This window comes from Cupriavidus sp. 05N39, assembly GCF_056397325.1.
In genome coordinates, this window is the sequence record NZ_JBFTNE010000012.1 from 1 (window position 1) to 55,398 (window position 55,398).

A 55,398-nucleotide genomic window follows, 5' to 3' on the forward strand; every position below is an offset into this window, starting at 1 on the left:
ACCCGCATTCTTTGAATATGCCGTGGTCAGGTAGACATCAGTCCGCTTGGAAAGCGTGTAGTCCGCGATAAAGGCAACTTGCCATGGGTTCGGCACCGACTTGTTGGCGAAGAAGCTCTTGACGTTGTCGTAGTTGTACTCAAGCGTCAGGCCAAGCGCCGGCGTCACCTGGTAGTTGGCGCCGATCCAGTAGAAGTCGTCGCGCTCGATCAGGCTGCCATTCTGGTCCTTGTTCTGACCCCAGCGGTAGCCGCCCATGATCTTTGCCGCGCCGAACGCATAGCTTGCCGCGACCGTCGCCTTCTTGAAGCTGCCGCTGCCGAGGGCAACAGCTGTTAACGGGTTGGAAATGGTTGGATTGAACTGGTCGTACGCAACGGCCACACCGACAGGGCCAGAGATATAGGTCAACCCTGCGCCATAGGCGGTGTCGCGGCGGAACTGGCCCGGCACTTCGCCGTTGCCGCCGAGCAATGGGCCGTTGGCCACCGTCGTCGGCAATGCCAGGCCGGTACCGAAGGACCAGTGTGCCAGTGCAGAGACCGAGCCGAACCGGCCGGAGTACTTGATGGTGTTGTCCTCGCGGAAGTTCGCACCTGTCAACATCACGATCGGTTCATACTGGGTGGCAAAGGCTGCCGGCACGAAGTTCGCGATGCTCTCGAACATCGAAGTGTACTGACGGCCGAAGGTCACCTGGCCAAACTGCGTGCTTTGGATGCCAACGTAGGCCTGTCGACCGAACAGGCGGCCGCCTTGCTGCGACGTGCCGGTATCCAGGTTAAAGCCACTCTCCAGTACGAAAACGGATTTCACGCCGTTGCCCAGATCTTCCACGCCGCGCAAGCCCCAACGCGAACCGGACAGGCCGCCGGAATCCATGCGGTAGACATTGTTGGACGGGCCCGCATTGAACTTGTTGGCAGCGGTGGGAACGGCGCCGACATGATTGGCGAACTCAACGTTTATATCCGCCACGCCATATAGCGTCACGCTGCTCTGTGCGTGTGCGCCGCCGGTGCAGATTGCGCCCGCAGCGATGAGTGCGTGATTAAGCTTGCTCAGCTTTCTCAATGATCCCATTGCCTCCTCTCCTTTAGGTTATTTTTTTCGCCTGTCACAAACGATGCCATCAGCCACGCGTGTCGTGGCCATGGCGAAGAACGCCCCGAGTTACCTAGGGCTTCCCTCAACAGCAACCGCACAGACAAATCGGTGGCTCGGTCAGTTCCTTGAGTCCATGGACTGTACACCAGATATATTATTGTCGACAACAATAAATTTGAGCGCGGCAAGCCAGCCATTGGTTTCCGGACCGATGCGTCGACGCACAAGAATGGTGAGAACAGCAGATGGGGCGCGAGGCGGCCTCAACCTGACGAGGCGAGCCGACAGCTTTGATGAAGTGCCACCCCGTGTGGATGATTGCAGCATCGCGAGGGTGGAGAGAGCCGTAGACGACGGTGAAGCCAGGCAAGCGCCGTCGCTCCACGCCGTCGTCGCCCCGCGGGTAATGCTTGACAGTGCTGCTTCGCGTAGCTACCGGGGTGGCCGCCACCGGCACGAAGCATCAACAGAAGGAACTGCGTACCGCAGGCATCAAACCAGTAACCCTGATGGCCCGCGTAGGTGCAACTAGGCAGCCTTGCGCCGCCTGGCTGTTTGCGCAGTCTGCTCCCGCGTGGCCGGGCCTTTGTCGTCCTTTGAGACTACCGGAACGCCGGGCTTCATCTTGAGAGCACGCAGCGCGGCATCCCTCGCCTCATCCAGCCGCTTCTGGGCAACGGAGAGCAGCAACTTCTCGTCACGCTTCTGCGCCGCGTTTTGAAGCGCACGCCAGGTCTTCAACGAAGCAGGAATGGATTGCGGAGCGGCAGATAGTCCAAGGCGAGCGTAGCGCAACGTGCGAAGCGATATGGATTGCAGCATGTCAACCAGCAATCTGTTGGCACACAAATCGACAATCGCAAAGTTCAGCAGAAAGCTCTCGACAGCATAGGCGTCGACCGACTCCTCCGCTGCCTTGGCAAGCTTCGGCATGCGCTCGTCGAGGACGTCCTGGAGCCCGTCCGAGTTCTCGCGCATAACCTGCTCCAGCATCGTAACGTAGAGTACTGCTCGAACCTTAAAGATATCGCGAAGCTCCATCTCGCCGGGCGCGGTGACGATGGCACCGCGCCTGGCCTGAAACTCGACCAGCCGGTCTCGTTCGAGGATGCGCATAGCCTCCCTGACTGGCGCGCGGCTTACATGCAGCACTTCGCTAATGTCTTTCTCAAGCAGGCGCTGACCCGACCGGATTAGATCGAGCGTGATCACGCCCGCCAGTCTGGCGGCGATCTGTTCAGCAATGGGCGCGGATGCGCGTGCCCAGTCCTGCCCTCTTAGCACAGCGTGCTCAACTGCCAGCATCAGCTGATTTTTTGGCGTGAGGAGGCTAGAGAGATCCGGGAGGTTTTCAGTCTTACTTCTGCTCATGGTTTCGAATACCGGTGTACTGTCCTGGACGCCGCATGGCTGCTGCGTAACTTCGGTATTCTATCCTTCCCCGGTCCTCGATCCGGCGCGACGCGCTGGCCAGACGGAAGATCTCCGCGATCCAGCGCAAGGAGCGTCCGTATGCCCTGGCCTTTTGAAGGCTTATGCCCTGCTCGCCGGCGGAGGTGCTGTCTGTCGGCGCACGGTGCCGCTTGCGGCCCGGCTCTCCTTGGGGCTGCAACCGAATTGCGCGTGATACCAGCGCGAGAATCCGCTTGGCGCGGAAAAACCTAGCAGGGTCGCCACCTCGGTCAACGGACGATCGCTCTCGATGACGTGACGCGCCGCGAGTTCCGTGCGGATGTCGTTAACGATCGACGAGAAGCTCCGCCCCTGTTCCGCCAGCCGGCGCTGGACCGTGCGGCACACCACGCCCAGGTGCTCGGCCACCTGTTCGATGCTGCAGCGCCCACTGGGCAACAGCAGAAGGATCGTGCGACGCACGTCCTCAAGCATGGTCGCCTGCTGCGGCATGGCGGACGCGTCTATCAACTGCTGCGCGTAGCGCACCATGGCCGGATCGGCCGACGGGTTGCGTGCATCGAGATCGGCCTTCGCGCAGACGATGCAGTTGAAGTCGTAGTCGAACTCGACGTGAGGGCCAAAAAACCGTTGGTGTGCACTAAGGTCGCGCGGCGCCGGGTGCTCGAAGCATACGCGCCGCGGCTCCCAGTCGGGCTTGAGGAGCTGGCGTATCAACCGCACCATTACCCCTAGCGCCAGTTCAACCCTTTGGCGTGTTGGCTGATGTGCGTTGCCAGCCATTACCGCCTCGCGAATAATGACCAGTCCTCCGCATTCCTCGACCGCCAGCGACAGCGCACCATTGAGCATCGCCTGGTAGCGCATCAGCATGCCAAGCGAGTCGCGCAGCGTTGCCTGGTCGCGGATCAGCAATCCTACCGCCCCAAGATTGGACAATAGGCGCGACTCGGCCATGCACAGCCCGAAACTCTCGTTGCCTGACATGGTCGCGGACGCCTGGAGCAGACGTCCAAAACGCTCGACTGGAATCATGAGGTCCGGCTCGCGCAGTACGCTCGGACTTATCCCTGCGTCAAAGAGCATTCGCACCGGATCCAGCCCGGCGGCACGAGCGACCTCGCTGTAGTTCGTGAGGGCCGCGGCGCGGACAAGTAACGACATCGGGGAACTGACGTAGGAGGGTGACATAGAATGATAAATGCCTGTCATGTATTGTCAAGCGGGAGAAACCCGCGACGCCCAAACTCGCCAGGATCGAAGGGCATAATCGGCAATGGGAGACAAACGTTCATGATTCAACGCCTCAATGCGGCACCCGCAGCGGTCCGCGCAACCTCTCTGGGCAACTCGATCCAGGTCGAGCCAGTCACTTGCACGATCGGTGCGGAGCTCGGCAACGTCAACCTGGGCGCGGCTGCCGAAGACGACCAACTGATGGCCGAAATCCGGGCCCTGCTCTTAAAGTATCGCGTGCTGTTCTTCCGCGACCAGGACATCACTCGCGCGCAGCACGTGGCCTTTGCGCGCCGCTTTGGCGAGCTGGAGGACCATCCTGTGGTGGGCAGCCATCCCGATTACCCCGGACTGGTTCAGATCTACAAAACCCCGGACAGCCCTCCCGAACGCAACGAGAATTCCTGGCATACCGATGCCACCTGGCGCGAAAAGCCTCCGTTGGGCTGCGTGCTGCGCTGTATCGAATGCCCGCCTGTGGGTGGCGACACGATGTGGGTCAACATGGTCGAGGCCTACAACCAGTTGCCCGAGGATATCAAGACGAAGATCGCCTCATTGCGCGCGCGCCACAGCATCGAGGCAAGCTTCGGCGCCGCGATGCCGATCGAAAAACGTCTTGCACTGAAGGCTCAGTACCCGGACGCCGAGCACCCGGTGGTGCGCATTCATCCCGAAACCGGAGAGAAAGTCCTGTTCGTCAACGGGAGTTTTACGACGCACTTCACAAATTACAACGTGCCGGCCAACGTCCGCTACGGGCTAGACAAGGCGCCGGGTGCCAGTAATTTGCTTAACTACCTGGTCAGCCAGGCCACCATCCCCGAATACCAGGTGCGTTTTCGTTGGAAGAAAAACAGTGTTGTGTTCTGGGACAACCGCTCAACCCAACACTACGCAGTGATGGATTACCCCCCGTGTCACCGAAAGATGGAGCGCACCGCCATCATCGGTGACGCGCCTTACTGAAAGATCGACGTGGCCTCTACGAAAACGACCGTTCTCATCGTCCCAGGCTTGCGTGACCATGTGCCGGAACACTGGCAGACCCTGCTGGCGGCGAAACTGCCTGGCGTGGTCAGCGTCGCCCCGCTTGAGCAAGACAAGCTGAGCTGCGCTGCCCGCGTCGACGCGATCGATCGCGCGCTAGCCACCATCGAGGGGCCGGTGATCATCGTGGCGCACAGCGCAGGCGCGATGATGGTCGCCCATTGGGCGGCACGAGGCGCCACACCCGAGATCCTCGGCGCACTGCTTGCAGCGCCCGCGGACCTCGAGACGCCCATGCCGGCAGGCTACCCGACAACCGACACACTGAGCGACCACGGCTGGCTGCCGATCCCTCGCGGCAAATTGCCGTTTCCGAGCATTGTTGCGGCAAGCAGCAACGATCCCCTGACGCGTCTCGATCGCGCCCGTGACCTGGCGCAGGCGTGGGGCAGTCGCTTCGTCGAACTCGGCGAGGTCGGGCATCTGAATCCCGCGTCAGGCTATGGCGAGTGGCCGCAGGCCGAAGCGTTCATTCGCGAACTCTCGTGACCGAAACACGGCCGAGTGCCATCGGCCGGGAAAAAAGGACCCGGACTGCGGAATTTGAAAACGACAGTGCCGCCAGGGACGACCGGACAGATTCAATGACCACGATCCGTATGCTTACCTGACGGCCGCGCCGGAACGGTAGTAACCCAGCCGGCCAGTTGCGCGGCCGGGCTACTACCGCTGCACCGGATATTTCCTATTATTCTGGCTGGTAGTTAATGGACTTCAGCAGCGCGGACTGTTGCTGGTACGCCTGCTTCAGGTCCGCCATCAACTCTTCCGAGGTGGCGCCCCCGCCCTGCTCCATGCCCATGTCCTTGACGCGATTCTGCACTGCGGGTTGCTTGAAATACGCCAGCGTCGCCTCGCGGATTTTTCGCTGGACTGCCGGAGCGACATCCGGGCGGGACCACACGGCGAACCAGCCTGCTTCCGCCAGTTGTGGGTAACCGAGCTCCTTGAAAGTCGGCACATCCGGCAATCCGGCAATCCGCGTCGGATAGTTCAGCGCAATCGCTTTGATCTTTCCGGCCTTGATCAGCGGCAATGAGGTCGTCACGCCATCGAACATCAGGGGCACATGGCCGCCCATCAGGTCGTTCAATGCCGGGGGAGAGCCCTTGTAGCCCACATGCCGCATTTGCACATGCGTGAGTTGCCCGAGCAGCATGCCCGAGGTGTGGCCCTTCAGTCCCGCAGCGTAAGAAGCGAAGACGAGTCCGTCTTTTTGCGATTTGCCGTAGTCCACCAACTGCTTCAGGTTGGAGACGGGCACATCCTTGTTGGCAACCAGCACCAACCCCGTGCGACTGATCTGGGCCAGGGGCTTCAGGTCCGCAAAGGGGTTGTAGTGGACCTTGTAGGCCAACGGCGCTTCGCTCACGACGCCGCCCTGGATGACCAGGAGAGTATGGCCATCCTTGCCGTTGGACTGCAAATCGCTGATCGCCAGCGCGCCGGCGGCACCGGGCTTGTTCTCTACGATGACCGGCTTGCTCAATGTCTTCTGCAGCCCTTCCGCCAGCAGTCGCGCCAACGCGTCGGCACTGCCGCCGGCAGGCCCCGCCACCACCAGACGAATCGGCTTGCTGGGCCAAGCCTCCTGGGCCTGGGCCATGGGGATCCCACCGGCGACACCAACACCGATCGCCAAGGCGTAACCGCGCCACCGGAAGTTATTGGTCTGCTTCTTCATGTCTATACCTTTTGATTGCTACGCTTTGCGTGTTTGGAAAGGTCTGTCGCCGATGACCTCGATGCCGCACTAAACCTTCAGGCCGGCGATCCTGTGGCAGGCTTTGCGATACATTCACCCTTTGTCCATTCTCGGATCGCACCGGGTCAACCGGCTTGACCGATTACGACAAGTTTTTGCCATTTCGCGCAAACAGCGGGAAAACCCTAGCAAGACATAGCGAGCGCACTTTCGAAGACGTCTCTTGCGAGCGCTGCCAGTATCAGCCGTGCAGGGATCAAGGTCTTGAGGTTCCATGGCTGCAAGGCCCCGTCGTCGTCGACACACGCGGCCAACGGGAGCGCATTGAACAGGGCAACGGGATACGGGTATGTATCGATGCCGTTGGCCTTGGCGGTGTCCACCAGGGAGTGCGGGTTGGCCGAAGCGCTGGCCCCGCCACGGTGTCGCAGAACAACCGGTTTCTTCTCTTCTGGAAGGGCTTCCATGGTCACCAGGCATGGCGCCTTGCAGATCTGATGCGCTACGGGTACCAACCGACTCCTCGAGGTGTGCCGAATCTGGCCCTTATGGTGATCCAGTGCTCCCTGCGTCGGCGAATTACTGTCGTAAATGGCCAAGTTCACGGCGTGCAAGGTAAAGCGGGAAGTAGCGCCAGGCTAGATGATCCGGTGCGAGAAGTCCTTACCGAGGATCGTGTCGTCGAACGTGATGCCACCGTGTTCGTGGGCCTTGACTGATCGAGCGTCGAATTCCAAAGCGCGCACGGCGACACAAAGAAAGCGCCCGGCAAAGCGCCCGGCGATGCTGATGGCCAGCAGCCACCACTGCCGCCCTGGCCCGAAGGCCTTGCTTCACACCGCCCACACGACAGCAGGCCGCACCAATAGCCATCAGTTTCGAGAATCACTAGAGGAGACAGAATTGAACCCATGTACGAGTAACGCGATGCCGGCTGAGCCGGCTGCGGCTCCCACTGGTGCCCGACCCTACGCGTGGGTCGTGTTTGCATTGATGTTTTGCCTGTTACTGTCCGACTACATGTCGCGGCAGGCGATCAATGCCTTGTTTCCACTCTTGAAAGTGCAGTGGCAGATTTCCGATACACAGCTCGGTTCGATTAGCAGCGTGGTGCCGTTGGCGGTTGGCGTGCTGACCCTCCCATTTTCCATAATCGCGGACCGCTGGGGACGAGTCAAAAGCATTGCGCTGATGGTTGCGGTGTGGAGTGTTGCCACGCTCGGGTGCGCCATTGCCAGCACCTACCACGAGATGTTCGTCGCGCGCTTGTTCGTTGGTGTCGGCGAGGCTGCCTACGGCAGTGTCGGATTCGCTATGCTCGTTAGCGTCTTTCCAAAGCATATGCGGTCCACCATTGCCGGAGGCTTTACGTCTGCCGCCGCTTTTGGGTCCGTGCTCGGTGTTTCGCTTTCCGGCATCATTGCGACGCACTTTGGCTGGCGCTGGTCGATGGGTCTGATGGCGATCATTGGCTTTGTGCTGGTGATCATTTATTACTTCGTGGTCACGGAAGAAAAGCTTGCAAGCGCGCAACCGGACAATGCGAACGGAACTCAGGTATACGGGCATGTGAAACTGACACCGCGTGCGCTTTTCTCCGGCCTGTTTCCGTCCCGTTCCGTCTTTTGCGCGTACCTCGGCTGCGCCCTGCAGATCTTCGTTCAGGGTACGCTTTTCGTGTGGCTGCCCAGCTACCTGAATCGCTACTGGGGCATGCCTGTCAGCCAGGCGGCCGTACTGGCGGCCGGGCTCGTCCTTGTCAGCGGCCTGGGCCAACTCATGTGCGGTGTGATGACCGATCGGATCAGCGGGGATTCGTCGCTCAAGCGGTGGAACATGGCCATTGGCTATTGCCTCGTGCTAGGCACTCTGCTGGCGATTGCGTTCCGCTTGCCACAAGGTAATCTGCAACTCGCGCTCCTTGCGCCCGGCGTGTTCTTCCTTGCGAGCTCGTTCGGCACATGCAGCGCGATCATTGCCGGAGCCACACCGCCAGCTATTCATGGCTCGGCATTTGCCACACTGACGTTGTTTAACAATATATTGGGACTCGCAGCAGGCCCCTTTATCACCGGTATGGTAGCGGACGCGGTCGGTCTTCAAGTCGCCTTGCGCTGGCTACCGCTCGCGGCAGTTCTGCCCTTCACCGTGTTCCTCATTGGCAGATGGTGTTACGTCGCGGAAACGCGACGCGGCTGAGCGCGCTGCCGGCACCCAACCCATCGTCCCCACGATCCTCCATCGCGGGGACGATGCAGGATCCCGTTGATCGATTCAGGCACGGCCATTGAATATCTCGGTTCCGAGTTGCACGAATGCCCGTACCGCCGGGGATATTTCCCGACGCCTGTGAGCTAGCGCCAGGTGCACTGAGAATTTAAAGTCGGCGATCTGCGTGTAAAAGATACCTGGCTGGGAGAAGTTCTGCATTGACTCAGGCACTATGGCCACTCCGTATCCCGCGGACGCGAGGCAAATCGCGGAGATGAAATCCTGGACGCGATATTCCAGATGAGGCGTGAACCCCCCGGCTTTGCCCAGGGCGGATAACGCAGACCCGAATCCTTCCTCGTCCGCAAACTGCGGGACGATAAAGGACTGATCTGCTAGCGCGCGCGCTGAAACCGTCCCTCGCTTTGCAAGGGGATGACTTCCTGTCATTGCGGCCAGCAGGCGTTCAGTCTGTATGACTTTCGTGATGACGCCGGCCGGATAGAGCCGTCTTGGCCTGACAATTCCCACATCGATCTGGCCATCGCTGAGCGCTTCGAGCTGCCTTGGCGTTTCCATTGGCACGACTTCGATCCGGACCATCTCGTGTGATTTCCGAAACTCGCTCAGCATCATGGACAAAAGGCCGCTGCTTACGCCAGATGCCACATAGCCGACACGGATGACGCCAGCCAGCCCTCGGGCAGCCAAGCGTCCCACCTGGTCGGCTCGCTCAATGTGCCGCAACGCCGCCACAGCCTCGGCATGGAACAGGTGCCCCGCGTCGGTAAGTGACACCGGCTTCCTTTTGTTGCGATTCAAGAGCGTGACCCCCAAATCTTGTTCAAGGCGCTGGATCTGGGTGCTGAGCCCTGATTGGGCGACACCCAGGCGATCTGCCGCCTTCGCAAAGTGAAGCTCTTCCGCCACGGCGAGGAAACACTGCAACTGGCGAACGTCAATCATCGTTTTAATCTCGATTTCGGAACAAAGATTACTGTCTTCCATCTGGATCATATCAAAGAATCCAGATGAAATAGCGCCATACAACATCCCGGAGAGCTATCGATGAATGCCCCGTTTCCTGCCGCAGTGCTTGCCAGCAATGACGAGCCCCGTTTCCAATTATCTGCCCACGCAGATCACCATCGCATCCTGCATGTGACCGTTGAGCGCGAGGCCCTTCTTGGGTTCCTGCACGACGTACGCAAGGTCGATGTTCAGAACCTCGAGTATGTCCCCTTCATGCGCTACGAGCTCGCGGATGTACTCGCGAAGCACGTCGGCGAGGACTTCGCTACAACCATCAACGGCATTGTGAAGGATCGGCAGCATGGTGGCTTTACGGTAGGCCTCCAGGGACTGACGACGGACGCCGACGATTTCGTTCGCTTCGGCACTGCCATTGGGCACCTCCTTGGTCCCAGCAACCACGATGCGATGTCGGGCAATTACTATGCTCGCTTCGTGGTCAAGCACACGGACGATAGCGACTCCTATTTGCGCCAAGCCTATCGACTCTTCACGATGCACACCGATGGCACCTTCGTTACCGAAGCGACGGACTGGCTGTTGATGATGAAGTTTGCAGAACAGAATGCAATCGGCGGCGAGTCCCGATTCCTGCATCTGGACGATTGGGAGGCGCGTGACCGGTTTGTCAGTCACCGTCTCGGGACGCAGCCTTTCCTCTACAAGGCACCGGGGTCCAAGAATGTCGGCGATAGWGTCGAGCGCCCACTCTTCTTCCAGAATGAGTTTGGGTTGTCGATGTCCTTCATCGATCAGTTTGTACAGCCTCGCAATCGCGAGGAGGCTGCATTTCTCAACGACCTGTCGACTTCCATGGAGGCTTCGCCGGGAACAAAGGAAGTGTCGCTACCCGTCGGCGATCTGGTTGTCCTGAACAACTACTTCTACCTCCACGGGCGTGCGCCGTTCGAGAAGAACGAGGCGCTGTTCCGTGAGCTGATGCGCCAGCGAGGCACGTTCGCCTAATGATCGATGTGATCCGGCGTGGCTGATAGTGACAGCGGTTGGGCCTGATAGACGCTTCAAATCAAGATGACATCTCAAACAGAAGTTGCAGAAAGCCAAGCCGTTCCGAGCGCTGGAATGCCCGCCAAGCCTGCCTATGGCGCCAACCGTCAGATTCATAGACGACTGCGGCCGATCCTCTCGCTTGCCGATTTTGAAGTCGCGGCAAAGAGAGTGCTTCCGCGCCCGATCTTTGGCTACATCGCCGGTGCCGCGGAGGATGAAAAGTCGCTTGYCGCGAACAGGACGGCATTCGACGAGGTCAAGTTTCGTCCCAAAGTTCTTGTCGACGTGTCGGGACGGTCGCAAGCGACTGAGATCTTTGGGCAACGTTACGCGTCTCCCTTTGGCGTGGCGCCCGTTGGAATCAGTGCGATTGCCGCTTACCGCGGCGATGTGGTCCTCGCGCAAACGGCGCGGGAAGAGCGGATACCCGCAATCATGAGCGGCACGTCCTTGATTCCGATGGAAGCCGTTCAGGCGGCCGCGCCAGGTACGTGGTTTCAGGCCTACCTGCCAGGTGACGCCGCGCGCAGGGATGCCCTGATTGAGCGGATTGAAGCGGCCGGGTTCGCTACGCTTGTCCTTACGGTTGATATTCCCGTTTGGGCCAACCGGGAGAATAACGTCCGTACTGGCTTCTCTTTGCCTTTGCGACCATCTGTCCGCCTGGCATTCGATGGCGTGTCTCGGCCGCGTTGGCTGGCCGGGACGTTCGCCAGAACCCTCGTTTCGAGTGGGATGCCGCATTTTGAGAATTCTTTTGCGTCTCGCGGCGCGCCGATCCTGTCGGCCTCCGCCATTCGCGATACGACGGGACGCGATCACCTGAGCTGGACGGATATCGAGCGAATCCGGCAAAGATGGCGCGGCAACCTGGTCATCAAGGGCATTTTGCATACGTCCGACGCCGCACGCGCTGTCGCCTTGGGCGCCGACGGCATCATTGTCTCGAATCACGGCGGGCGCCAATTGGACGGTGCCGTGGAACCGCTTGCTGTATTGCCGGAGATTTGTGAGGCAGTCGCGCACAAGACAACCGTCATGATGGACAGCGGTATCCGGCGAGGCGGTGATGTTCTGAAAGCGTTGGCACTGGGAGCCCGCTTTGTCTTCCTGGGGCGACCTTTTGTTTACGCTGCGGCCGTTGGGGGAGCCGAGGGCGTTCGCCACGCCATAACGCTCCTGCGCGATGAGGTCGACCGAAATATGGCCATGCTGGGCGCGACGACCATCGCGGACGTGAACAATAGCGTCATCGTCCAGGGCCACAGAACCCGCCGAATTGCATCGCGCTTCTCTACTCCCGTGTAGCCCGCATCGCCAAACGCATGGTCCTCGTGGCCATGCGGCAATGCCTGCGCCTGCGATACGTCCGACTCGTCGGCCCCTGGGGTAGTTTGGCTAGAGCGCCGCTATCGGCCGCTGCCACGGCACAACGCTTTTCATCGCCGCCAGGAAGTGCTGCCGGCGCGTTAACCTGCCCTTACGCTTCCGCAAAACTGATTTGACGCTTCATTCCCGTACCTGACTTTTACACATGCTCATGACAACGCGCTCAGCCGATGTCGCGACGACTCGCGCACCGATTTGATCGGCACTTTCCCGGCGTCATGTGATCGGGGTTGAGCACGCGTGCCCAAACCGGCGCACTCACGCCGCGCAGAGTCATTCGGAATTGAAGGGTGCAGATCGCAGGCAGATGATCGGAAGCCGTACGTGCATTCAGGGGGGAGGCGGCATTCACATCGTGGCTATGCCTGGTTCCGGGCAACATGATCTCTGTCGGCAAGATACTGCCGTCAAAGACGCGCCGCTCGCCCAGCAAGGCCTCTGCCGCGCGGCATCTTGTTGCCGTCGCATTCGGCGAGCCGGATACCACGCCGAGCGACTTTTACCGACGGCGGTCGGCGCGGATCGGCGACGCCAAGGCGATCGCTATCACCGCTACCGCCACCGTTAATGAGATCGCGGCGCTCTTCTGCGACACACAGGGCCATGGCGTGGGACATGTGGATCCCGAGGCCGCGTACAACGAAGAACGCTGCCGACAGCGGGTCCTGAACAACCTGACCCGACTGCCAAATCACTGGGTTACGCTTCGCCGACCAATGCAGCCTGACGGCTCGCGTTTCCCAGGAAGCGGGAACACTCAAATCTCGAAAATGGACGAACCCGTGGTCTTTCGAGCTTCCAGGTCCCGATGCGCCTGCACGGCGTCCTCCAAGGCATAGCGCTGATTGATCTCGATGCGGATGCGGCCTGCCGCCACGTGGCCGAACAGCTCATCGACCAGTGCCGCCTTCTCGGCCGGATCGGCGATGTAATCGGCCAGGCCCGGGCGGGTCAGGTACAGCGAGCCCTTGCGGGCCAGAATCTGCGGATCGAACGGCGGGATCGTGCCGGAGGCGGTACCGACGCAGACCATCAGCCCGCGGCGCTTGAGGGAGTCCAGCGAGGACATGAAGGTGGCCTTGCCCACGCTGTCGAAGACCACGGACACACCCACTCCGTCCGTCAGTTCCCGCACGCGCTTGGCCACATCCTCATGGCTGTAGTTGATCGTGTGATCGCAGCCGTGGGCGCGCGCCACTTCGGCCTTGGCATCGGTCGAAACCGTGCCAATCACCGTCAGCCCGAGCAATTTGGCCCATTGCGAAACGATCAGGCCAACACCGCCCGCTGCGGCATGCAGCAGCACGGCCTCGCCCGCCACGAAAGGATAGATCCGACGCACCAGGTAAGCAGCGGACAAGCCCCGCATGGTCATGGCCGCCGCGGCTTCGCAACTGATGGCCTCCGGCAGTTTGATCAGCAGTGCGGCAGAAATCAGCCGCTCAGTGCTGTAGGCGCCCAGCGTGTTGATAAAACCTGTGTAGGTCACACGGTCGCCGACCGCCAACTGGGTCACGCCGGCACCAACTGCCTCGACCACGCCGGCTGCCTCGTTGCCGACGCCGCTGGGCAGCGGAACCTGGTAAATGCCACCGCGGAAGTAGGTATCGGCAAAATTCAGGCCCACGGCCACGTGGCGGACGCGGACCTCTCCCGGTCCCGGTTCACCAACCTCAACGTCCTCGAAACGAAGGACCTCGGGCCCACCCGTTTCGTAGAATTTAACGACTTTTGCCATGTTGTCTCCTGTTCTGTATCAAATATGACAGTTCGCCTGCGGCTTGCCGCTTGCACTCGCCAAAGGACAAATGAATTTGGTGGCACAGTTGGTCAGGCTGCAGAAAATTTGCCATGGGCGGCTTGGRAAAGCCACCTATGGCCTCTCCCGGCTAGCAGTGATGCTCAAGCGGGAACGGCTTGGATTGCTGCTGGGCTCCGGGCGTTCAAGCGTCGCTGCGTATCGGCCTTGTGATGTAACCATTGCGGTCCGTAGGGCGCGGCTTGAATGACCAGAGGCTGCTGGTTTTCAGGCAGAAGAGAGTTGTCCAGAAGTGCATTTGCATCTCGCTTACCCGGTTGAAGTCAGAGTGTCCTTCGCGATGAGTGAATCATCTGGCCTGGCGCCACTTCCCGCTTTACCTTGCGCGCCTCGAACTTGTCCTTTTATGACAATGGTCCGCTGACGCGGCAGCACTGGATCGCCGACTACCGCAGCTTCGATCCGGATGGCGAGTCATCAGCAGGCTGCAACCACCTCGGCCGGACGTCTGCGCGGCAATAGCACCCGACCAGCCTTCAAGCATTCTGACGGGCGTAGCCAAAGTTGCTTGTCCTCCACGACGACTTCATAGGTGCGGATACGCAAGCCCGGAGATGCGGTGCACTGGCCGTTGCGAATGTCAAATCGCAAGCCGTGTGCAGGGCAGCTGATAACGTGCTCAACACACGAACCTCCTGCCATGGAGGCTCCCGCATGCGGGCAACTGTTTTCCATGGCAAAGAACTGGCCGGCAAGGTTGAACACGATTGCCGATTGACCGTCTTGCAGCAAGACCAGTTTGCGCGCGCCTGGAGCCAGCGACTCCGGAGGCCCGACCAGAATCCATTCAGAATCAGGCATCGGATTTGCACTCGCAGTTCAGACGCCTGGCCGCCACGGCTTTCTGCATGATCTGAATCAACTCGCTTGCTGGAACTGCGCCAGTGACCGGCCACTGGCCATTGAAGACGAGATAAGGAACCCCTCCTGCATGGCCGGCCCCCATTGAAGACCGGAGCGGAGAGCACGCCCTGGCATCCCAACTGAACCCTGACGATTGAGCCAGGGCCTGCAGTGTCTCGGTCGAACCGATGTCTTGCCCCTGGGAGAAGAATGCACGGTAGATGGACTCTACCAACTGGTACATGGACTCCGGCACAAGCCTGGACTGGGCCGCATTGACCAGGGCACATGCCAGCGCCGAATTCGGGAAGGTCGCAATGGCTTCGAAGTTCAACGATAGATCAACCGATGCGGCCACAGCGCGAATCTGTGCGCGGCGCATCGCCACAGCCCGCTGGCCACCAAGCCTTGCTTCATAGAATTCTTGGTACGGAATGCCTTGCGCAGGAATCTGCGGCAGCAAGGCATTGGCATGCCATATCGTCTCCAGCACCAACCCAGGATGCTGCTGTCGAATGCTTGCCCATGCTGAGCGCAGATTACGCAATCCAATCCAGCACCAGGGGCAAATCAGGTCAAGGTGAAAATCAACGCGCAGGGTTTGCGGCGATGTGGCGGCAGGAACCGCACCCGAAAGTTCAGAGCAATTCACGCAATAATTCCTTAGCGCCCGGCCAGGGGCCGTATCCAGATGCAGGGTCGATGTGACCGCCATTACCAAGATCGACAAGGCGAGAACGCCGGTCACCCGCCAAATGAACGACCCGCTCGAAGCTGGCCAAGGGATCCGGACGGCTGGCTGCTATCGGGCCGGGAATGGCGGCTTTGTCCGGGGCAGCCCGCAATGCCGCGCACGGCACATCTTATTCCTCGAGCCTGATTCCTGCGTCGTTGGCGATCTTCGTCCAGACTTGCAGATCATTCCGGACGATCTCGCCCAACTGCGCGGAGGACTTTACAGGAGGCGGCTCGAAGTTCAGTTTCTTCATCAGGGCCGCGATCTCCGGCAACGCCTGCACCTTGTTGACCTCATCGGCCAGCCGCTTCGCGATCGCCGGACTAGTTCCGGCCGGCGCGAACATGCCGAACCATCCCACCGTGCTGAACTTGTAACCCTGTTCACCCATCGTTTTGACGTCGGCGAGCTGGGGAGACCGCACGTTGCCCACAATCGCAATGCCGCGCACCTTCCCGGATTGCAGGAACGGAACTGCCACGCTGGGATCGGTCCAGCCGATCTTCAGCACCCCCGAGGATAGTTCGGTGAGCAGTTGACTGGAGGTCCGATATGCGACGTGTTCGGTCTTCATGCCGGTCTGCTTCTTTAGCCACTCCATCGTCAAGTGCGCGGACGAGCCGGTGCCCCAGCTGCCATAGCTGTACTTATCCGGATTCGCCTTCACGAGCGCAATGAGTCCAGGCAAGTCGTGCACCGGCAGATCCGGGCTCACCAGCAGCAACACCCCACCCACCGCAGTCTGCGCGATCGGCACGAGGCTCTTTCTTGCCTCCTGGGAAATGGGCTTGATGACAGCCGGCGCAACCACCATGTTGGATGCCGTTGTGTAGAGAATCGTGTAGCCATCCGGCGCCGCCTTGAGGACGGCGTTCGTCCCGATCACCCCACTGCCACCCGGCCGGTTCTCCACGACCACAGATTGCTTCAGCGATTCGGAAAGGCGGCGCGCCATGACCCGCGCCAGCGCGTCGGTTCCCGATCCGGGAGACGACGGCACGATCATTTGAATCGGGCGCGCGGGCCAGGCTTCCTGTGCCTGGAGCGGACCTGCCGCGCACAAGGCAATGATTGCCTCGGCGCACAGCGCCGCTGCGAGCAGCTTTTTCAGTAATGACATCGTCTCCCCCATGTTTTCTGGACTATCACCCAGCTTGCCAGGTGGTTGTTGCCTCACCAACCAACTGCGCAACAAGCGATTTCTACCGGCCCAGGCTATCTTGAGCACGATCATAGCAGCATTAGAATTTAATGTCGACATTATTGTATTTGTGCGATGCACGCGACGCGCTGCCACCGGCTCCTCGTGGTGCTTGATGGTGAACTTGACGCCTGCGGGCATCGCCGACAGCACAGGGGCGTTGGCGGTTCTGGAGACGCTAACGAAGTGCCGGCCGGGACTGGGGATCTGTTTGCAGATGGTGYGTACGATCGTCGCACTTTGATGGATAGAGCCGCGACGCTCGATTTCGTCGTGCAGGTGGTGCGCCGCCACGAGGATCAGGTTGGTTTCGCGGTGCTACCCCGGCGTTGGGTGATGGAGCGTACCTTCGGATGGAGGGACTACGAGCGGCGTCCTGATGCGTCCGAGACCATGGTCTATATCGCAATGGGCGGGCTGCTACTGCGCAGAGTCGCCCATCCTTCAGTTTTCAAACGGGCTCCTGGTGCAGCTGCCGAGTCGTTTTAACCATTAAACTTTCTCCAATGGCGAAGGGAAATCGGTGGCGGCCAGCCATTGCGCGGTGAAGCGCCCCATCGCACTTAACAATACGTCGGAGTTGAGGCCTGCCACGCCTCCAAACGCCGGCGAGATGACCAACGTCGTATTGTCCTGGGTGAACACCTGCAATCTCACGGGTAAATCCGCTGGCTGCAGTATCGCGTCCGTACCTCTCGCATTGGAGAACTCGAATGCGCGCAGAAAGTCGTCCGCATGGCATGCGCCTATGCAGACAATTACCTTGGGCTGCATGCGTTGCCTCAATTTCGCAATGAAGCGGAAACGGCCACCCGTCCGGCATAGACTGAGGTATCGACTCTGGGGATTAAGCGCCGGTTGGTTCCGGTACACCCTGGCCCAGCATCTGTTTCCGTTTGCGCCCGTGGGCAAAGGAAACAGACTGATCCTGAATTCCCCGCCGGAGGGACCGTAAAGGTGGCGCATGAAGTAATGCTTCCAGTCGCATGCTTCTGCGCCAAATGCCGCCGAGCGTGCTGAGGAAATGAGCTTTGCCGCTTTCTGATGGCTTTGCCAGCGCATCATATTTTCCTGATTCCGCTGTCGAAAGTATTTGTCCCATACAACTGGCTCGTGCAAAGGATTGAGCGGTGCTGTCAGCGACTTGCCATCGGTATTTGGCGTAATGTCGCAGAGCCAGACGGGTGCGGCGGGATTTCCGTACATGCCGACATAGGAAGCAAGGTAAGCATCTACCTCCTCACTGGAGAAACCAACAATACTTGATGGGTTTCCTTGAACCGCATTCCGAATGCCGTCGCTCGGCGCAACCCCGCTCCATCCAACGGCAAGCGCAGCTAGTGCGTTCATGCTTCACGCCTCTTATTGGTTATAAAAACTATAACGATATGAGGGGAGCTTAACCACTTCCAACAGCTTTGCAAGCCCGAGACCTGTCCGATGTTGACGGGGCGCAACACTCGAAAACGCAGGCGCCAGCTGCGTGGCGCCATATCTTCCCCGCCTCTAACGGCACGCAAAATCCGCTGGTGCCGCACGCAAGTGTGCAAAGAAAAAACGGCCTGCCGTCGTCTGGCTCTCCCGGCATCGTCCGGCGCATCCAACCGGCCTCCGGACATGTGTGTCTCCGAGGTTCCCACCGGATATGATGAAAGCCTCACGTGACGGACCTCAAATCACTATTCAGCGTTGGCTGACAACAACATGAGAATTAAGCGACATCTATTTCAGATGTAGATGTGTTTAAATTCACCCTTCGCAGCGTCGCTGCACCACTTACGCGCACGCTGCGCGAAACCGGAATGGGCACCCCCGCACAGTTCCGGTTTTTTTTCACATCCGCGTTCCCATGCGGCAGGCGGGAAGCCCTCCACGGGGCTGCAAGCGATATTCCGTCGCCCCCACGGAGGCCCGGCTCCGCAGGCACCCCTAGACATCCCCTCCTGCACCCGCCACTTCACGCCTGAGTCGAAGCGATGCACCGATGCGCTTGAAAGGTTCAGGCGGCATCCAGCCTGGACGGCTGTTTGCCATGATGAAGTCAAGCTCCCTGCTCCGCATGCCGTTCATGTACTCGGCCATGAAGTGGCCGAGATACGTGCCCTTGACGAGGCCGACACCATTGCACCCCACGGTGCTGAAGAAGTTGTCCCCATCCTTGCGGAACACGGAGTGATGGTTGAGCGTCATGCTGATGAGCCCGCCCCATGTGTATTCGAAGCGCTTACCGGCAATGAAGGGAAAACGCGCCTCGAATGACGTGCGGTGGTTTGCCCATGCGGCCTGCAGGCAGGTGTCGCTGCTGCGCAGCGCAGGCTGAAGGTGAAACGTGTTGCGCACAAAGATGCGCCCGTCAGGCGTGTAGCGGACGGTGGTTCCGGCCGGGTGCGCCGATGTGGTACCCCAGGGCCGTACCCCGCTGAAATGGGTCGAGACTTCGCTGCCGGATAGCGGTTCGGTCAGGCTCGCATAGGTGAAGAGTGAAGCCAGCCGGTTCCCGGCGCGGCCGAATGCCTCGCTGAAACTGCCGACGGTTAGCGCCAGCACGTCAGCGCGCAAGGTGCCGTCCAGGAACTTCAGGGTATGGACTGGCCCGTAGTCGCAGGCCACTACCGGGCTCGCCGCGAACAGCGTGACTGATTCCGGTAGCGCAGCGGCCAGACCGCGAACCAGGGCCGCCGGGTTTACCAGCACGTTGCCGGGTGTATAGACCGCCGCCTTGTAATAGCTTGTGCCGAGCCGCCGCGAGAGGGCCTGTCCTTCCACGACTTCATATTCGAAGCCAGCGGCCTTCAGGGCGTCGGCAAAACACGCGAGCCTGGCTAGATTGCCTTCCTCGTGCGCCGACATGTATTTCCCCGCGTCGTGCCAGCCGCAATCGATGCGGTATCGTTCTTTCAGGCCGCGCAACTGGCTGATGGCAAAATTGTTCAGCGCGAACAGCTGGCGCTCGTATTCGGCGTCCGGCTGTCCACCATCCACGTTGTGCGGCACATCGATCAGGAAGCCAGCGTTGCGGCCCGAGGTGCCCTGGCCGATCTCAAGTGCGTCGATAAGGGCGATCCTTGCCTGCGGACGGATCTCCGCCAGCCGGCGTGCCAGCGAGATGCCGGTGAAACCGGCCCCTACGATGGCAACATCGAAATGCTGCTCCCCCTTGAGGCGCGCTCCGAGACCGGAATGACGGGAAGGTGATGATTCATACCAGCCGAGATCACCGTCGATGGCTGGTCGTTTGCGTATGGATTGCATTGATAAATTGGCTGCCCGGGAAGGGCAGCCGCTATTCTATACACATAGTGGGCCTGACATGGCGACTGGCAGCGGGAATCAAGACTGGCCGGCCACGGCCGCCCGGCACATTCCCGAAGCGCCCGGGGATGTCGGGCCTTCTTGGCCCGAAAATTCAGCACTCTGGCCGGCGCCGGCGCCACCGCTCACAGCGGCCCGGGAAGTGCCTTCAGGCCGATCCAGAGCACAACGATGACGACGTTGACCGGCACGCTGAGCACACCGGGCACGTAGAAGAGCGCCGACAGGCCAGGCGCGCGCAGCATCAGTTCGACCACGCCACCCAGGGCGCAGAAGGACAGCCCGCACCAGAGCCAGCGCCGCATATAGGTCAGCAGCCAGTGCGCGTGCGCCTGGTTGAAACGCCAGGCGACGGTACGTTCGACGAGATTGCCCCGGCTGACGTCGCGGAACAGCCAGCCGAAGAAGAAGTAGCGGTACAGCATGGTGCGAAAGGCAAGCTCTTGCATGATGACTCCTTCAGCCGCGCCTGTCCGTAGTTCGCCTGGCCCGGCGCTGAATGGCGCCGGGCCCTGCATCTCCGCCCCCACCTGTGTCCGGGAYGCAATAGCGGAGAAGATACGCACGGCCAAAAGCGCTTCGGGCTGCCTCGTGCCTGGGCTTCCACGCCCCAAGTACACGCTGGTCACCCCTGGATAGTGGTGTCATACCCCATATGACCTGGCCGATACCGGTTAGTCGCACGGCAAGTGCCATCATTGCACGGCCCATGATCGACCATGAAGCAGGCGCAGCGGCCGGGAAAATGGCGTGAGACTACAGCCCCGTCTGCGTGTTCTCGACGCAAGCCTTTGCGTAGGCAATTGCTTCGCGGATCGCTTCATCCTTGCTGCCGAACCGGTTTTTCATCTTGTGCCGCAAGCCAGGGATGAACTCGTTGGTGTGATCGATCTTTCGCTCGAACAATACTGATGCCTGCCAAATCCCGCCATGTGACTCCCAGACCGTGCAGTGGCAGTGGTAATCCCCTTCTTCGACAAAGACATGGCTCGACACGGCAATCTCCCATCGTTACTCATGGATCATGGAGTGGGCAGAAAATCACTAGCCATTTTCCTTCTCATCGCCCAAGCCAAACAGATGCACGGTGTCCCGGTGTCGCCGGTGAGCTACCAGCGCCAAGCACAGGCCTGCGATTGAGAACCCCAAGGCCCAGCCGATAGTGCGCCGCATCTTCGCGGCCTGTTCGGCCCGGTAGCGGGAGTCCGCGGCTACGCGCACGCCCTCCCAAAACTCGGTTTCCTGGTTGCCGTTTTCGACTATCGCCATGTCTGCCTCCCTTGATGGATGTCGGAGAGATTTATGGAGGAAATCGTAGCATGTAGCACCTGACCACGCAGACCATCCACTACCACTCCGGCACCTGATGGACCTGCCCCCGCTGTCGGGCAGGCTGCGCGTCAGCTCGCCCCGCGAGAATCCGGCATCTCAGGGGGCGATATTGCCGGGACCGCTACGATCCATGCAGCGAAATTGGATTGCCAACACATGGCCCCCGGCCGTGGAGACAACGTTTCATTCATGCCGCGCAAATGCGCGCTCGCCCAATACCTTGTTCAATCRATTGTTCAAAATATCCAGGGATGTGAACCCCGTCGCCAGAAGTTGCAACTGTCCTCGATCTTCGACGAGCAAACTCGGGAAACTTGATATACCCCAGCTACGGGCGAGGGAAAAATCCGCCTGCGTCGCTTGCTTCACATTATCGGATTCGAAGAGATCGCGAAATGCCTGCTTCGATACATCGAGGCCGCTGTCTGCCAGGGCGCCGGCTGCCACTTCGACCAGGACATCCGTTGCCGTGGTATCTCGGGCATCAATGTAGAATGCTCGCTGCAGAGTACGAAATAGCGGAAGCGGATTCTGTCCTGGAGCAAATGCGCGCGCGGTTACCACCGCTCGGCAGATGGGTTCCGTATCGTATACAAAGCCTTCGCGAGCCAGGAACCCCTTGCGGTTGAATTGAAGACCGCTAGCCTGCTCCACGCGCGTCCAGTGTTGAAGGCGGAAGCGTTTGCCGGCGTCGTCCAGAATGTCCGTTGCCCCTGCGCGTATGCCGCCCACTACAATTTTCAGGGGCAGGTCCGGCCTTGTTTCCGTGAGTTCCGTCAAAATATTTCCAAATCCGTAACACCACGAACACATCGGGTCGCCAACGTAGATCAACTGCATCGAGTTCTCCTGAATGAAGGGCTGATTGCAATGCGTGTCCAGCCCGGGGACTCCAATCTATTGGATGGGCCGGCACCGATAAACGCCCCTCGCGACATAACAGTCGTTACATGCCCGCAAAACGATGAAACGCAAATTCGATGACCTTCAGCTCGGCAGCATCGAGCTCTTCTGTCTCGCCGCAGAACTCAGCAGTTTTACGGCAGCAGCGATTGCCACCAGCGTGACGCCGGCAGCAGTAAGCCGCTCCGTTTCCCGCCTGGAATCGCGTCTGGGTGTACGCCTCTTTGTCAGGACGACACGCCAGATAAGGTTGACGGATGAAGGCCGGATCTATTTCGAGCAATCTCGCAACGCGCTGGCGCAACTGGTCGATGCCGAGCGGCAAGTGAGCGGTCAACACGGGAGTCCGGCAGGTCTGCTGCGCATCAGCCTGCCAACCCCATATGCGCACTACCGGGTGCTACCGGTGCTGCCGGAATTCCATCGGCGCTTCCCCGATGTTTCCGTCGAAACCCATATCAGCAATCGCAACGTCGAATTCGCAGACGACGTCTACGATCTGTCGGTCCGTGGCAAGGCGCCCGAGGACTCCACGCTCATCGCCAGGAAACTGGAGGACGCGGAACTCGTGGTCGTCGCTACGCCGGGCTATCTCAAGCGCGCGGGCAAACCGACTACGCTTGACGAGTTGCACACGCACGAGTGCATTCAGTTCGATATTCCCAGCAGTGGACGGCGGTTGGCCTGGACCTTCAGTCATGAAGGGAAACACATCGACATCGCGACAACGGGAAGCTACGGATGCTCCGAGGACGTGCTCGGCGGCGCTACGCTGGCGCGCGCAGGAGCGGGATTGTTTCAGACCTATCGATTCGTGGTGGAGTCTGACCTGCGCGAGGGGAATCTGGTGGAGGTGTTGCCGGAGTATGGCGGGGCCACCCGGCCGTTCATCCTGCTCTACCCGCACGCGCGCCATTTGTCGCTGCGCGTGCGAACCTTCGTCGATTTCCTGGTGGAGAAGTTCGCGCACTGAGCTACTGCGCCGGCCTTATCTTCGCGATGACTACCAGCACGACAGCGGCGTTGGCAGGCAGCTGGTTATGCGAGAACGCCGAACGTGCATGGCCGGCCTTTTCACCCAGCACGGCGGCAAACAAATCCGAGGCGCCGTTGATCACCGCGGGTTGATCGAAATAGCCCTCGGCACTGCTCACATGGCCTTCGACGCGCACGATATGATCCAGCCGCTCAAATCCGCCAAGGTAGTGCCTGATTTGCGCCAGAACGTTCAAAGCGGCCAGTTCAGCCGCCTGCTTGCCTTGCTCCACGGTCAGGACTTCGCCAACGCGCCCTTGAAAAATGACGCGGCCCTCCCGAAGCGGGAGTTGCCCCGATATAAAAAGAAGGTCGCCTGCTTCACTGGTCGCGGTGTAGCTGCCCAGGGGCTGCGGCGGCTGCGGCAGCGCAAGGCCAAGATCTGCGAGTTTGGATTCCACGGACATTTCGGCTCCTCAATGGTTACGGCTGAACAAAGACATCTCAAGAATGATTGATTAATTGATTGGCTCGGCATGGCGGCCGTAGATGCCACCGCTTTCATTGTTCAACAACGGGAACCGCCTTGCCGCGGATGCGGAATCCGATCCTCCATGCCGGACATATGATGTAGACGATCGGCATTCCGCTTTGGCTAAACTATAGGCTCCGGTGCCGCCCCGATAAGCCGCCGACGTGGAACATCACTTGCTACACGACGGAATAAATCCGAGTGGCCTTCACCCTCGCGTCCAGGACTTCGCCGGCCACAGTAACTTGACGCCTCACGGGTCTTGCATGGCTGAGGCCCCACACGGCGCCCGCGCGCCAGTCTCCGATCGGTTGCGTTATCCCTTCCAGCGCCGCCAGGGTCACGCAGGCCGGTCTATTCCATGGACAAGAATTTCGTCCGCGCGTAACGCATAGGGTTTTGCCTGGAACCGGGTTCCAACAAGCCCGCTCGATTTCGAATCATCTGGAAGTCGAGCGTTCTGGTGCGAGTTCAAGAGGATGTGGAAAGGTTGCCTGCCCGATAAGCACGGGCAGGCCGGATTTATGAAAACGCTGGCTCAGACCAGGTTGATCACGACGTTGATGTTGCCGCTTGTGGCTTTGGAGTACGGGCACGTCTGGTGCGCGGCGTCCACCAGCGCCTGGGCGACTTCGTGCTCCAGACCCGGGAGGCTGACATTGAGACGCGCTTGAAGGAAGTAGGCGCCGCCGGCTGTGCCCAGGTCCACTTCCGCGTCGATGGCCAGGTCGGCCGGGAGAGTGACCTTCATTTTGCCAGCCGCGATCCCGATCGCACCGATAAAACAGGCCGACCAGCCAGCGGCAAACAGCTGCTCCGGATTGGTGCCGCTGCCGGCGGTGCCGGGAGACGAGAGCTGAATGTCCAGGCGGCCATCAGAGCTGCGGGACGTGCCGTTCCGCCCACCGGAGGAGGTGTGGGTTTTGCCGGTGTAGAGTACATTTTCGAGTTGGGTCATGATGGATTTCTTACTGGAAATTTAAAAGGCTGTTTATCAATCGTATGCGATCAATCCGGGCGGTCATCGGAGTGACGGGACGTGCTATGCGGCCAAGCGGGGATCTGCAGCGTGTTCGCTTTCGGTATAGCCGTCACGGTTGCTGATGCGGGCGAGCATGGCAGCGCTGTCGGCAGCGGCATCTGAGCCGCGGGCGGGCGAAGCGGAGACGCCAACGCGATCCAGGCCCGCGACGAATCGCGCGGTGCCATCGACATAACGGGCGCCATCCGTGTAGACGTCACGCTCGCCACTACGCGCGCCGTCAGTGAACGGGTCCCGCTCTACGCTGCGCGCGGCGGCTGCGCTTGGGCCAGCGCCATGATCCGAAGCCAGCTCGGCTGCGGACACAGTCTGTACCCCACCGGCGGCGGCCAAAAGGGCAACGATCGAGACAAGGCGCTTGGCAAAGATTGTGACGTTGATGATTTTCATGATGCTTATCCAGGTTCGTGTAGGGCAGTTGCGCCGGTGTCCGGCGCGGACGGTGTTGCGGCGCGGGCGGGATGATCTGGTCTTGGTTGCCGCCGCCGCGCTACAGGAAGCATTTAAGGCGACCGATGTATCTGGCCCGTAGCGATTTCGCCGTGGCACTGTGAGCACACGTATCGCACTGGGCAAGCGATACAAACGAATACAAAATCGTCCGTCGCGGCAGCGAGGAGGAGGGAATGAAGAAACGGCGGCCGAGGGCGGAGAGACTGGACCCGGACCGGAGGACGGCACGGACCGCACCTTGTCGGGACGCGGCACGAAGTGCTTCATGCCAAACACCAGACACCAAACGCCAACCGCTAAACGCTAAACGCGACGTGCAGCCCACCCAGCCTGCCGTCGCTGGAAACGAGGCGCCGCGCGCCGGAACAGCCCGCTATGCCTGTGCAGGCAGGGTGAGCCTGGCCTGAAGGCCGCCCTCTTGCCGATTGGAGAGTATGAGCCGCCCGCCAAGGGCCTGCGCCAGTTGCTGCGCAATCGCCAACCCCAGGCCCGTACCGCCCGTCCCCCTGTTCCGGGACGTCTCGAGGCGATAGAACGGCTGCATGACCCGTTCAAGCTCGGCTTCGGGAATGCCGGGACCGCGATCCCGCACTGCAATGGCAAGACTGCCTTCCGCCTCCCGGAACACAGCAATATCCACGTCGCCGCCGAACTTGAGCGCGTTGTCCACGAGGTTCGTCAGGATGCGACGCAGCGCCTGTGGGCGCGTCAGTACCGGTGCGCCGACCTTGCCGTCCAGGGTAATCGCATGCCCACCGTCCCGATAGTCACAAGCCAGGCTGTCCAGCAGTGCATCGAGGTCCACGCGGGCCAGCGCTTCCGCGCTGCCATGCAGCGTGCGCGCATAGGCGAYRCCCTCGCGGACCAGATGCTCCATCGCGCGAAGATCGCTGTAAAGCTTGTCCTGCGTCTCGGATCTCTCCATCAAGTCCAGGCGCAACCGCATTCGCGTGATGGGCGTCTGCAAGTCGTGGGAGATCGCCGCGAGAATTTGCACGCGCTCGGCGAGATACCCGGCGATGCGCTGCTGCATGGCGTTGAAGGCCGCCGCGGCGTGTACGACCTCGGCCGGCCCGCGCTCGGGGATAAGGTCGGCCTTCAGATCGGGCCCCAGATTCTCCGCGGCTGCCGCCAGTTGCTTCAGCGGCCGCGTTACCAGGCGCACGGCGATCCAAGCGCAGCCTGCCAGCAGCGCCAGTTGAACGCACAGGAGCACCGGCAACCAGGCCGACAATCCCGTTGGCGCCGGATGGACATCAATGGTGAGCGGACTGCCGTCGCTCAGGCGCAAATGCACCTGGAATTGCGCCCCATCTGCAGACAGTGTATTTGCCGTCACATCGTAACGCTCCCCCAGTGCCTCTGCGATCGTCGCGACGGCTTCCTGGGATAGTTGCAAGGCTGGCGGGTCGCCGCCGGCCGTGCCGGCGTTGAGCAGATAGCTGTAGTTTCGGCGCCCCAGCCGATCGAGCCAGGCCGGCCGCTTATCCGCCGGCATCATGTCCAGGATGGCAACGGAACTGGCCACATCGCGCCCGAGGTTGCCCAGCATCAACCTGTCGGCGACCTGCGAACGCTCCCGCAGCACGAGGCTGAAGGCAAGCCCTTGCGCCAGCACGAGGCCGATCAGCAGTATCACCATCAGGCGAGCAAACAACGTGCGCGGCCATCCTCGCAGGATCCCGTCCGGGCGGCTCATGTGCGCGCCTCCCGAATCTCCACCATCGCCGCGAACACATAGCCCTCGCTGCGCACCGTCTTGATATAGCGGGGCTCCTTGGCATCGTCGCGCAGACGCTGCCGCAGGCGGCTCACCATCAGGTCGATGGAGCGCTCGAACAGTTCGGCTTCGCGTCCCTGCGTCAGGTTGAGCAGTTGGTCCCGGTTCAGCACGCGCTGCGGATGGTCGAGGAAGACCCGCAGTAGCCGGTACTCCGCGCCGCTGAGGGCGACGATGACGTCGTTATCGTCGAGCAGGTGCCGCGCGGTCGTATCCAGCCGCCAGGGGCCGAAAGCCAGCACGGTAGCCGCTTCGGTGATCTGCAGGTTGGGGGGCAGCATGCGCGTGCGCCGCAGCACCGAACGTATCCTGGCCAGCAGTTCGCGCGCCGCGAATGGCTTGACGAGGTAGTCGTCCGCGCCCATCTCAAGCCCCAGGATACGATCGGCCTCCTCGTTGCGGGCAGTAAGCATCAGCACTGGCATGTTCTTGCGTTCGCTTGCGCGCAAGTCCCGGCACAACGTCAGTCCGTCTTCGCCGGGAAGCATCAGGTCCAGCACGACGAGATCCACCGCGCCCTTGTCCAAGGCCGCGCGCATCTCGCGTCCGTTCGCCGCAAGGGTCACACGCATCCCGCTGCGTTCGAGATACTCGGCCGCCAGCGTACGGATCTCCCGGTCGTCGTCCACGATAAGGATATGGTCAGGCTGCGTCATGGCGCACCGTCAGATTGGCAGGGTGGTTGCCGGTCACAGGGCGAACACGCCGTCGCCGTGCGGCGCCCGTCAGGCGCAGAACAGGCGGTCTGGAGAAAGCCCATCGGCAGGTCGCACCTGCGCGAAGCTCATACGCGAGTGCGGACAAGATCATCGTGGCGAGCAGCAGTGAACGCTTCATTTTCGTTTCCCCTCCAGGATCGCGGCGCGCAGCCCGCGCCTTGATGCCATTGTGCCGTTGCCTCCGTGGCGCTTTGTATCGTCATGTATCTGGACCGCCCGCGGACAAGAAACATTTCATTTCCGGCCGTTTCCCGAAACATCCGGCATACGCGCGAGCGTTGCAATAGCGCCATCGCGTCAACACCGGAGGCATTCGTGACTTCAACAACCGCCACCCTACCCCATTTACCGCAGCGGCGCCGCAGAGCGGAAATCACCGGGCGCGCCTTGCCGGGGCTTTGCCGGAGCCGGCCATGATCGAACTCATACTGGCATTTTCGGCCGGCGTGCTGACGATCGCGTCCCCATGCGTGCTTCCCGTGCTGCCGATGGTGGTGAGCACGTCCATCGGCGAGCAAAATCCTCTGCGTCCGCTGTCAATCGCATTGGGGTTCGTCACCGCGTTCTCCTCGGTGGGCATTGCATTCAGTGCACTTTCGAGCTCTCTCGGTGACGTGCACGGCCTGATCCGGGATGTCTCCATCCTGATTCTGTTCGCATCCGGGCTCGCTCGAATCTGGCCGCGGCTATTCGACCGGCTCATGACGCCGTTTGGCGCCGTGATCGACCGCCTTGCCGGCGTCGGTGCCCGGGCAGGCAATGGCATGGTTGGCGGCTTCGTGCTAGGTACGACGCTGGGCGTGGTCTGGACGCCGTGCGCGGGGCCGGTACTGGCTTCCATCCTCGCACTGGTCGCCAGGGCGCAGGACCTGGGGCGTGCCGCAAAGCTCCTCACGCTGTTCGCCGCGGGCGCCGCGATTCCCATGCTGGCCATTGCCTACGGCGGCCGGTTCGTGACCACCCGCGGCCGCAAGGTCGCCCGCCATGCACATCATTTGCAGCGCGGCTTTGGCGCGATTGTCGCCGCAACCGCCGTTGCCATGTACTTCCAGTATGACGTGATTGCCGTAGCCTGGCTGACCAACTCTTTCCCCTCAATCCACCTCGGAGTCTGACTCATGCACCGCTCGATTCGTGCCTGTATCGCAGCCGTATCCCTACTCGCAGCAACACACGGCAGTGCGATAGCCCCCTCGCCTGCCGACCATGGCAAGGCGCCGGAGTTTCCCGCCAACGCGAAGTGGCTGAACACCGAGCCGCTGACAATCTCCGCACTGCGCGGCAAGGTGGTGCTTGTCGATTTCTGGACCTACACCTGCATCAACTGCATCAACACGCTCCCGCACGTCAAGCAGTGGTACGACAAATACCGGGACAATGGGCTGATGGTGGTCGGCGTGCATACGCCCGAGTACCCGTTCGAGAAATCGACCTCGAACGGACAGGCTGCTCTCAAGCGCCTCGACATCCGGTATCCGGTCGTGCAGGACAACGCGTATGTCATCTGGGACGCCTACAGGAACCAATACTGGCCCGCCCTCTATCTTGTCGATGCCAGCGGCAAGATCGTCTACCAGCATTTTGGCGAAGGACACTACGAGGAAACGGAAGCGGCCATACAGAAGCTCCTTTCCGATCGCAAATAACCCTGTGCAAGCCCGGATCACGCCAGCAACCGCCGCCCCCCGGAAAAACAGATCGACGCGGGGGCCGCGCCGATCCACGAGAGGGACCGTCCCGGCACAGGCGATCCGGAACGTCCCCCGACCCGCGCCCGCTAGTAGCGGGCGACTTCGATTACGGCATCCGCAAAGGCCTTTGGCGCTTCCTGTGGAAGGTTGTGGCCCGCACCTTTGACAATCCGATGCGCGTACTTGCCTGTGAACCTTTTCGCGTAAGTACTACCATCCGTAGCCGGTGCGACGCCGTTCGAATCTCCGTCGATCGTGATCGCCGGCACCGTGATCGCCGGGCCTGTGGCCAGGCGCTTCTCGATACTGTCGTATTGGGGCTCGCCCCCGGCAAGACTGAGTCGCCAACGGTAGTTGTGAATCACAATCGCCACATAGTCCGGGTTGTCGAAGGACGCCGCCGTACGGTCGAACGTTGCATCATCAAAGTTCCACTTAGGGGAATTCTCCTTCCAGATAACCTTGGCGAAATCACGCCGGTTAGCCTCGAGGCCGGCCTTGCCGCGTTCCGTAGCGAAGTAGAACTGATACCACCATGCGTGCTCGGCGTTCGGCGGCAACGGGCGCTTGTTGAACTCAAGGTTATTGATGATGTAGCCATTGGCGGAAACAATGGCTTTGCAACGCTCCGGCCACAGCGCTGCGATGACACAAGCCGTCCGCGATCCCCAGTCGTATCCGGCGAGAACCGCCTTGTCGATCCTGAGTGCGTCCATCAATGCAATGGTGTCGAGCGCAACTGCCGATTGCTGGCCATTGCGGAATGTCTTGTCGGAGAGAAACCGCGTCGTGCCGTGACCGCGCGTATGCGGAACAATGACCCGGTAGCCAGCGGCTGCCAGATGCGGGGCCACATCGACGTAACTGTGAATGTCGTACGGCCAGCCGTGCAGCAGGATAACGACGGGACCATCGTGCGGTCCAACCTCGGCATAGCCGACGCTGAGAACACCGGCTTCGATCTGCCTGAGGTTGCCGAACGACGCACCGGACGTCGCCGAGGCGGCGACTGGAACAGACTGCCCGGCAGGACTCGACTGCGCACGAGCGAGTCCGGTCAGGCCCAACTCCAAGGCACCGATTCCRACAGCCGCGGCACCAAGGAAGCGACGACGGTCAGGGTTAATCTCTTCAGACATGCTTAATTCCCCTTTTTTGAGGTTGGCTTTGATTTCCAGGATACGAATTACTTGTATCTGGGATGTGTCCGGGTTGGGTGGCAGGTCCGACGATGGCATCGCGCCGGGGGCCCGGTCGGAGCTGCGCGGCACGCACTGATTCCTCACATGAGCGGGGTGCCGCATTTCCAACGAAGCGGATGACTACCCGTCGTCCGTGCGGAAAATATAGGTTCAATCGGTCCGCCGATTAGCCCGCCGCACAGCACATGGGTTGTTACATGGTGTAAATCGAAATGCGCCGGGCTTCCGGCCAACGTGGCATCCGCAGTTCCCGATGCCTGCTATCCGCGTTGGCAATCGCAAGGCGCACGGCATGTGGCGCACCCCTTGCGCGCCGCCGTTCCTGCCATCTCCCGGCCCGTGAGACTGTCGAGCCGGTGCGCCGGCGTTCCCGCACGCTCAACAGACGGACAGATCGGTGCGGGCACTGGCTTTGCGCCTGATTTGTTCCCGTCAGGCAAGACTCTTTGTCCATGGCGGGTATTCGAACTCAGCATCGATTCAACTAGATTTAGGACCAATCGGTGCCGCCGGCCCGATCGGCAAGAGAGCCGAATCAACTTGTATCGAGGTTTATCATGAGCACATCGCAAAAAGTCGTCGTCGTTACTGGTGCATCGCAAGGTATTGGCGCAGAGGTGGTCAAGGCTTTCCGCAAGCGCGACTACCGCGTTGTTGCAACGGCGCGATCCATCAAGCCATCGGATGATGACAACATCCTGACGGTCGCAGGCGACATCGCCGATCCGGCCACCGCCCGGCGCGTCATCGCCGAAGCCGTGGCACGCTTCGGCCGCATCGACACGCTGGTCAACAACGCCGGCATCTTCATCGCGAAGCCCTTTACCCAGTACACCGCCGAAGACTACGCGGCGAAAACGGGCGTGAACCTCGCGGGCTTCTTCTACATCACGCAGCTCGCCATCGCCGAAATGGAGAAGAGGTCGAGCGGCCACGTGATCAGCGTCACCACCAGCCTGGTCGACCACGCCATCAACGGCGTGCCTTCTGTACTGGCATCGCTGACCAAGGGCGGACTGAACGCGGCCACGAAATCGCTCGCCATCGAATACGCCAAGAGTGGCATTCGCGCGAATGCCGTCTCGCCGGGAATCATCAAGTCCTCGATGCACCCGCCGGAAACCCATGCCGCGCTCGGGGCACTCCATCCGGTAGGCCGTATGGGCGAGATGAGCGATATCGTGGACGCCATCCTGTATCTGGATTCGGCGCCCTTCGTAACTGGCGAAATCCTGCATGTCGACGGCGGGCAGAGCGCTGGTCACTAGAGCACGCCAGGGCGCCATTGAACGCCGCCCGGCCCGCGTGGGCGGGGCGGACATCTCGTGCGCCAGTCAGTCCAATGCCGCCTGCCTTCGCGCGCCACTCACGTGCGCCATCTGCCGCCGCGCACGAGTTCTGTCACCGCGTCGGCAAAGGCCTCGGGTGCTTCCTGCGGCAAGTTGTGGCCGACACCCGGAATCTGCCGATGAATGCGCGGCCCGGCAAACCGTGCGGCGCTGGCTTTGCCGTCGGTTGCCGGGACGACGCCATCGGCCGTGCCATCCAGCGTGATGGCGGGAACCGGGATCAGCGGAATCGCCGCCAGCTTCCTTTCCGTTGCCTCATGCTGCGTCCTGGTGGATTTCTGGACGTACTCCTGCATCAACTGCATTCGCACGCTCCCCTATATCCGCGCCTGGGCGGAAAAATACAAGGACCAGGGGCTGGTGGTCATCGGCGTGCATACGCCCGAGTTTGCCTTCGAGAAGCGTGTCGGCAACGTGCGCCGGGCCGTGGAGCAATTCAAGATCCGCTACCCGGTCGCGGTGGACGGCGACTTCCGGATCTGGCGGGCGTTCGGCAACAGCTACTGGCCGGCGCTGTACTTCATCGATGCCAGCGGGCAGATTCGCCACCACCAGTTCGGCGAGGGCGGCTATGAACAGTCCGAGGCTGTCATTCAGGCTTTGCTGAAGGAAGCCGGTGCGCAAAAGGCCGGCACCGCGCCGGTCAAATTCGACACGTCCGGTGCGCAAGCGGCGCCAGACCTGGACAACGTGCGCTCGCGGGAGACCTATATCGGCTACCAGCAGGCATCCGGCTTCGCGTCGCCCGAGGGCCTGCGCGCCGGCACCGCACGCGACTACACGATCGCCGAGCCGCGCCTGAATAGCTGGGGCCTGAGCGGCAACTGGACCGTGGACGCCGAACAAGCCACGCTCAACCGCGCCGGCGGCGGCATCGCCTACCGCTTCCGCGCGCGTGACCTGCACCTCGTGCTCGGCCCCGGCGCCGACGGCACGCCGGTGCGCTTCCGTGTCTTGGTCGACGGCAAGGCGCCCGGTGCCAGCCACGGTACCGATACCGACCCGGATGGCAACGGCACCGTCACGCAGACCAGGCTCTACCAACTCGTTCGCCAGCCGGGAAAGGTCGGCGAGCACACCTTCGACATCCGTTTCCTGGACCCGGGCGTCCAGGCCTTCGTCTTCACTTTCGGATAACCGTTTCCGTCAAGGGAATCTGCCTTGCCGGCTCCGCCGGCTACTGCTTGTCCGATGCCTTCCGGCTGGCGGCAAACATCGACATGCGGCGCGTAATGTGCTCAAGGAACTCGGATGCCGCAGCAGGCAGGGGCCGGCCGGTCTTCACAAGCAACCGCGCCTGGGTGCCCCTGAGCAATGGATGATTGATCGGTACGGTGACCAGGCTCCCGGCAGCGATCTCGCGATACGCCGCGAATTCTCCGATCAGCGTAATGAAGTTCTCATAGGCGACAAATTGCTTCAGCGCCGTCAACGAGTTGGTGACGAGCGTCGGGCGGATCTTTATGTTCTCCGCGAACTCCAGCATCTTCGCGGCGTGCCCGATGCCAAAGGACTCCGGCATCAGCGCGAGCGGGTATGACAGCACATCGCGGATGCTGGCTTCGCCGCCGCGCAACGCCAGCGGGTGATCGGGACGAACCAGCAGCACCACGGGCTGCGGAGAACTGGCACGGTACTCGATGCGCGGGTGAGGCGGTGGATTGTAGGCAAGGCCGATGTGGGCGCGGCTTTCAGCGACTTCGTTCAGGACATCGTCGACTGGCAGGATCTCCATGCTGATATCCAGCATCGGGTACCGCGCGCAAAACGGCGCAAGGACTTCGTTGACGAGCGCATCGACATAGCCCTCGCTCATGGCCACCTGGACCTTGCCCTGCTGCAATCCCTTCAGCGCGTGCAGCTGGTCCTCGAGATTCTCCTGATGCGAACGGTAGCCGCGCCAGAACTCGAGCAGATGCGCGGCCGCCTCCGTCGGTTTCACACCGCGCGACTGGCGTTCGAACAGCGTAGCGCCCAGTTCTTCTTCAAGCAGCCTGATCTGTCGAGTGATCACGGAGGGTGACGTATTGAGGCTGTCCGCCGCCCCGCGAATGGTGCCGTGCGCCAGAACCTCACGGAAGTATCGTAATCGCAGCTGATTGATCTCTCGCATGTCGAAACACAATTGAGCCAATGTGATGGGCAGGAGGCAACCATACATGAACTTCATCGCGCCTGCCCGGCCATCCCCCGCCATGACGACCGGGCCTGACTCCGGCCATCTTCACCATGCGATACGGATGGGTTGCGTTGCTCAGATTAGAACGAAGCGTGAGCCCGCTTACTGTTGGTCGGAACCCCCGGCTCTGTCACCATCGGCGGACTGGATAAGCGGCATCAAACACAACGCACTGGAGACCGGCATGTTAGTCATTCCGAACGAAAGCGCCGTCGACGACACTTCGACGCTCTACAACAAGATCAACTGGCGCCTGCTGCCGTTCCTCCTGATCTGTTACCTGTTTGCCTATCTCGACCGGGTCAACATCGGCTTTGCCAAACTGCAGATGCAAAGCGACCTCGGCTTCTCCGACGCCGCTTACGGCGTGGGTGCAGGCATCTTCTTTCTCGGCTATGTACTGTTCGAGCTGCCAAGCAACCTGCTGCTGCCTCGCGTGGGCGCGCGCAAGACGTTCAGCCGGATCCTCGTGCTGTGGGGCATCACGTCCGCCTGCATGCTCTTCGTGCGTGATGTGCCAACGTTCTATGCCATGCGCTTCCTGCTCGGCATCTTTGAGGCAGGCTTTGCCCCGGGCATGATCTACTACCTGTCGTGCTGGTACGGACCGCAGCGCATGGGGCGCGCCATCGCGATCGTCTTCCTGGCGGGACCGATCGGCGGCATTGTCGGAGGACCCGCTTCGGCGTGGCTGATAACCACCATGTCCGGCACCGCCGGCCTCGCCGGCTGGCAGTGGATGTTCTTGATCGAGGCCATCCCCTGCGTATTGCTGGGGTTCCTTGCACTGTCGCTCGTGCCGAACCGCCCCGCGGATGCGGCCTGGCTGACGGACCAGGAAAAACGTTTTCTGGCAGCTGAGCTCGGGGTATCCGTCGCGCACAAGCACTCGTTCATGGCGGTGGCACGGGATGCGAGGGTCTATGTGCTCGCCCTTGCGTACTTCTGCATTATCGCGGCCATCTATGCCATGAGCTTCTGGCTCCCGACCCTGATCAGGGCGCAGGGCGTGGCCGATACCGTGCAGCTCGGCTGGTACACCGCATTGCCATACCTTGGCGCCGCATTCGGCATGTACTACATGGGGCGCCGCTCCGATCAAAAGGGCGAGCGCCGATATCACAGCGCAGTGCCCGCCTTCTTCGCTGCCCTGTTGCTCGCCGGGTCGGCACTCGCAGACGGCAATCTCGGTCTGTCGCTTGTCCTGCTTACGCTCGGCACCACCGCGCTCTGGATGACTTACACGGTGTTCTGGGCCATGCCGGCCGAGTACATCAAGGGCCCGGCGGCAGCCGGCGGCATTGCGCTGATCAACACGATCGGCTTGTCCGGCGGCTTCTGGGGCCCGGCCATCATCGGGTGGGCCAAGACCGCGACCGGCAGCCTGCATCCTGGCGTGCTGGTCATGGCGTTGATGCCGCTGATCGCCTCGCTGATCCTCCTCGCCAACAAGTTGCCTGAGCGCCGGTAGTCCACTGCAAACCACATACAAGGTTCCGAGAGGAACACACGAAAGAAGGAGCAACCATGCTTTTACATCTATCCACCTGGGCCGAAGTCGAACAGTTTCTCAAGCGCAGCCGCGTGATTGTCGTGCCAATCGGTTCCAACGAGCAGCACGGGCCAACGGGGCTTCTTGGCACCGACTGGCTTTGCCCGGAGATCATTGCGCGCGAGGCGGAAAAGACAGCCGATATCCTGGTGGCGCCGACGTTCAACATTGGCATGGCCCAGCATCACCTCGGCTTTCCCGGCACCATCTCGCTGCGCCCGTCGACCTTCATTGCCGCGATCGGTGACTGGACCCGCTCACTGGTGGGGCACGGATTCGAGAAAATCCTGTTCCTCAACGGCCATGGCGGCAATGTGGCCTCCATCGAGGCCGCGTTCTCCGAGATCTATGCCGAAGCCAGTTTTTCCCGGCGCCGCGCCGGATTCGCACTGAAGCTGTGCAACTGGTGGGACCTGGCAGGCGTCAACGAGCTCGCGCGCGAGCAGTTCCCGACCGGCCATGGCTCTCACGCCACGCCTTCCGAGATTGCCATTACACAGTGGGCCTTCCCCGCCGCCGTGAAGTCGGCCCGCTATACACCCCAAATCGCCCCATCGGGTCCCATCCGGGAGGCGCTCGACTTTCGTGCGCGGTTCCCGGACGGGCGCATCGGTTCCGACCCGGGACAGGCGACACCGGAAAAGGGACGCGCACTGGTCGAACTGGCCGCGCAAAGCCTCGCGCGCGAGCTTGAAGCATTCGGGGGTGAGCCAATGCCCCTCTGATACGCGCGCGATCGCGAGTTCGCTACGGCGTACATGACTGGCTGCACAAGGGTTGCCGCATCCCCCCCGAAGCCGGGTGAGGTATAGACTTTGAACGGGTGTGGTTCACACCTGTTGCCAATCTTCGAAGGAACGATGCAATGCTCACCCAGAAGACCAAGGACATCGTCAAATCCACCGCCCCGGTGCTGGCGGAACACGGATACGCCATCATCCAGCGTTTCTATAAACGCATGTTCGAGGCGCACCCGGAACTCAAGAACGTCTTCAATATGGCGCACCAGGAACAAGGGCAGCAGCAGCAGGCCCTGGCGCGCGCAGTGTATGCCTACGCCGCGAATATCGAGAATCCCGAGAGTCTCTCGGCCGTTCTGAAAAACATCGCAAACAAACACGCAAGTCTTGGCGTGCGGCCGGAGCAATACCCGATCGTCGGTGAACACCTGCTCGGCGCGATCAAGGATGTTCTCGGGGATGCGGCGACCGGCGAGATCATCTCCGCCTGGGCGCAGGCGTACGGGAACCTGGCTGACATCCTGATGGGTATCGAAAGCGAGTTGTACGAGCGCTCCGCCGAGCAGGATGGCGGCTGGAAAGGCTGGCGCACATTCATCGTCCGCGAGAAGCGGCCTGAGAGCGACGTCATCACCTCGTTCATCCTGGAACCGGCCGATGGCGGCCCGGTGGTGAATTTCGAGCCTGGCCAGTACACCAGCGTCGCGATCCAGGTGCCCTCTCTTGGCCTGCAGCAGATTCGGCAGTACAGCCTCTCCGATGTGCCGAACGGGCGAAGTTACCGGATATCGGTGAAGCGCGAGAGTGGCGGCACGACGCCGGCGGGTTATGTCTCTTGCCTGCTGCACGATCACGTCGGTGTTGGCGACGAGGTCAGGCTCGCCGCGCCGTACGGCAGCTTCTACATCGACGTAAATGCCAGGTCCCCGATCGTGCTGATCAGCGGCGGCGTAGGGCTGACCCCCATGGTCAGCATGCTGAAGAAGGCGCTTCAGGAACCGCCGCGGCAGGTAGTGTTCGTGCATGGCGCCCGCAATAGTGCGGTGCAGGCCATGCGCAACCGTCTGCGCGAAGCATCGCATGAGCACGCCAACTTCAAGCTGCTTGTGTTCTATAACGAGCCTCTCCCGGAAGACGTCCAGGGTAAGGATTTCGATTACGAGGGTCTGGTCGACGTCAGTTTGATCAAGGATTCCATCATGCTGCCGGACGCTGACTACTACATCTGCGGACCGATCCCGTTCATGCGGATGCAGCACGATGCCCTCCAGAACCTGGACATCCCGGAGACGCGCATTCACTATGAAGTGTTCGGGCCGGACCTGTTCGACGAGTAGCGCTGACCAGCGGCCAACCTAAGTCGCTGCTTGAGATTGCGTAGCGCCTGACCGGGGACCACGCCCCACTTGACGCCCGGTTTCATACCGCACGCCCAGCCGCTGGAGAATCTCACGGCGTTTGCAGCGACACACCGTACTGGGCAAAGATCTGCTGCAGCTCGCCGCTGCGGCGGATCGCGTCCAGCGCGTTCTGCAGCGACTCCGCGAGTTCGCCCTCGTCCGCCTTGACCGCCATGCCGATGGCCCAGCCGCGCGCGGGCAGCAGCGGCGAGGCAACGTCCACCGTGGCGAAGCGCGCGGCGGACTGGCCGGCCGCCTTGAGCGCGCTTTCGTATTGCGAGCGCGTGACCATCGCCGCGGCGATCTCGCCGGCGAACAGCGCGCGCAGCGTTTCGTCCGGCCCGGCATAAATCTTGACCTTGTCGCGCAGCGCGCCCTGCGCCCCGGACAACAGGGCATTGGCACCGGCGGAGCCCGCTTCCGCGCCGGTAGGCTGGCCGGCCAGATCCTCCAGCTGCCGGACCTCGGAGACACGCTCGCGGTCGTGGACCAGCACGAACATCTCGCGGTGATAAGGCGCGAAGATCAGCGCCTTGTCGTTCGCGCGCATGAACGCACGGTCCACCGGCACATGCAGCATCACATCCGCCGGGCCATAGCCCAGGTAATGGCCACGCCACACCATATTGCGCAGGTCATCCGACATGTTCTCGTCAGCATCGAACGGCAGCAGCGACACCGACAGCCCCATCTGCTTGCTCAGGGCCTTCGCCAGCGCCACGTCGATGCCCGGCAACGGGTTGCCCGCTGCCGTGGAAAATGGCGGCAGACTCTTATAGACGGCCACCTTCAAGGTCCCGCTCTGGCGGATCCTGGCCATATCGGCCAGCGACGGCTGGACGCAGACGAGCGCGGCAAGCGCCAGCAGTGCGCCGGCCAGGCGATGGGAGCCGGCGGGGGCCGGCAGGGAGGGAGCGGCGTCCCGGAAAGGGCTGGCGCGCATGGGAGGTCTCCTGGTTTTCTTGATCTTTGTGTTTGTGAATCAGGGAATGCGGGAATGCGGTGGAAGCGCGGGCGGGCCCGCAGCCCTTACTCGTGCCGCGATTCGAGATAGGTCTTGATGGACCAGACCGCTTCTTGGCTCAGCACGCCATCGAACGGTGGCATGTAGACCCGGCCGTCTCGCGTGCGCCCCTTGCGCACGGTGGTGGTGAAGTACTGCGAGACCTCGCCCATGCATTCCTGCTTCTTCCTGGCGTTGGCCAGCGACGCGCAATCGCTGTCCAGCTTGCGCAGGTCCGGCGCGATGCCGCCCGACACCGCTTCCAGCCCATGGCAGCGCGCGCAGTTCTGGTTGTAGGCCGAGGAGCCGATACGCAGTGCTTCCTGCTGCGCTTCGCCCGTCCTGTATGGATTATCCGGACGCCATTCTTCGCCGAGTTGCGGTAGTGTCTTGGTGTCCACTGCTTGCGGTGTGACGTCCCCATGGGCCGAGGCCGCTTGGGGTAGCGCCCCGGCCAGAAGCGTGCAGATGGCAATCAGGGCAAGTGTGCGGCGTGGTGTTTTCATCAGTGTCACCTCCAGTTGTTGAACTATGTTTTGAAGGTGACTTCCGCAAAAGCCATACCAAGCGCAAAGTGGGCCATAAACCGGACGAGGCCCCGGCAAATGGCAGGCGTGTGACACAGCACGCCGGAACCAGTGCCCTGGAATGCAACACCCTGGCAAGCGTTTTGCTTCATGAAGCAACACTTCGGGCCATGTCGACCACGCCAGGACCCGGAGCGACCCGTGCACAGATCGCGGGCGACTTCCACAGGAGACAGAAAAATGACTTTCCAAGCGGCCGGCGTCCCGCCGGCGGCAACGGGCAACCCGGCGGAGGGCGACCGGCCAGACCTGATCGCCCAGGCCCACCTGCGATCCGAAGCCTATGGCTTGCGGCCCTATGAATCGCCAGACTTCTGCCCGGTGCTGCAAAGCGAGCTGAAAACGCAGATAGAGCGCAGCCAGTCGCTGTTCACCCACGCGCTGCCGGTCATGGAGACGCTCTACGACCAGATCGTCAACACGCAGAGCATGGTGATCCTGACCGACGCCGCCGGCCTGATCCTGCACTCGCTGGGCGACGACGACTTCCTCGCCAGGGCCAACAAGGTGGCCTTGCAGCCCGGCGCGCTGTGGTCCGAGGAAAGCCGGGGCACCAACGCCATCGGCACCGCGCTGGCCGAGAGCAAGGCCACGCTGGTACACGGCGCGGAGCATTTCCTGGAGGCCAACCGCTTCCTCACCTGCTCCTGCATGCCCATCCTCGATGCGTACGGCAAGACAGTCGGCGCGCTCGATGTGACGGGTGACCAGCGCGGATTCCACAAGCACACCATGGCGCTGGTGCGGATGTCGGCGCAAATGATCGAGAACCAGCTTTTCGCCAATGCCTTCCAGGACATGGTGTGCGTGCGTTTCCACTCGCGCGCGGAGTTTATCGGCACCCTGGTCGAAGGCATCGCCTCCTTTACGCCGGGCGGACGCTTCCTGTCGGCCAACCGCAGCGCGCAGTTCCAGCTTGGGATGTCGGTCGGCGCCTTGCACGCGCACACCTTCTCCTCGCTGTTCGGCCTGTCGCTGTCGCAGTTGTTCGACGCCGAGCGCAAGGCCCCGGGGGGCGTCGTGCACCTGCCGCTGCCAAGCGGCGTCAAGGTCAGCGCACGCGTCGAGTGGAAGGCGCCTGCCGTGTCCGTCCCGGCGGCTGCCATCGACAATGGCAGCGCGGAGGAGGCGCACTGCATGCCTGATGCCGCCTCCCTGCCCCGCCGTGCGGGCGCGCAACCGGCCCGGCGCCCCGCCGGGCTGGACGACCTGGACACCGGCGACGCCCAGATCAAAGGCGTCATCACCAAGCTGCGCAAGGTGATCGGCAAGGATATTCCCGTCATGGTGCTGGGGGAAACCGGCACCGGCAAGGAACTGCTGGCCCGCGCCATCCACGCCGACAGCCCGCGCAATGCCGGGCCTTTCATCGCTGTCAACTGCGCCTCGATACCCGAGACGCTGATCGAATCCGAGCTGTTCGGCTACGAAGAAGGCGCCTTTACCGGCGCCCGCAAGAAAGGCGGCATCGGCAAGATGCTGCTGGCCAACGGCGGCACCCTCTTCCTGGATGAAATCGGCGATATGCCCTTGCACCTGCAGGCGCGCATGCTGCGCGCGCTGCAGGAGCGCGCGGTCACGCCGCTGGGCAGCAGCCGGGTGATCCACGTCGACGTGTCAGTGATCTGCGCCACCAATCGCAATTTGCGCGAGCAGGTGGCCAACGGCCTGTTCCGGGAAGACCTCTACTACCGCCTGAACGGCCTCGTGGTGCGCCTGCCGGCCTTGCGCGAGCGCACCGACCTCGATGTGGTGGCCGACAAGCTGTTACGCGAGGGCCAGGCAAACGGGGGACCGCGCATCAAGGATTCGGTGATGGCGATGTTCCGCAGCTATCACTGGCCGGGCAATATCCGCCAGCTTGGCAACCTGCTGCGCACCGCGCGCCTGATGGCCGAAGGCGAGGCGGAGATCACCGAGGACCACCTGCCCGACGATTTCCTGGAAGACCGGCTGGCGCGCCAGGCCACCCACCCCGCGCACGGCGCCACGCTGGAAGCCGATGCCGCGCCGGCCGGCGGGCGCGCCCCGGAGGTAGCGCCCGGCCCACAGCCCACCCGCCTGGCCGACGTCGAGGTGCTGGCCATCGTCGCCGCGGTCAAGGCGCACCACGGCAATATTTCCGCGGCGGCCAAGGCGCTCGGCATCTCTCGCAATACGGTCTACCGGAAGCTGGACGAGGCCAACGCGCTGCCGCAGCAAGATGGCTGAGACGGCAGCCGTGCGCGCCGGCTGGCGCTCAGGCCAGCGGCTCGCCGTGCATCCACAGGTCTTCCAGCTCGCGCCAGGCGTGCTGCACATTCAAGGGATGGCGCGAAGCGAAGTAGCGCCAATGGCGGTACGGCCCGGCGGTCGCCGGGCTGAGCACGCGCGCCGCATCGCCACCCGCTTCCAGTGCGGCGGCAACGCCGCCGGCCAACGCATCCAGGTAGGCCAGCGTGGGCGCCAGCGTTTGCGCCGGCGTGCCCGGCGCGGTGCCCACCACGAGATCGGCGGGTAGCGCCGACACGGCCCGCAGCGCGCGCCGCCAGCCTTGCAGGGAAGCCTCCTGCATCTCCGGAACGCGGTCGCGGTAGGCCAGGCCGCCCACGCATAACAGCCGACGCCGCGGCGCATGCAGCACAGTATCCGAAACGCTATGCGCCCCCGCGTGGACATGCACCTCCCACGCGGTGGCGCCGGTCTGCAGGCGATCGCCATGCCGCAAGCCGGGTTCCGGCAGCACGATCCGCGTGCCGCGCATCGCGGCTGGCCCCAGTTGCGCGGCCAGGCGCGCCAGGCACGCCTCGCAGCGCTGCCGCATCAGGCTGGCGGTGGCGGCAGAGGCCAGGAACGCGGGGCGCGGCCGCAAGCGCGCAAAGGCCGCGTTGGCCAGCACGTTCTCGGGATGCGCATGGGTGTTGACCACCCAGCGCACCGGCTCGGGCGTCACGGCCCGGATCGCCGCCAGCAACCCGTTCCCCCAGGCCAGATGCGGGCCCGGGTCGACCACCAGCACCCCGGCTCCGGTCACATGGACCAGGGTCGGCACCACCTCCCCGGCATTGGTCCGCGCCACCTCGGCATTGGCTGCGCTGGCCACATACACGCCAGGCTGCAGCCTCGCCAGCACCACGCGGCCAAGTGCGGCGGCCGGGCCCGCGCCGCCGAGCGCCATCGCCAGCAGGGCGCCCATGAATCCGCGCCGGGTGGGATCCGTCACCGCCGGCAGCCCGCCGCACCGATGGCGGCCCGCAGGGCCTCGGCCATGGCACCGGCAGGCAAGTGTCCGCCGGGCACCCAGACCAGCCGCGCCTGGGGCATGACCGCCTTCAAACGCAGGGCGTTGGCCGGCCGGCAGACCTTATCGGCACGGCCATGCAGCAACGTCACCGGCACGTCGCGCGCACCGATCTGCGACGCCGCCTTCAGCAACGCCGGCTTGCCCAGCCCGGCGCGGCGGCGCAGGTAATGCGCCTGGATCCGGTATTTGTCCACCGCCGCCATGCGCTCGCGCCACGGCTGCCGCCCCGGCCGCGTCTGGCCAAGGCCCAGCATCCGCCGTTCGGCGCGCTGCCACTGTCCGGCAGTGTCCAGTTTTTGAACAGTCGTGCCACTTTGCAACACTTGCGACACAGTGAGCAGACGAGCCCGGGCATCGGACAACCGCTCGCCCCTCCCCATGACGCGCCGCAGCATCGCGCCGCCGCGCGGAGAAAAAAGCCGATGGATATCGTCGCGGCCTGTCAGGAAAGCGCCCCGCAGGACCAGAGCCGCCACCGCGCCGGGATAGCGCGCGGCGTAGGCCAGCGCCAGCGCTGCCCCCCACGATCCGCCCACCACGCTCCAGCGCTGGACGCCAAGCGCCTCGCGCAACTGCTCCAGGTCTGCCAGCAGCGCGCCCGCCGTATTCCGGCGCAGCGTCCCGGCGGGCCGCGAACGGCCCGCGCCGCGCTGGTCGGGCATGACCACACGGTGCCGCAGCGGATCGAACCATGCCGCCATCGACGGACTGCAGCCGCTGCCCGGCCCGCCGTGAAGCACCAGCCACGGATCGCCGGTGGCCGGGCCCGCCTGCCGCACGTGCATGCGGTGRCCATCCCGCGTACGGAGAAAAAAACACTGGGACGGCAGCGGCGCTGCGGGCATGGATGTTGCCTCGGAAAGAACGCGGCGACGTTCGCCGCAAGAAGACGCGATGCATTCACTAACTATGCCACCCCCGAGGAGGAGACATGAACTGGAGTACCCCCGCCTACAAAGAACTACGCCTGGGTTTCGAGATCACGATGTACATAGCCAACCGCTGAGCACTTTTGCCTGAATGCCCCGATCTGGCAAGGCCCGCCCCCGCGGGCCTTTTTTTCTCGCTGGCGGGCTTTTTGCTCTTCGACTCCGTAACGAACCCTATCGATACGCGCCATGACAATACTCCGGGTCCTGGGATCGGCCGCAGGCGGTGGCTTTCCCCAGTGGAACTGCAATTGCCGCAATTGCGATGGCGTACGCAACGGCACGCTGCGCGCCACGCCGCGCACGCAGTCGTCGATCGCCTTGAGCGACGAGGGACAAGACTGGGTGCTGGTCAACGCCTCCCCCGACATCCTCGACCAGCTGCGCCACGCGCCGGCGCTGCAGCCGGCGCGCCAGCCGCGCGACACAGGTATTGCCGGGGTGGTGCTGATGGATGCGCAGATCGATCACGTCACCGGCCTCCTGATGCTGCGCGAGCACCGGCAGGCGCTGCCGGTCTACGCCACCGCGGCGGTGCTGCAGGATCTCGGCACGGCGTTCCCGCTGACACGCATGCTGTCGCACTACTGCGGCCTTGACACGCACACGCTGTCCCTGGACGACGCGCCCTTCACGGTGCCGCCGCTGCATGGCGTGATGCTGACGCCGGTGCCGCTGGAGAGCAAGGCGCCGCCCTATTCCCCCAACCGCAACGCGCCGCGGCGTGGCGACAATATCGGGCTGCGCATCGTCGATGCCGCCACCGGCCGGCGCGCCTTCTATGCGCCCGGGCTGGGCCGCATCGAGCCGCACGTGCTCGACGAACTGCAGCGCGCCGACGTGGTGCTGGTGGACGGCACCTGCTGGCGCGACGACGAGATGCAGCAGCTYGGCTTCTCCGCCAAGACCGCGGCGGACATGGGGCACCTCGCCCTGTCCGGCCCGGGCGGCATGATCGAAACCCTCGACCGGCTGCCCGCGGCACGCAAGATCCTGATCCACATCAACAACACCAACCCGATCCTGGTGGACGACTCGCCGCAGCGCGGCCTGCTGGCGGACCACGGCATCGAGGTAGCCTACGACGGCATGGAGATCACGCTATGACGCAAGCCACGGCATGGAGCGCGGCCGAATTCGAAGCACGCCTGCGCGCGAAAGAAACGGGCTATCACATCCACCACCCGTTCAACCTGCGCATGGCGGCCGGGCAATGCACGCCGGAACAGATCCGCGCCTGGGTGGCCAACCGTTTCTACTATCAGACCAGCATCCCGCTCAAGGACGCGGCAGTCCTCTCCAACTGCCCCGACCGCGCCACGCGCCGCGAATGGGTCGTGCGCATCCTGGACCATGACGGCACCGAGACCCAGGAAGGGGGCATCGAAGCCTGGCTGCGGCTGGGCCAGGCGGTGGGACTCGAGCGCGAGGCGCTGTGGTCGCACCGGCACGTGCTGCCCGGCGTGCGCTTCGCCGTCGACGCCTACGTGAATTTCGCGCGCCGCGCGCCCTGGCAGGAGGCCGTGTGTTCCTCGCTGACCGAGATGTATGCCCCGGAGATCCACAAGGAGCGCCTGGCCGGCTGGCCCGGGCACTATCCGTGGATCGAAGCGCAAGGCCTGGACTATTTCCGCTCGCGCATTCCGCTTGCGCAGCGCGATGTCGATCACGGCCTGCGCGTGACGCTCGGCTACTTCCGCACGCCGGAGCAGCAGCAGCGCGCGCTGGACATCCTGCAATTCAAGCTCGACATCCTGTGGTCGATGCTCGACGCCATCCAACTCGCCCACCCATGACCCCGACCGAAGCCGACCTGACCAAGCCCACGCTGCACCGGACCTTCCGCCTGCAGTGGGAAGACGCCCAGCAGAGCTGGATCCTGCTGTATCCGGAAGGCATGGTCACGCTCAACGACAGCGCGGCCGCCATCCTGCAGCGCTGCGACGGCAGCCACACCCTCGACATGCTGATCGACGACCTGCAGTCCGCCTTCGGCGTGCAGGGCATCGCACCGGAGGTACACGCCTTTGTCAAACATGCCATCGAACGCGGCTGGCTGGTCTGAGCCGCCGGCAGCCATAGCACCGCCCGGGCCGCCGCTATGGCTGCTGGCGGAACTGACCTACCGCTGCCCGCTCCACTGCGCCTTCTGCTCCAACCCGGTGGACTATGCCCGGCACGACACCGAACTCGACACCGCCCGGTGGCGCGACGTTTTCACGCAGGCGCGCGCGCTGGGCGCCGTGCAACTGGGCCTGTCGGGCGGCGAACCCCTGCTGCGCAAAGACCTGGAAGCACTGGTCGAACATGCCCACGGGCTCGGCTTCTACACCAACCTCATCACCTCCGGCATCGGCCTCACGGATGCCCGGCTGGCCGCCTTGCGCATTGCCGGGCTCGATCATATCCAGCTATCGTTCCAGGACTCCACGCGCGAACTCAACGATTTTCTCTCCAGCACCCGCACCTTCAACCTGAAGCAACGCGTGGCCCGCCTGATCAAGGCGCACGGTTATCCGATGGTGATGAACTGCGTGCTGCACCGGCACAACCTCCCTCATGTGGGCGCCATCATCGAGATGGCGCTGGAGATGGGCGCGGAATACCTGGAACTGGCCAACACCCAATACTATGGATGGGCCTGGGAGAACCGGCAGGCGCTGATGCCCACGCATGAGCAACTGTGCGAAGCCGAAGCGGTCGTGAAGGCATACCGCGCCCGCATCGGCAACCGGTGCAAGATCCTGTTCGTGGTGCCCGACTACTTCGAGCAACGGCCCAAGAAATGCATGAACGGATGGGGCACAACCTTCCTTGGCGTGGCGCCCGACGGCGTCGCGCTGCCCTGCCATGCGGCCCGCATGCTGCCCGGGCTTGACCTGCCGAACGTCACCACGCGATCGCTACGTGAGATATGGCGCGAGAGCGAGGCCTTCCAGCGTTTTCGCGGCACGCACTGGCTGCCGGAGCCTTGCCGATCGTGCGACTCGCAGGCGGAAGACCATGGCGGGTGCCGTTGCCAGGCGTTCCTCCTGACCGGCGACGCCGCCGCCACGGATCCGGTTTGCGATCGGTCTGGAGACCATGGGAAGGTCGCGGAGATCGTGCTGCAGGGCAGGCTGGCCGAGGTGCAGGCGCGCGGACGGGAGAGCGGGATGGTCTTCCGCAGCGATGGGAATTCGCTCAGGCTAAGCAGCGACGGTAGCTGCGCTGATAGCAAAAAACGGAAGTAGAAAATTGAGAACAAAAAGAGCAAAGACGTTTCACGCCGTGCCTGGGCTGCCGGGCGGGCCGATGTGAAGCGTCTTTGCGAATCCTTCCTTCGTATCCGGTTTCTATCCGACCGTCAGGCCTGACACCGGTCTCTTCCAATGCTCATCCGGTGCTCAACCGATACTCAGCACCCACTCTGCCAGCCTCCTGGCATCCGCTTCACTGATACTCTCGTGCGACGGCATGGGAATCCGTCCCCAAACACCTTTTCCGCCCTCACGGATCTTTTTCGCCAGCCGCTCGGGCGCTTCCCCATCTCCCTTGTACTTGGCCGCTACCTCGGCAAAACCCGGCCCTACCACCTTGGCATTCATACTGTGACAAGAAAAGCAGCCGCTCTTGTCTGCCAGCGCCTGCATATCGGGCGCCGCTTCGACCCGGGCGGCACACAGCACCATGGCCACCGTGGCCGTCAACGACAGGTATCCTTTCGCCTTCTGCATATCTACTTCCCAATGCTCTGATCATCGACCAGCCCTTGCGCGTGCCGGCTTCGGTGTGCGAGGCCGGCACGCGCAGGGCAGCTTCACTACATGGTGTCCGGCAACGTTCAGCTCTTGTGCAGCTTGAACACCCACACCGATCCGCCCTGCTCCAGGAAATTCACGCGCTTGGCAACTTCCCCGCCCCACAGCGGCACCGCGCCGCCCCAGCCCGACACCACCGCCACATACTGCTCGCCGCCCTCCTCCCAGGTAACCGGAGGCGCCACCACGCCGCTGCCCGTCTGGAACTTCCACAGTTCCTTGCCGGTTTTGGCGTCCGCGGCCTTCAGGTAGCCCTCCGGCGTGCCCCAGAACACCAGCCCGCCGGCAGTGGTCATCACCCCGCCCCACAGCGGCGCGTAGTTCTTGACCTCCCACTCGATCTTGCCGGTCTTGGGATTGATCGCGCGCAGCGAGCCGATGTAGTCCTCGTTGAGCGGATGGATGGTGAAGCCGGCGCCGAGGAAGGCGGCACCCTTCTTGTAGCCCACGGGTTCGTTCCAGATATCCATGCCCCATTCATTGGCCGGTACATAGAACAGGCCGGTCTGCGGGCTGTAGGCCATCGGCTGCTGGTTCTTGCCGCCGAGGAAGCCCGGCGCGGCGAACACGGACTGGCCCTTCTTCGGATCGCTGCCCGCGGCCGGGTCGCCCGGCCGGCTTTCCGCGATCATGTTGGGGCGCCCGGTCTTGAGGTCGATGCTGCTGGCCCAGGTGATCTTCTTGACGAAGGGAAAGGCGTTCACCAGCTTGCCGTTGGTGGCGTCATTGACGTAGAAGAAGCCGTTGCGGTCGGCCTTGCCGCCCAGGCGCTTCCCATCCTGGTCGAAGGTCACGAACTCGTTGACGCCGTCGAAATCCCAGCCATCGTTCGGCGTGTTCTGGTAATGCCAGACGATCTTGCCGGTAGTCGGGTCGAGCGCCACGGTCGAGGCCGAATACAGGTTGTCGCCCTTGCGCATGTGGCTGTTCCACGGCCCCGGGTTGCCGGTACCGAAGTAGGCCAGGCCGGTCTTCGGGTCATAGGTGCCGCCCAGCCAGGTGGCCGCGCCGCCGGTCTTCCAGGTCTCGCCGGGCCAGCTGGCGTTCTGGGTACCGGTCACACCGTCTTCGGTCTTGTTGCCGTCCTTGTCGTACTTGTAGCCCATATGGCCTTCCACCACCGGCCTGGACCAGACCAGTTGCCCGGTCTTCGCGTCGCGTGCCTCGACCCGTCCCACCACGCCGAACTCGCCACCGGAGACGCCGGTCAGCACCATGCCTTTGACGATCAGGGGGGCTGCCGTGTAGGAATAGCCGGCGGCATAGTCCTCGATCTTGTCCTTCCACACCACCTTGCCGGTCTTCTGGTCCAGCGCCACCAGTTGCGCGTCGAGCGTGCCAAAGATCACCAGGTTGTCGTACAGGGCCGCGCCACGGTTGACCACGTCGCAGCAGGGCATGATGCCTTCGGGCAGGCGATGCTCATATTTCCAGAGCTTGCTGCCGGTCTTCAGATCGAGCGCGTAGATGCGCGAGTACGAGGCCGTCACGAACATCTTGCCGTCGTGAATCAACGGCTGCGCTTCCTGCCCGCGCTGCTTTTCGCCGCCGAACGAGAACGACCAGGCCGGCACCAGCTGGCTGACGTTCCTGGTGTTGATGCGGTTCAGCGTGGAAAAGCGCTGGCCTTGCGGGCCCATCCCCCACGACAGCACGTCGCCCGGCGACTTCGCGTCATTCTCGATCATGGCATCGGTCACCGCGGCCTGCGCCGCCAGGCTCGCGGCAGCCGCCGCGAGCACCATCATCACGCGTAACGTCCTCATTGTCTGCTCCTCTCTCTTGTTGTCGATCTTCACCAGTGCGCCTCGCACACCAGACTGACTCTTGGCAATTCCCATGCCAATGGAAAACACCTGCATCCGGCCCCGCGGCGGCCTGTGGATGCCGGGATGGCGTACCAGCGCGGAACACTCGGTTGCCGTTGTTGCGGAATTGAACAGCACACCTGTCCGGACTCAGCGTCTCAACGCCGCGTCCTCATACGCCGGGTAGAGGTGCGTCACATTGCGCAAATACTCCGCCGGCATGGCGCCCCAGCGCGCGTAGGCGTCCGGCACCGGCATGGCAAGCACCTCGGCCAGGTCGCGGCCCTGGGAGGCCGCCTGGGTCATGCGGGCGTCCAGCCACTGCAGGTAGCCGCGTGTCTGCGCGATGGCGTCCGCGCTGCCGAGCGCCGGTCCGTGGCTGGGGATCAGCAGCCGTGCGCCGCTGTCGCGCACCAGCGCCTGCAAATGGTCCAGGCTGGCCAGCCAGCGCTTGAGATCCGCATGCGGTGTGGTCGGCACGCGCTCGCGAAACGCCACGCCGCCCGCGAAGACCACGCCGGCGCCGCGATCCACTATCACGAGGTCGTCGGCGGTGTGACCGTCCATCCGGATCAGATCGAAGGTGTGCCGGCCGATCGTGCGCCGGCCCGGGGTCAGCACGTGGCGCGGCGGCGCCGGTTCCGTGTCGCGCATCCAGTTGCCGCACAGCCGGTAGAGGTTGTCGGCATATGCAGGCCCTTCGCGCCGGGCGCCGTCGATGGTGCCGGCCAGCGCGCTGCCGCCCACGTCGGTATAGGCCTGGTTGCCGAAAAAGTAGTCCGGATGCAGGTTCAGATTGAGCACCAGCCGCACCGGCGCCGCCGTGACCGAAGCAATGGCGCGGCGCTGCTGCTCGCCGTACTGGTGCGACGGCCCGGTATTGATCACCACCACGCCGTCACCCGTGTCGATAAAGGCGGTGTTGATGATGTTGCAGCCGTTGTCCGGCGCGAAATCCGCATTGGCCCCTTCCAGCAGCCACACGTCGGCGGCGACCTGGCGTGGCGCCAGGCGATAGTCCCCTGCCTGCGCCAGCGCCGCCTGCGCTGCCAGCCATAGCAGGATCCCGAGCGCGCGCTTCATGGCGTCACCTGCGCCGCGAACCGGTTGCCGTTGTTATCGCGTCCGCTCACCGTCATGCCGCGCTCCATGGCTTCGCGCAGGTCGAAGGAGAAGATGGGGTTCTCGGCAACCGGTTCGTACAGCGTCAGCCGCAGCATCGCTTCCCGGGTGGCGTCGAGCAGGCTCAGCGACTCCACATGGAAGGCCGGGATACCCGCCACCAGCCCGGTGTCCATCGGGTGCATCACGCGTAGCCGCACCCGGCCACCGTTGCCGCCGAGGCCGGGAAACACGCGCGATTCGACCCGGTTCAGCGTGGTGCTCCACGAACCGTCGCGGCGCGTCGCGCCCGGCACCGTGCAGCCGCCGCCGCTGGCATCCACCATCACCCCGCCCACGTGCCACACGCCGTCCCGCGTGCGGGCCGCCACGCGCACCGGCGAGGCCTGCTCCAGCTTGAAGCGGAACGACAGCGAGGGGCGCACCCTGAGCGGCTCGAACTCCAGCACCTTGCGGATCGGGTTGCGGTCCACCGCCACCACGATGCGATCCACCTCGCCGAGCGCCGACGCATCAAAAGCGATCGGCACCCGCATCGGATCTTCGGCAAAGGCCGGCCCGGTGACCTTGACGCGGCTGTCGAACACGTACGGCGCCTGCCGCAGCGCTTCCTTGTGCACCAGCGGCCATTGCGGCGACTGCAACGGATCGCGGCTGTCCAAGGCCCACGCACCCGTTGCGGCCAACGCCAGGCAAGCTGCCAGCGGCACGGCATGCCTCATGCCGGACCCCCGGCCTGGCGCACGCGGCGAGCCATCCCGCGCTGAGGGTCGTAGCCGAGCAGCGCCAAAGCGAAGAACACGGCCGTGCAAGCGGCCACCACCGCGAGACTGACTGGCGCGGCCTGCCCGTACAAGGCGAAGCGGATCGCTTCCACGGCATGGGTAAAGGGATTGAAGCGCGCGAGCTGGTAGACTACGGTGGCGCCGGACTCCTCCAGCTTCCAGAGCGGATACAGCGCCGAGCTGATGAAGAACATCGGGAAGATCACGAAATTCATGGTGCCGGCGAAGTTCTCCAGCTGCCGCACATGCACCGACAGCAGCAAGCCCAACGCCCCCAGCATCAGCGCGGCCAGCACCATCACGGCCAGCGCGCCGGGCAGGCATGCCGGCGCGAATGTCACGTCGAAGGCCATGGCGACAAGCAGGAAGGCGACCATCTGCAGCAAGGAAAGCAAGGTGCCGGCGGCCAGCTTGCAGGCGAGCAGCCAGGCCCTGGGCAGCGGCGCGGTCAGCAGCAGGCGCATCACGCCCATCTCGCGGTCGTACACCATCGCCAGCGAGGACTGCATGCCGTTGAACAGCGCGATCATGCCGAGCAGGCCGGGCGTGACAAAGACCTTGTATTCGACATAGGTGTCGTAGGGCGGCACGATGGCGACGCCGAGCGCGTTCTGGAAGCCGGCCGCGAATACCAGCAGCCACAGCAGYGGCCGCGCCAGCGACGAGCACAGCCGCCCGGGCTGCCGGAAGAACTTATGCAGTTCGCGCCCGGCCACCGCGCGCAAGGCGCGCCAGGCGTGGATCAGGGTGGTAGTCATGGCCTGGGCGTCGCTCCCCTATTTGCCTGGACGGCACGCGGTGTCGGCCGCGTCTGCGCCCAGCGTGTCGAGATTGTTCTTCGGATGCAGCACACCCTCCACCGGCGCCACGCCGACCACGCCGTCGGGATGCGCCAGCAGGACCGGCTGGCGCAACTGGCGGTCCCAGCGCCGGAAGGACAGCGGCGGACCCTTGAAGCCATCCACCACCACCGCCTCGGAGACCAGCGCCTCGGCCTGCCCGGCAAAGCCGCCCTTGGGCTGCCGCGCCACGCTTTCGGCTATCGCCTTCACAGCCACCCACGCGGCCCAGTCATAGCCGGTCATGGGACGGCCCGCCGCCTTGATGAAACGCCGGTTCAGCTGCGGCCCGCCGTTGCGCTCCCAGGCCCAGTGCCAGGCCTGGCCGGTCAGTCCGCTGGCACCTACCACCGGGCGGGGCAGCTGGGTGGCATAGGGCACGCCGCGCGCGAACTCGCCGTCGGCATCGGCGACCACCACCACGTCGTAGTCCACGCCGGCAGTCAGCAGGCTGAGATTGTCCAGCTCGCGCTCGCGCGGATCGTTCGACAGCTTGAACGCGCGCTGCGCCGACCAGGCAATGCCGAAGCGGCGGGCAGCCTGCGTGAGCACGGCGCGCTGCGCCGCGTCTTCCGGCGACGGGCCGCTCAGCAACAGCGCACGGCGCCACTTGCGCAGCGCCAGGTATTGCATCAGCGCGTCCGCCTGCATGCGCCGGCTGGGCAGCGTGTGGAGCAGGTGCGGCGCGCAGCCGGCGCCGCGCAGTTCATCGTCGTCGGCGGAAACGTTGAACAGCAGCGCTTCGCCGGGCTTGACCGCACGCGCCGCCAGCCTGACCGCCGGAGCCGGCAGGTCCAGCAGGATAAAGCGCGTGCCCTGGCGCGCCAGCGCGGCTACCATCGGCCCCACCTCGGCCTCGCCGCTGGCTTCCTGCGCATCGAGCCGCAGGACCTGCCCGGCGGCTTCCAGCGCAAAGCGCGATTCCGCCACCGCCACGCGCGCGCCGTCCACGGGATGGCCTTGCGGCTGGCCGGGGTAACGTTGCTCCATCCGCCGGGGTGCATAGCGCGCATCGCCGGCCATGGAAACCACGGCCACCCGTACGTCAGCCGCGTGCGCGGTGGCTGCCAGCCACGCGAACACGGCCAGCCAGCGCAGACCGGTAGCCGGACTAGTCATCGATCGCCACCGAATGCGGCACCCTGCCCGCCTTGAGCGTGGTCACGGCCTTGTTGCTTGCGGTGTCGACCACGCTGACGTCATCGGACAGTCCGTTGGCCACATAGAGCAAGGCGTTGTCGCGCGTCAGCGCCAGGCCCCAGGCGCGGCGGCCCACCAGCACGTAGTCCAGCACCCGGCGCGAAGCCACGTCGACCACGGCCACGCGATTGGCGCGGCCCAGCCCGATATAGGCGCGCTTGCCGTCGCTGCTGGCGGTCAGTCCGACCGGGGTCACGTCCTCCGCACGGAAGCCCTTGGGCGTGAAGGCGATGGTGTGTACCACTTCCAGCGTATCGGTGCGGATCACGCTGACGCTGGCGGCCAGTTCATTGGTCACCCACAGCTCCTTGCCGTCCATGGCCAGCAGCAGGCGGCGCGGGCGGTTGCCGACCCGGATATTCCTGATCAGCTTGCGCGATGCCACGTCGATCACATGGACCAGGTTGGCGACTTCCGAGGTGACGTACACCCGCTTGCCGTCCGGGCTGGCCTTCACACCCTCGGGCTCTTCGCCCACCTTGATGGCAAACACCTTCTTGCCGGACGCGATGTCGTAGGCCGACAGCAGTCCGTCCTCCTCGTTGGAGACGTAGAGCGTGCGGCCGTCGGGACTGAGGTCGAACAGTTCCGGGTCGTCGCCGACCGGCAGCGAAGCCACGGTCTTGCGGCTCGCCACGTCGACCACGTCCACCCGGTTATCGTCGCTGCAGGCCACGTAAAGGCGCCGCCGGTCCGGCGACAACTGCAGGTGGCGCGGGCGCTTGCATTGCCGCCAGACGGCGATCAGTTGCCTGCTGGCGGCGCCATAGGCGGCCACGGCATCGTCTTTCTCGCTGGAGACGAAGACCTGCCCGGTGGCGTTGCGGCTTTCAGCGGCGCCGGCCACGCCGGCGGCGATCAGCAGCAACATGGCGGCCAGGGTGGCGCAGGCGATAAAGCCAAGGGTGGGCGGCCTGTTCATGCCGGGACACGCTCGGTAGCGCGCGCGGTGGCACGGACAGGCGATGCGGGGAAGCTGGTCAGGGCCAGGAAGGCCTGCTCCAGGCTGTCGCACTCGGCGGCGCCGCGCAGCGCGGCCGGCGTGCCATCGAAGCGCACCGCGCCCCGATGCAGCACGATCACGCGGTCCGCCTGCTCGACCTCCTGCACCAGGTGCGTGGCCCACAGCACGCCGGCCCGCGCCTGCGCGGCAAGCCGGCGTGCATCGGCAACGATCTGCGCGCGCGAGGCCGGATCGAGCCCGACAGTGGGTTCGTCCATCAGCAGCACGGCGGGCTCGTGCAACAGCGCGCGCGCCAGTTCCACCTTGCGCCGGTTGCCGCCCGAGAGCTCGCGCACGGATGCCCCTGCCCGCTCCGCCAGGCCGAAATCCTCCAGCAGCCGGGCAATCCGCCCGGCGGCAACGCGGCGCGGCAGCCCGTGCAGGCCGGCATGGAAATGCAGGTTCGACAAGACCGACAAGTCCAGGTCGATGGCCGGCTGCTGGAACACGATGCCGAGGCGGGCCAGCGCACGCACCGGGTGGCGCCGCATATCCACCCCCATGACCGTAACCCGCCCCGCGTCGGCCACGAACAAGCCGCTGAGGATCTGGAACAGCGTGGTCTTGCCAGCGCCGTTGGGACCCAGCAGCGCGACAAATTCACCGCGCCGCACGTCGAGCGAAACGCCGTCCAGCGCGTGCTGGTTGCCAAAGCGCTTGCGCACGGCTTCACAGCGCAGCGCCAGCGGGGATTCCGGGGCCATCACAGGTGCTCCTTCGGCTGGGCCGTGCCCACCCGCTCGGCGAAGCGACGCTCCGCCTCCCAGGCGCGCTGCAGGTAGGCCTCGTACCGGGCGGTGTTCAGGTAGGTCAGTTCCTGGTCATACCTGGCCAGCTCGGCCACGTGGCGGGGCTGTTGCATGGCGATGCGGAACGCGTCGTGCAGGCGGTTGACGATCAGCGGGTCGGTGCCGCGCGGCACGCCGATGCCATAGGGCGAGTTGTGGATCGCGTTGTCGAAACCCAGCTCGCTGACGGTCGGCACCTCGGGCCAGCGCGCCGATCGCTGCGCGCTGAACACGGCCAGAAGGCGCATCCGCCCGCTCTCCACGAAGGGCGCGAAGCCGGTCGAATTCACGCCCGCCATCAGCGAGCCATTGGCCACCGCCAGCATCTGGTCAGCGG

Annotated in this window: 55 protein-coding genes and 5 pseudogenes (1 of these 60 only partly in view); 21 read left to right on the forward strand and 39 right to left on the reverse strand. The window is 63.3% G+C overall.

Annotation, left to right across the window (positions count from 1 at the left end):
* The 3 genes from AC1DN0_RS07855 to AC1DN0_RS07865 form a co-directional block, all read right to left on the reverse strand.
* On the reverse strand, positions 1-1,083 hold a 1,083-nt coding region (locus AC1DN0_RS07855), incomplete at its 3' end, for a porin (protein ID WP_477145640.1).
* A 552-nt stretch (positions 1,084-1,635) separates the two neighbouring features.
* Entirely contained in the window at positions 1,636-2,478 is an 843-nt protein-coding gene (locus AC1DN0_RS07860) for a GntR family transcriptional regulator (protein ID WP_441627889.1), read from the reverse strand.
* Between the two features lie 162 nt (positions 2,479-2,640).
* The gene (locus AC1DN0_RS07865; RefSeq protein ID WP_441627891.1) at positions 2,641-3,684 is read right to left on the reverse strand and encodes an AraC family transcriptional regulator; all 1,044 of its coding nucleotides are present in this window, start codon (positions 3,682-3,684) and stop codon (positions 2,641-2,643) included.
* 129 nt (positions 3,685-3,813) lie between these two features.
* Here AC1DN0_RS07865 and AC1DN0_RS07870 point away from each other — a divergent pair, with 129 nt between their 5' ends.
* Entirely contained in the window at positions 3,814-4,725 is a 912-nt protein-coding gene (locus tag AC1DN0_RS07870; RefSeq protein WP_441627893.1) for a TauD/TfdA dioxygenase family protein, read from the forward strand.
* A 9-nt stretch (positions 4,726-4,734) separates the two neighbouring features.
* Entirely contained in the window at positions 4,735-5,295 is a 561-nt protein-coding gene (locus tag AC1DN0_RS07875; protein WP_441627895.1) for an RBBP9/YdeN family alpha/beta hydrolase, read from the forward strand.
* 199 nt (positions 5,296-5,494) lie between these two features.
* Here the strand turns inward: AC1DN0_RS07875 and AC1DN0_RS07880 are convergent, their stop codons facing one another.
* The gene (locus AC1DN0_RS07880) at positions 5,495-6,490 is read right to left on the reverse strand and encodes a Bug family tripartite tricarboxylate transporter substrate binding protein (RefSeq protein WP_441627897.1); all 996 of its coding nucleotides are present in this window, start codon (positions 6,488-6,490) and stop codon (positions 5,495-5,497) included.
* Positions 6,491-6,645: 155 nt separating this feature from the next.
* Here AC1DN0_RS07880 and AC1DN0_RS07885 point away from each other — a divergent pair, with 155 nt between their 5' ends.
* Together AC1DN0_RS07885 and AC1DN0_RS07890 are read left to right on the forward strand one after the other, a co-directional pair.
* Positions 6,646-7,230: a hypothetical protein gene (locus AC1DN0_RS07885; protein WP_441627899.1), complete on the forward strand. Its 585-nt coding sequence runs from the start codon at positions 6,646-6,648 to the stop codon at positions 7,228-7,230.
* A gap of 208 nt (positions 7,231-7,438) precedes the next feature.
* Entirely contained in the window at positions 7,439-8,710 is a 1,272-nt protein-coding gene (locus AC1DN0_RS07890; RefSeq protein WP_441628023.1) for an MFS transporter, read from the forward strand.
* Between the two features lie 75 nt (positions 8,711-8,785).
* Here the strand turns inward: AC1DN0_RS07890 and AC1DN0_RS07895 are convergent, their stop codons facing one another.
* Positions 8,786-9,739, reverse strand: coding sequence for a LysR family transcriptional regulator (locus tag AC1DN0_RS07895; RefSeq protein ID WP_441627901.1), 954 nt, complete (start codon positions 9,737-9,739; stop codon positions 8,786-8,788).
* Positions 9,740-9,790: 51 nt separating this feature from the next.
* Here AC1DN0_RS07895 and glaH point away from each other — a divergent pair, with 51 nt between their 5' ends.
* A complete protein-coding gene (gene glaH, locus AC1DN0_RS07900; protein ID WP_477145641.1) occupies positions 9,791-10,720 on the forward strand; it encodes a glutarate dioxygenase GlaH in 930 nt (309 codons plus the stop codon).
* Between the two features lie 117 nt (positions 10,721-10,837).
* Complete coding sequence (locus tag AC1DN0_RS07905; protein ID WP_477145642.1) at positions 10,838-12,073, forward strand: alpha-hydroxy acid oxidase; 1,236 nt, start codon at positions 10,838-10,840, stop codon at positions 12,071-12,073.
* On the opposite strand, the pseudogene AC1DN0_RS07910 reads toward AC1DN0_RS07905, so the two are convergent.
* The 7 genes and pseudogenes from AC1DN0_RS07910 to AC1DN0_RS07940 form a co-directional block, all read right to left on the reverse strand.
* A pseudogene (locus tag AC1DN0_RS07910) lies at positions 12,028-12,147 on the reverse strand (IS5/IS1182 family transposase); the annotation flags it as partial. The gene AC1DN0_RS07905 and the pseudogene AC1DN0_RS07910 sit on opposite strands and share 46 nt — an antisense overlap.
* Before the next feature lie 19 nt (positions 12,148-12,166).
* Positions 12,167-12,278: pseudogene (locus AC1DN0_RS07915) on the reverse strand (IS5/IS1182 family transposase); the annotation flags it as partial.
* Positions 12,279-12,911: 633 nt separating this feature from the next.
* The gene (locus AC1DN0_RS07920) at positions 12,912-13,892 is read right to left on the reverse strand and encodes a quinone oxidoreductase family protein (protein WP_276289740.1); all 981 of its coding nucleotides are present in this window, start codon (positions 13,890-13,892) and stop codon (positions 12,912-12,914) included.
* A 498-nt stretch (positions 13,893-14,390) separates the two neighbouring features.
* Positions 14,391-14,774: a Rieske (2Fe-2S) protein gene (locus AC1DN0_RS07925; protein ID WP_441627908.1), complete on the reverse strand. Its 384-nt coding sequence runs from the start codon at positions 14,772-14,774 to the stop codon at positions 14,391-14,393.
* Entirely contained in the window at positions 14,767-15,468 is a 702-nt protein-coding gene (locus AC1DN0_RS07930; RefSeq protein ID WP_441627910.1) for a DsbA family protein, read from the reverse strand. The genes AC1DN0_RS07925 and AC1DN0_RS07930 overlap by 8 nt, the downstream gene beginning before the upstream one ends.
* Complete coding sequence (locus AC1DN0_RS07935) at positions 15,455-15,676, reverse strand: alpha/beta hydrolase (RefSeq protein ID WP_441627912.1); 222 nt, start codon at positions 15,674-15,676, stop codon at positions 15,455-15,457. Before AC1DN0_RS07935 ends, AC1DN0_RS07930 begins: the two co-directional genes overlap by 14 nt.
* A gap of 3 nt (positions 15,677-15,679) precedes the next feature.
* Entirely contained in the window at positions 15,680-16,672 is a 993-nt protein-coding gene (locus AC1DN0_RS07940; RefSeq protein WP_441627914.1) for a Bug family tripartite tricarboxylate transporter substrate binding protein, read from the reverse strand.
* Between the two features lie 193 nt (positions 16,673-16,865).
* Between AC1DN0_RS07940 and AC1DN0_RS07945 the strand changes: the two are divergent.
* Positions 16,866-17,242, forward strand: a pseudogene (locus AC1DN0_RS07945) (transposase); the annotation flags it as partial.
* 3 nt (positions 17,243-17,245) lie between these two features.
* Here the strand turns inward: AC1DN0_RS07945 and AC1DN0_RS07950 are convergent.
* From AC1DN0_RS07950 to AC1DN0_RS07975, 6 genes are all read right to left on the reverse strand, one after another.
* Entirely contained in the window at positions 17,246-18,103 is an 858-nt protein-coding gene (locus AC1DN0_RS07950; protein ID WP_441627916.1) for a transcriptional regulator, read from the reverse strand.
* A 579-nt stretch (positions 18,104-18,682) separates the two neighbouring features.
* Positions 18,683-20,005: an NAD(P)/FAD-dependent oxidoreductase gene (locus AC1DN0_RS07955; protein ID WP_441627918.1), complete on the reverse strand. Its 1,323-nt coding sequence runs from the start codon at positions 20,003-20,005 to the stop codon at positions 18,683-18,685.
* Between the two features lie 185 nt (positions 20,006-20,190).
* Positions 20,191-20,514 carry a hypothetical protein gene (locus AC1DN0_RS07960; RefSeq protein ID WP_441627920.1) on the reverse strand — a complete coding sequence of 108 codons (324 nt, stop codon included), beginning with the start codon at positions 20,512-20,514 and terminating at the stop codon, positions 20,191-20,193.
* 307 nt (positions 20,515-20,821) lie between these two features.
* Positions 20,822-21,061, reverse strand: coding sequence for a hypothetical protein (locus AC1DN0_RS07965; protein ID WP_441627921.1), 240 nt, complete (start codon positions 21,059-21,061; stop codon positions 20,822-20,824).
* 48 nt (positions 21,062-21,109) lie between these two features.
* Positions 21,110-21,334, reverse strand: a complete 225-nt coding sequence (locus AC1DN0_RS07970; protein ID WP_441627923.1) for a hypothetical protein — start codon at positions 21,332-21,334, stop codon at positions 21,110-21,112.
* A 246-nt stretch (positions 21,335-21,580) separates the two neighbouring features.
* Positions 21,581-22,237: a DsbA family protein gene (locus AC1DN0_RS07975; protein ID WP_477145643.1), complete on the reverse strand. Its 657-nt coding sequence runs from the start codon at positions 22,235-22,237 to the stop codon at positions 21,581-21,583.
* Positions 22,238-22,361: 124 nt separating this feature from the next.
* Here AC1DN0_RS07975 and AC1DN0_RS07980 point away from each other — a divergent pair, with 124 nt between their 5' ends.
* Positions 22,362-23,273 carry a LysR family transcriptional regulator gene (locus AC1DN0_RS07980; RefSeq protein ID WP_441627927.1) on the forward strand — a complete coding sequence of 304 codons (912 nt, stop codon included), beginning with the start codon at positions 22,362-22,364 and terminating at the stop codon, positions 23,271-23,273.
* 1 nt (position 23,274) lies between these two features.
* Here the strand turns inward: AC1DN0_RS07980 and AC1DN0_RS07985 are convergent, their stop codons facing one another.
* The 5 genes from AC1DN0_RS07985 to AC1DN0_RS08005 form a co-directional block, all read right to left on the reverse strand.
* Positions 23,275-23,742, reverse strand: coding sequence for a RidA family protein (locus AC1DN0_RS07985; RefSeq protein ID WP_441627929.1), 468 nt, complete (start codon positions 23,740-23,742; stop codon positions 23,275-23,277).
* A 603-nt stretch (positions 23,743-24,345) separates the two neighbouring features.
* Positions 24,346-24,765, reverse strand: a complete 420-nt coding sequence (locus tag AC1DN0_RS07990; protein ID WP_477101719.1) for an organic hydroperoxide resistance protein — start codon at positions 24,763-24,765, stop codon at positions 24,346-24,348.
* An 84-nt stretch (positions 24,766-24,849) separates the two neighbouring features.
* Positions 24,850-25,239 (reverse strand): hydroxyquinol 1,2-dioxygenase, encoded by a 390-nt coding sequence (locus AC1DN0_RS07995; protein ID WP_441627933.1) that lies wholly within the window; start codon positions 25,237-25,239, stop codon positions 24,850-24,852.
* Positions 25,240-25,675: 436 nt separating this feature from the next.
* Entirely contained in the window at positions 25,676-27,001 is a 1,326-nt protein-coding gene (locus tag AC1DN0_RS08000; protein WP_477145644.1) for an ATP-binding protein, read from the reverse strand.
* Complete coding sequence (locus AC1DN0_RS08005) at positions 26,998-27,738, reverse strand: response regulator (RefSeq protein ID WP_441627937.1); 741 nt, start codon at positions 27,736-27,738, stop codon at positions 26,998-27,000. The genes AC1DN0_RS08000 and AC1DN0_RS08005 overlap by 4 nt, the downstream gene beginning before the upstream one ends.
* A gap of 476 nt (positions 27,739-28,214) precedes the next feature.
* On the opposite strand from AC1DN0_RS08005, the gene AC1DN0_RS08010 reads away from it, so the two are divergent.
* Both AC1DN0_RS08010 and AC1DN0_RS08015 read left to right on the forward strand, forming a co-directional pair.
* On the forward strand, positions 28,215-28,916 hold the full coding sequence (locus AC1DN0_RS08010; RefSeq protein WP_441627939.1) for a cytochrome c biogenesis CcdA family protein: 702 nt from the start codon (positions 28,215-28,217) through the stop codon (positions 28,914-28,916).
* A gap of 3 nt (positions 28,917-28,919) precedes the next feature.
* The gene (locus tag AC1DN0_RS08015; protein ID WP_477111161.1) at positions 28,920-29,447 is read left to right on the forward strand and encodes a thioredoxin family protein; all 528 of its coding nucleotides are present in this window, start codon (positions 28,920-28,922) and stop codon (positions 29,445-29,447) included.
* Between the two features lie 131 nt (positions 29,448-29,578).
* On the opposite strand, the gene AC1DN0_RS08020 is transcribed toward AC1DN0_RS08015, so the two are convergent.
* Positions 29,579-30,631 (reverse strand): alpha/beta fold hydrolase, encoded by a 1,053-nt coding sequence (locus AC1DN0_RS08020; RefSeq protein WP_441628025.1) that lies wholly within the window; start codon positions 30,629-30,631, stop codon positions 29,579-29,581.
* A 620-nt stretch (positions 30,632-31,251) separates the two neighbouring features.
* Between AC1DN0_RS08020 and AC1DN0_RS08025 the strand changes: the two genes are divergently transcribed.
* Entirely contained in the window at positions 31,252-31,962 is a 711-nt protein-coding gene (locus AC1DN0_RS08025) for an SDR family NAD(P)-dependent oxidoreductase (protein WP_441628027.1), read from the forward strand.
* 98 nt (positions 31,963-32,060) lie between these two features.
* Here the strand turns inward: AC1DN0_RS08025 and AC1DN0_RS08030 are convergent.
* Positions 32,061-32,291, reverse strand: a pseudogene (locus tag AC1DN0_RS08030) (alpha/beta fold hydrolase); the annotation flags it as partial.
* Between the two features lie 16 nt (positions 32,292-32,307).
* Between AC1DN0_RS08030 and AC1DN0_RS08035 the strand changes: the two are divergent.
* Positions 32,308-33,180, forward strand: a pseudogene (locus AC1DN0_RS08035) (redoxin domain-containing protein); the annotation flags it as partial.
* 40 nt (positions 33,181-33,220) lie between these two features.
* On the opposite strand, the gene AC1DN0_RS08040 reads toward AC1DN0_RS08035, so the two are convergent.
* The gene (locus AC1DN0_RS08040; protein ID WP_441628029.1) at positions 33,221-34,156 is read right to left on the reverse strand and encodes a LysR family transcriptional regulator; all 936 of its coding nucleotides are present in this window, start codon (positions 34,154-34,156) and stop codon (positions 33,221-33,223) included.
* A gap of 250 nt (positions 34,157-34,406) precedes the next feature.
* Here AC1DN0_RS08040 and AC1DN0_RS08045 point away from each other — a divergent pair, with 250 nt between their 5' ends.
* The 3 genes from AC1DN0_RS08045 (at position 34,407) to hmpA (ending at position 37,851) form a co-directional block, all read left to right on the forward strand.
* The gene (locus AC1DN0_RS08045) at positions 34,407-35,693 is read left to right on the forward strand and encodes an MFS transporter (protein ID WP_441627943.1); all 1,287 of its coding nucleotides are present in this window, start codon (positions 34,407-34,409) and stop codon (positions 35,691-35,693) included.
* A gap of 56 nt (positions 35,694-35,749) precedes the next feature.
* Positions 35,750-36,499, forward strand: a complete 750-nt coding sequence (locus tag AC1DN0_RS08050) for a creatininase family protein (protein WP_441627945.1) — start codon at positions 35,750-35,752, stop codon at positions 36,497-36,499.
* 140 nt (positions 36,500-36,639) lie between these two features.
* Positions 36,640-37,851 carry an NO-inducible flavohemoprotein gene (gene hmpA, locus AC1DN0_RS08055; protein ID WP_441627947.1) on the forward strand — a complete coding sequence of 404 codons (1,212 nt, stop codon included), beginning with the start codon at positions 36,640-36,642 and terminating at the stop codon, positions 37,849-37,851.
* A 112-nt stretch (positions 37,852-37,963) separates the two neighbouring features.
* Here hmpA and AC1DN0_RS08060 read toward each other — a convergent pair whose 3' ends face one another.
* Complete coding sequence (locus AC1DN0_RS08060; protein ID WP_441627949.1) at positions 37,964-38,857, reverse strand: substrate-binding periplasmic protein; 894 nt, start codon at positions 38,855-38,857, stop codon at positions 37,964-37,966.
* Between the two features lie 86 nt (positions 38,858-38,943).
* Entirely contained in the window at positions 38,944-39,423 is a 480-nt protein-coding gene (pedF, locus tag AC1DN0_RS08065) for a cytochrome c-550 PedF (protein WP_441627951.1), read from the reverse strand.
* A 261-nt stretch (positions 39,424-39,684) separates the two neighbouring features.
* Between pedF and AC1DN0_RS08070 the strand changes: the two genes are divergently transcribed.
* Positions 39,685-41,715, forward strand: coding sequence for a sigma-54-dependent Fis family transcriptional regulator (locus AC1DN0_RS08070; RefSeq protein ID WP_441627953.1), 2,031 nt, complete (start codon positions 39,685-39,687; stop codon positions 41,713-41,715).
* A 28-nt stretch (positions 41,716-41,743) separates the two neighbouring features.
* On the opposite strand, the gene AC1DN0_RS08075 is transcribed toward AC1DN0_RS08070, so the two are convergent.
* Both AC1DN0_RS08075 and AC1DN0_RS08080 read right to left on the reverse strand, forming a co-directional pair.
* Complete coding sequence (locus tag AC1DN0_RS08075; RefSeq protein ID WP_441627955.1) at positions 41,744-42,679, reverse strand: MBL fold metallo-hydrolase; 936 nt, start codon at positions 42,677-42,679, stop codon at positions 41,744-41,746.
* A gap of 23 nt (positions 42,680-42,702) precedes the next feature.
* Positions 42,703-43,632 carry an alpha/beta fold hydrolase gene (locus tag AC1DN0_RS08080; RefSeq protein ID WP_441627957.1) on the reverse strand — a complete coding sequence of 310 codons (930 nt, stop codon included), beginning with the start codon at positions 43,630-43,632 and terminating at the stop codon, positions 42,703-42,705.
* Between the two features lie 86 nt (positions 43,633-43,718).
* On the opposite strand from AC1DN0_RS08080, the gene pqqA reads away from it, so the two are divergent.
* The 5 genes from pqqA to pqqE all read left to right on the forward strand — a co-directional run bounded on the left by pqqA (position 43,719) and on the right by pqqE (position 46,949).
* A complete protein-coding gene (gene pqqA / locus AC1DN0_RS08085; RefSeq protein ID WP_081862055.1) occupies positions 43,719-43,793 on the forward strand; it encodes a pyrroloquinoline quinone precursor peptide PqqA in 75 nt (24 codons plus the stop codon).
* A 112-nt stretch (positions 43,794-43,905) separates the two neighbouring features.
* Complete coding sequence (gene pqqB, locus AC1DN0_RS08090) at positions 43,906-44,823, forward strand: pyrroloquinoline quinone biosynthesis protein PqqB (protein WP_441627959.1); 918 nt, start codon at positions 43,906-43,908, stop codon at positions 44,821-44,823.
* Complete coding sequence (pqqC, locus tag AC1DN0_RS08095; RefSeq protein WP_441627961.1) at positions 44,820-45,512, forward strand: pyrroloquinoline-quinone synthase PqqC; 693 nt, start codon at positions 44,820-44,822, stop codon at positions 45,510-45,512. Before pqqB ends, pqqC begins: the two co-directional genes overlap by 4 nt.
* Positions 45,509-45,781 carry a pyrroloquinoline quinone biosynthesis peptide chaperone PqqD gene (gene pqqD / locus AC1DN0_RS08100; protein ID WP_035862268.1) on the forward strand — a complete coding sequence of 91 codons (273 nt, stop codon included), beginning with the start codon at positions 45,509-45,511 and terminating at the stop codon, positions 45,779-45,781. The genes pqqC and pqqD overlap by 4 nt, the downstream gene beginning before the upstream one ends.
* Positions 45,753-46,949: a pyrroloquinoline quinone biosynthesis protein PqqE gene (gene pqqE / locus AC1DN0_RS08105; protein ID WP_441627964.1), complete on the forward strand. Its 1,197-nt coding sequence runs from the start codon at positions 45,753-45,755 to the stop codon at positions 46,947-46,949. The genes pqqD and pqqE overlap by 29 nt, the downstream gene beginning before the upstream one ends.
* A gap of 153 nt (positions 46,950-47,102) precedes the next feature.
* On the opposite strand, the gene AC1DN0_RS08110 is transcribed toward pqqE, so the two are convergent.
* The 9 genes from AC1DN0_RS08110 to AC1DN0_RS08150 form a co-directional block, all read right to left on the reverse strand.
* Positions 47,103-47,387, reverse strand: a complete 285-nt coding sequence (locus AC1DN0_RS08110; protein WP_441628031.1) for a c-type cytochrome — start codon at positions 47,385-47,387, stop codon at positions 47,103-47,105.
* 152 nt (positions 47,388-47,539) lie between these two features.
* Positions 47,540-49,282 (reverse strand): PQQ-dependent methanol/ethanol family dehydrogenase, encoded by a 1,743-nt coding sequence (locus AC1DN0_RS08115; RefSeq protein WP_441627966.1) that lies wholly within the window; start codon positions 49,280-49,282, stop codon positions 47,540-47,542.
* Positions 49,283-49,474: 192 nt separating this feature from the next.
* A complete protein-coding gene (locus tag AC1DN0_RS08120; RefSeq protein WP_441627968.1) occupies positions 49,475-50,407 on the reverse strand; it encodes a quinoprotein relay system zinc metallohydrolase 1 in 933 nt (310 codons plus the stop codon).
* Positions 50,404-51,168 carry a quinoprotein dehydrogenase-associated SoxYZ-like carrier gene (locus AC1DN0_RS08125; RefSeq protein ID WP_045237896.1) on the reverse strand — a complete coding sequence of 255 codons (765 nt, stop codon included), beginning with the start codon at positions 51,166-51,168 and terminating at the stop codon, positions 50,404-50,406. The genes AC1DN0_RS08120 and AC1DN0_RS08125 overlap by 4 nt, the downstream gene beginning before the upstream one ends.
* Positions 51,165-51,989 carry an ABC transporter permease gene (locus AC1DN0_RS08130; protein WP_441627970.1) on the reverse strand — a complete coding sequence of 275 codons (825 nt, stop codon included), beginning with the start codon at positions 51,987-51,989 and terminating at the stop codon, positions 51,165-51,167. Before AC1DN0_RS08130 ends, AC1DN0_RS08125 begins: the two co-directional genes overlap by 4 nt.
* A gap of 18 nt (positions 51,990-52,007) precedes the next feature.
* The gene (locus AC1DN0_RS08135; RefSeq protein ID WP_441627972.1) at positions 52,008-53,189 is read right to left on the reverse strand and encodes an ABC transporter substrate-binding protein; all 1,182 of its coding nucleotides are present in this window, start codon (positions 53,187-53,189) and stop codon (positions 52,008-52,010) included.
* Positions 53,182-54,192: a PQQ-dependent catabolism-associated beta-propeller protein gene (locus tag AC1DN0_RS08140; RefSeq protein ID WP_441627974.1), complete on the reverse strand. Its 1,011-nt coding sequence runs from the start codon at positions 54,190-54,192 to the stop codon at positions 53,182-53,184. The genes AC1DN0_RS08135 and AC1DN0_RS08140 overlap by 8 nt, the downstream gene beginning before the upstream one ends.
* Entirely contained in the window at positions 54,189-54,977 is a 789-nt protein-coding gene (locus AC1DN0_RS08145) for an ABC transporter ATP-binding protein (protein WP_441627976.1), read from the reverse strand. Before AC1DN0_RS08145 ends, AC1DN0_RS08140 begins: the two co-directional genes overlap by 4 nt.
* Positions 54,977-55,398 carry the 3' end of a tripartite tricarboxylate transporter substrate binding protein gene (locus tag AC1DN0_RS08150; RefSeq protein ID WP_441628033.1) on the reverse strand. Its footprint extends 562 nt past the window's final position, so 422 of the gene's 984 nt are visible here — the last part of the coding sequence; its start codon lies off the right edge, out of view; the stop codon is at positions 54,977-54,979. Before AC1DN0_RS08150 ends, AC1DN0_RS08145 begins: the two co-directional genes overlap by 1 nt.

What these genes read in the sequence shown, in the direction of transcription:
- AC1DN0_RS07860 (WP_441627889.1), bottom strand. Translation starts at nt 2,478, where the DNA reads ATGAGCAGAAGTAAGACTGAAAACCTCCCGGATCTCTCTAGCCTCCTC.
- AC1DN0_RS07865 (WP_441627891.1), bottom strand. Translation starts at nt 3,684, where the DNA reads ATGTCGTTACTTGTCCGCGCCGCGGCCCTCACGAACTACAGCGAGGTC.
- AC1DN0_RS07870 (WP_441627893.1), top strand. Translation starts at nt 3,814, where the DNA reads ATGATTCAACGCCTCAATGCGGCACCCGCAGCGGTCCGCGCAACCTCT.
- AC1DN0_RS07880 (WP_441627897.1), bottom strand. Translation starts at nt 6,490, where the DNA reads ATGAAGAAGCAGACCAATAACTTCCGGTGGCGCGGTTACGCCTTGGCG.
- AC1DN0_RS07890 (WP_441628023.1), top strand. Translation starts at nt 7,439, where the DNA reads ATGCCGGCTGAGCCGGCTGCGGCTCCCACTGGTGCCCGACCCTACGCG.
- AC1DN0_RS07895 (WP_441627901.1), bottom strand. Translation starts at nt 9,739, where the DNA reads ATGATCCAGATGGAAGACAGTAATCTTTGTTCCGAAATCGAGATTAAA.
- AC1DN0_RS07920 (WP_276289740.1), bottom strand. Translation starts at nt 13,892, where the DNA reads ATGGCAAAAGTCGTTAAATTCTACGAAACGGGTGGGCCCGAGGTCCTT.
- AC1DN0_RS07925 (WP_441627908.1), bottom strand. Translation starts at nt 14,774, where the DNA reads ATGCCTGATTCTGAATGGATTCTGGTCGGGCCTCCGGAGTCGCTGGCT.
- AC1DN0_RS07940 (WP_441627914.1), bottom strand. Translation starts at nt 16,672, where the DNA reads ATGTCATTACTGAAAAAGCTGCTCGCAGCGGCGCTGTGCGCCGAGGCA.
- AC1DN0_RS07950 (WP_441627916.1), bottom strand. Translation starts at nt 18,103, where the DNA reads ATGAACGCACTAGCTGCGCTTGCCGTTGGATGGAGCGGGGTTGCGCCG.
- AC1DN0_RS07955 (WP_441627918.1), bottom strand. Translation starts at nt 20,005, where the DNA reads ATGCAATCCATACGCAAACGACCAGCCATCGACGGTGATCTCGGCTGG.
- AC1DN0_RS07960 (WP_441627920.1), bottom strand. Translation starts at nt 20,514, where the DNA reads ATGCAAGAGCTTGCCTTTCGCACCATGCTGTACCGCTACTTCTTCTTC.
- AC1DN0_RS07970 (WP_441627923.1), bottom strand. Translation starts at nt 21,334, where the DNA reads ATGGCGATAGTCGAAAACGGCAACCAGGAAACCGAGTTTTGGGAGGGC.
- AC1DN0_RS07980 (WP_441627927.1), top strand. Translation starts at nt 22,362, where the DNA reads ATGAAACGCAAATTCGATGACCTTCAGCTCGGCAGCATCGAGCTCTTC.
- AC1DN0_RS07985 (WP_441627929.1), bottom strand. Translation starts at nt 23,742, where the DNA reads ATGTCCGTGGAATCCAAACTCGCAGATCTTGGCCTTGCGCTGCCGCAG.
- AC1DN0_RS07990 (WP_477101719.1), bottom strand. Translation starts at nt 24,765, where the DNA reads ATGACCCAACTCGAAAATGTACTCTACACCGGCAAAACCCACACCTCC.
- AC1DN0_RS07995 (WP_441627933.1), bottom strand. Translation starts at nt 25,239, where the DNA reads ATGAAAATCATCAACGTCACAATCTTTGCCAAGCGCCTTGTCTCGATC.
- AC1DN0_RS08005 (WP_441627937.1), bottom strand. Translation starts at nt 27,738, where the DNA reads ATGACGCAGCCTGACCATATCCTTATCGTGGACGACGACCGGGAGATC.
- AC1DN0_RS08010 (WP_441627939.1), top strand. Translation starts at nt 28,215, where the DNA reads ATGATCGAACTCATACTGGCATTTTCGGCCGGCGTGCTGACGATCGCG.
- AC1DN0_RS08015 (WP_477111161.1), top strand. Translation starts at nt 28,920, where the DNA reads ATGCACCGCTCGATTCGTGCCTGTATCGCAGCCGTATCCCTACTCGCA.
- AC1DN0_RS08025 (WP_441628027.1), top strand. Translation starts at nt 31,252, where the DNA reads ATGAGCACATCGCAAAAAGTCGTCGTCGTTACTGGTGCATCGCAAGGT.
- AC1DN0_RS08040 (WP_441628029.1), bottom strand. Translation starts at nt 34,156, where the DNA reads ATGCGAGAGATCAATCAGCTGCGATTACGATACTTCCGTGAGGTTCTG.
- AC1DN0_RS08045 (WP_441627943.1), top strand. Translation starts at nt 34,407, where the DNA reads ATGTTAGTCATTCCGAACGAAAGCGCCGTCGACGACACTTCGACGCTC.
- AC1DN0_RS08050 (WP_441627945.1), top strand. Translation starts at nt 35,750, where the DNA reads ATGCTTTTACATCTATCCACCTGGGCCGAAGTCGAACAGTTTCTCAAG.
- hmpA (WP_441627947.1), top strand. Translation starts at nt 36,640, where the DNA reads ATGCTCACCCAGAAGACCAAGGACATCGTCAAATCCACCGCCCCGGTG.
- AC1DN0_RS08060 (WP_441627949.1), bottom strand. Translation starts at nt 38,857, where the DNA reads ATGCGCGCCAGCCCTTTCCGGGACGCCGCTCCCTCCCTGCCGGCCCCC.
- pedF (WP_441627951.1), bottom strand. Translation starts at nt 39,423, where the DNA reads ATGAAAACACCACGCCGCACACTTGCCCTGATTGCCATCTGCACGCTT.
- AC1DN0_RS08070 (WP_441627953.1), top strand. Translation starts at nt 39,685, where the DNA reads ATGACTTTCCAAGCGGCCGGCGTCCCGCCGGCGGCAACGGGCAACCCG.
- AC1DN0_RS08075 (WP_441627955.1), bottom strand. Translation starts at nt 42,679, where the DNA reads ATGGGCGCCCTGCTGGCGATGGCGCTCGGCGGCGCGGGCCCGGCCGCC.
- pqqC (WP_441627961.1), top strand. Translation starts at nt 44,820, where the DNA reads ATGACGCAAGCCACGGCATGGAGCGCGGCCGAATTCGAAGCACGCCTG.
- pqqD (WP_035862268.1), top strand. Translation starts at nt 45,509, where the DNA reads ATGACCCCGACCGAAGCCGACCTGACCAAGCCCACGCTGCACCGGACC.
- pqqE (WP_441627964.1), top strand. Translation starts at nt 45,753, where the DNA reads ATGCCATCGAACGCGGCTGGCTGGTCTGAGCCGCCGGCAGCCATAGCA.
- AC1DN0_RS08110 (WP_441628031.1), bottom strand. Translation starts at nt 47,387, where the DNA reads ATGGTGCTGTGTGCCGCCCGGGTCGAAGCGGCGCCCGATATGCAGGCG.
- AC1DN0_RS08115 (WP_441627966.1), bottom strand. Translation starts at nt 49,282, where the DNA reads ATGAGGACGTTACGCGTGATGATGGTGCTCGCGGCGGCTGCCGCGAGC.
- AC1DN0_RS08120 (WP_441627968.1), bottom strand. Translation starts at nt 50,407, where the DNA reads ATGAAGCGCGCGCTCGGGATCCTGCTATGGCTGGCAGCGCAGGCGGCG.
- AC1DN0_RS08125 (WP_045237896.1), bottom strand. Translation starts at nt 51,168, where the DNA reads ATGAGGCATGCCGTGCCGCTGGCAGCTTGCCTGGCGTTGGCCGCAACG.
- AC1DN0_RS08135 (WP_441627972.1), bottom strand. Translation starts at nt 53,189, where the DNA reads ATGACTAGTCCGGCTACCGGTCTGCGCTGGCTGGCCGTGTTCGCGTGG.
- AC1DN0_RS08140 (WP_441627974.1), bottom strand. Translation starts at nt 54,192, where the DNA reads ATGAACAGGCCGCCCACCCTTGGCTTTATCGCCTGCGCCACCCTGGCC.
- AC1DN0_RS08145 (WP_441627976.1), bottom strand. Translation starts at nt 54,977, where the DNA reads ATGGCCCCGGAATCCCCGCTGGCGCTGCGCTGTGAAGCCGTGCGCAAG.